The 55,488-nt window shown below is 62.7% G+C and carries 55 protein-coding genes and 1 pseudogene (2 of these 56 running past the window's edge); 22 read left to right on the forward strand and 34 right to left on the reverse strand.

The annotated features are described in order from the left end of the window. The 8 genes from ACYQ3M_RS05815 to metK form a co-directional block, all read left to right on the forward strand. Positions 1-2,357, forward strand: the 3' portion of a protein-coding gene (locus ACYQ3M_RS05815) for an efflux RND transporter permease subunit (RefSeq protein WP_460035122.1). The gene continues 760 nt to the left of window position 1, outside the view; 2,357 of the gene's 3,117 nt are visible here — the last part of the coding sequence; the start codon falls outside the window, past its left edge; it ends in the stop codon at positions 2,355-2,357. Between the two features lie 4 nt (positions 2,358-2,361). Then, complete coding sequence (locus ACYQ3M_RS05820; protein WP_460035123.1) at positions 2,362-3,759, forward strand: TolC family outer membrane protein; 1,398 nt, start codon at positions 2,362-2,364, stop codon at positions 3,757-3,759. Further along, positions 3,756-4,772: an HlyD family secretion protein gene (locus ACYQ3M_RS05825; RefSeq protein WP_460035124.1), complete on the forward strand. Its 1,017-nt coding sequence runs from the start codon at positions 3,756-3,758 to the stop codon at positions 4,770-4,772. The genes ACYQ3M_RS05820 and ACYQ3M_RS05825 overlap by 4 nt, the downstream gene beginning before the upstream one ends. 3 nt (positions 4,773-4,775) lie before the next feature. After that, a complete protein-coding gene (locus ACYQ3M_RS05830; RefSeq protein ID WP_460035125.1) occupies positions 4,776-6,452 on the forward strand; it encodes an ATP-binding cassette domain-containing protein in 1,677 nt (558 codons plus the stop codon). Further along, a complete protein-coding gene (locus tag ACYQ3M_RS05835; protein ID WP_460035126.1) occupies positions 6,449-7,549 on the forward strand; it encodes an ABC transporter permease in 1,101 nt (366 codons plus the stop codon). The genes ACYQ3M_RS05830 and ACYQ3M_RS05835 overlap by 4 nt, the downstream gene beginning before the upstream one ends. Next, positions 7,550-8,644 (forward strand): ABC transporter permease, encoded by a 1,095-nt coding sequence (locus tag ACYQ3M_RS05840; RefSeq protein ID WP_460035127.1) that lies wholly within the window; start codon positions 7,550-7,552, stop codon positions 8,642-8,644. A gap of 67 nt (positions 8,645-8,711) precedes the next feature. Then, positions 8,712-11,705, forward strand: a complete 2,994-nt coding sequence (locus ACYQ3M_RS05845) for a cation-translocating P-type ATPase (protein ID WP_460035128.1) — start codon at positions 8,712-8,714, stop codon at positions 11,703-11,705. After that, positions 11,680-12,834 (forward strand): methionine adenosyltransferase, encoded by a 1,155-nt coding sequence (gene metK / locus ACYQ3M_RS05850; RefSeq protein ID WP_460035129.1) that lies wholly within the window; start codon positions 11,680-11,682, stop codon positions 12,832-12,834. The genes ACYQ3M_RS05845 and metK overlap by 26 nt, the downstream gene beginning before the upstream one ends. 5 nt (positions 12,835-12,839) lie before the next feature. Here the strand turns inward: metK and ACYQ3M_RS05855 are convergent, their stop codons facing one another. The 6 genes from ACYQ3M_RS05855 to ACYQ3M_RS05880 form a co-directional block, all read right to left on the reverse strand. Next, positions 12,840-14,087, reverse strand: a complete 1,248-nt coding sequence (locus tag ACYQ3M_RS05855) for a TolC family protein (RefSeq protein ID WP_460035130.1) — start codon at positions 14,085-14,087, stop codon at positions 12,840-12,842. Continuing rightward, positions 14,084-17,188 carry an efflux RND transporter permease subunit gene (locus tag ACYQ3M_RS05860; protein ID WP_460035131.1) on the reverse strand — a complete coding sequence of 1,035 codons (3,105 nt, stop codon included), beginning with the start codon at positions 17,186-17,188 and terminating at the stop codon, positions 14,084-14,086. Before ACYQ3M_RS05860 ends, ACYQ3M_RS05855 begins: the two co-directional genes overlap by 4 nt. Further along, positions 17,189-18,187: an efflux RND transporter periplasmic adaptor subunit gene (locus tag ACYQ3M_RS05865; RefSeq protein WP_460035132.1), complete on the reverse strand. Its 999-nt coding sequence runs from the start codon at positions 18,185-18,187 to the stop codon at positions 17,189-17,191. It abuts the gene before it with no gap. Between the two features lie 139 nt (positions 18,188-18,326). Then, positions 18,327-19,652, reverse strand: coding sequence for a sensor histidine kinase (locus tag ACYQ3M_RS05870; protein WP_460035133.1), 1,326 nt, complete (start codon positions 19,650-19,652; stop codon positions 18,327-18,329). Continuing rightward, entirely contained in the window at positions 19,645-20,319 is a 675-nt protein-coding gene (locus ACYQ3M_RS05875; RefSeq protein WP_460035134.1) for a response regulator, read from the reverse strand. The genes ACYQ3M_RS05870 and ACYQ3M_RS05875 overlap by 8 nt, the downstream gene beginning before the upstream one ends. Before the next feature lie 89 nt (positions 20,320-20,408). After that, positions 20,409-20,612: a hypothetical protein gene (locus ACYQ3M_RS05880; RefSeq protein WP_460035135.1), complete on the reverse strand. Its 204-nt coding sequence runs from the start codon at positions 20,610-20,612 to the stop codon at positions 20,409-20,411. A gap of 65 nt (positions 20,613-20,677) precedes the next feature. Here ACYQ3M_RS05880 and ACYQ3M_RS05885 point away from each other — a divergent pair, with 65 nt between their 5' ends. The 6 genes and pseudogenes from ACYQ3M_RS05885 to ACYQ3M_RS05910 all read left to right on the forward strand — a co-directional run bounded on the left by ACYQ3M_RS05885 (position 20,678) and on the right by ACYQ3M_RS05910 (position 23,068). Continuing rightward, entirely contained in the window at positions 20,678-20,899 is a 222-nt protein-coding gene (locus tag ACYQ3M_RS05885) for a response regulator (protein ID WP_460035136.1), read from the forward strand. Continuing rightward, on the forward strand, positions 20,896-21,036 hold the full coding sequence (locus tag ACYQ3M_RS05890) for a hypothetical protein (protein WP_460035137.1): 141 nt from the start codon (positions 20,896-20,898) through the stop codon (positions 21,034-21,036). The genes ACYQ3M_RS05885 and ACYQ3M_RS05890 overlap by 4 nt, the downstream gene beginning before the upstream one ends. Before the next feature lie 13 nt (positions 21,037-21,049). After that, positions 21,050-21,199: pseudogene (locus ACYQ3M_RS05895) on the forward strand (diguanylate cyclase domain-containing protein); the annotation flags it as partial. A 52-nt stretch (positions 21,200-21,251) separates the two neighbouring features. Continuing rightward, positions 21,252-21,725, forward strand: a complete 474-nt coding sequence (locus ACYQ3M_RS05900) for an EAL domain-containing protein (RefSeq protein ID WP_460035138.1) — start codon at positions 21,252-21,254, stop codon at positions 21,723-21,725. Positions 21,726-21,757: 32 nt separating this feature from the next. Then, on the forward strand, positions 21,758-22,309 hold the full coding sequence (locus tag ACYQ3M_RS05905) for a Uma2 family endonuclease (RefSeq protein WP_460035139.1): 552 nt from the start codon (positions 21,758-21,760) through the stop codon (positions 22,307-22,309). A gap of 63 nt (positions 22,310-22,372) precedes the next feature. Continuing rightward, positions 22,373-23,068 (forward strand): 2,3-bisphosphoglycerate-dependent phosphoglycerate mutase, encoded by a 696-nt coding sequence (locus ACYQ3M_RS05910; protein WP_460035140.1) that lies wholly within the window; start codon positions 22,373-22,375, stop codon positions 23,066-23,068. On the opposite strand, the gene ACYQ3M_RS05915 is transcribed toward ACYQ3M_RS05910, so the two are convergent. The 8 genes from ACYQ3M_RS05915 to ACYQ3M_RS05950 all read right to left on the reverse strand — a co-directional run bounded on the left by ACYQ3M_RS05915 (position 23,065) and on the right by ACYQ3M_RS05950 (position 29,912). After that, positions 23,065-24,597 (reverse strand): alkaline phosphatase family protein, encoded by a 1,533-nt coding sequence (locus ACYQ3M_RS05915; RefSeq protein WP_460035141.1) that lies wholly within the window; start codon positions 24,595-24,597, stop codon positions 23,065-23,067. The genes ACYQ3M_RS05910 and ACYQ3M_RS05915 overlap by 4 nt on opposite strands. Beyond that, entirely contained in the window at positions 24,594-25,781 is a 1,188-nt protein-coding gene (locus ACYQ3M_RS05920; protein ID WP_460035142.1) for a glycerophosphodiester phosphodiesterase family protein, read from the reverse strand. The genes ACYQ3M_RS05915 and ACYQ3M_RS05920 overlap by 4 nt, the downstream gene beginning before the upstream one ends. A 130-nt stretch (positions 25,782-25,911) precedes the next feature. Then, positions 25,912-27,393 (reverse strand): alkaline phosphatase PhoX, encoded by a 1,482-nt coding sequence (locus tag ACYQ3M_RS05925; protein WP_460035143.1) that lies wholly within the window; start codon positions 27,391-27,393, stop codon positions 25,912-25,914. An 87-nt stretch (positions 27,394-27,480) separates the two neighbouring features. Next, a complete protein-coding gene (locus tag ACYQ3M_RS05930; RefSeq protein WP_460035144.1) occupies positions 27,481-27,945 on the reverse strand; it encodes a hypothetical protein in 465 nt (154 codons plus the stop codon). After that, positions 27,942-28,202, reverse strand: coding sequence for a DUF5132 domain-containing protein (locus ACYQ3M_RS05935; RefSeq protein WP_460035145.1), 261 nt, complete (start codon positions 28,200-28,202; stop codon positions 27,942-27,944). Before ACYQ3M_RS05935 ends, ACYQ3M_RS05930 begins: the two co-directional genes overlap by 4 nt. Positions 28,203-28,234: 32 nt before the next feature. Continuing rightward, the gene (locus tag ACYQ3M_RS05940) at positions 28,235-29,071 is read right to left on the reverse strand and encodes an EcsC family protein (protein ID WP_460035146.1); all 837 of its coding nucleotides are present in this window, start codon (positions 29,069-29,071) and stop codon (positions 28,235-28,237) included. A gap of 72 nt (positions 29,072-29,143) precedes the next feature. Then, a complete protein-coding gene (locus tag ACYQ3M_RS05945) occupies positions 29,144-29,461 on the reverse strand; it encodes a magnesium transporter (protein ID WP_460035147.1) in 318 nt (105 codons plus the stop codon). 109 nt (positions 29,462-29,570) lie between these two features. Continuing rightward, entirely contained in the window at positions 29,571-29,912 is a 342-nt protein-coding gene (locus ACYQ3M_RS05950) for a CBS domain-containing protein (RefSeq protein ID WP_460035148.1), read from the reverse strand. A gap of 162 nt (positions 29,913-30,074) precedes the next feature. Here ACYQ3M_RS05950 and ACYQ3M_RS05955 point away from each other — a divergent pair, with 162 nt between their 5' ends. Then, positions 30,075-30,419 carry a hypothetical protein gene (locus ACYQ3M_RS05955; RefSeq protein ID WP_460035149.1) on the forward strand — a complete coding sequence of 115 codons (345 nt, stop codon included), beginning with the start codon at positions 30,075-30,077 and terminating at the stop codon, positions 30,417-30,419. A gap of 35 nt (positions 30,420-30,454) precedes the next feature. On the opposite strand, the gene hypA is transcribed toward ACYQ3M_RS05955, so the two are convergent. The 13 genes from hypA to rlmM form a co-directional block, all read right to left on the reverse strand. Further along, positions 30,455-30,793 carry a hydrogenase maturation nickel metallochaperone HypA gene (gene hypA / locus ACYQ3M_RS05960; RefSeq protein ID WP_460035150.1) on the reverse strand — a complete coding sequence of 113 codons (339 nt, stop codon included), beginning with the start codon at positions 30,791-30,793 and terminating at the stop codon, positions 30,455-30,457. Further along, entirely contained in the window at positions 30,771-31,250 is a 480-nt protein-coding gene (locus ACYQ3M_RS05965) for a hydrogenase maturation protease (RefSeq protein ID WP_460035151.1), read from the reverse strand. The genes hypA and ACYQ3M_RS05965 overlap by 23 nt, the downstream gene beginning before the upstream one ends. Then, the gene (locus ACYQ3M_RS05970) at positions 31,247-32,749 is read right to left on the reverse strand and encodes a Ni/Fe hydrogenase subunit alpha (RefSeq protein WP_460035152.1); all 1,503 of its coding nucleotides are present in this window, start codon (positions 32,747-32,749) and stop codon (positions 31,247-31,249) included. The genes ACYQ3M_RS05965 and ACYQ3M_RS05970 overlap by 4 nt, the downstream gene beginning before the upstream one ends. Next, positions 32,742-33,275, reverse strand: a complete 534-nt coding sequence (locus tag ACYQ3M_RS05975) for an NADH-quinone oxidoreductase subunit B family protein (protein WP_460035153.1) — start codon at positions 33,273-33,275, stop codon at positions 32,742-32,744. The genes ACYQ3M_RS05970 and ACYQ3M_RS05975 overlap by 8 nt, the downstream gene beginning before the upstream one ends. Next, on the reverse strand, positions 33,265-33,990 hold the full coding sequence (locus tag ACYQ3M_RS05980; protein ID WP_460035154.1) for a 2Fe-2S iron-sulfur cluster-binding protein: 726 nt from the start codon (positions 33,988-33,990) through the stop codon (positions 33,265-33,267). The genes ACYQ3M_RS05975 and ACYQ3M_RS05980 overlap by 11 nt, the downstream gene beginning before the upstream one ends. 2 nt (positions 33,991-33,992) lie before the next feature. Further along, a complete protein-coding gene (locus ACYQ3M_RS05985) occupies positions 33,993-35,753 on the reverse strand; it encodes an NAD(P)H-dependent oxidoreductase subunit E (protein WP_460035155.1) in 1,761 nt (586 codons plus the stop codon). After that, positions 35,750-35,872: a hypothetical protein gene (locus ACYQ3M_RS05990; protein ID WP_460035156.1), complete on the reverse strand. Its 123-nt coding sequence runs from the start codon at positions 35,870-35,872 to the stop codon at positions 35,750-35,752. Before ACYQ3M_RS05990 ends, ACYQ3M_RS05985 begins: the two co-directional genes overlap by 4 nt. 94 nt (positions 35,873-35,966) lie before the next feature. Then, complete coding sequence (locus tag ACYQ3M_RS05995; protein ID WP_460035157.1) at positions 35,967-36,119, reverse strand: hypothetical protein; 153 nt, start codon at positions 36,117-36,119, stop codon at positions 35,967-35,969. Next, the gene (locus ACYQ3M_RS06000; RefSeq protein ID WP_460035158.1) at positions 36,116-37,798 is read right to left on the reverse strand and encodes an FAD-dependent oxidoreductase; all 1,683 of its coding nucleotides are present in this window, start codon (positions 37,796-37,798) and stop codon (positions 36,116-36,118) included. The genes ACYQ3M_RS05995 and ACYQ3M_RS06000 overlap by 4 nt, the downstream gene beginning before the upstream one ends. 15 nt (positions 37,799-37,813) lie before the next feature. Then, positions 37,814-38,803, reverse strand: coding sequence for a thiamine pyrophosphate-dependent enzyme (locus tag ACYQ3M_RS06005; protein WP_460035159.1), 990 nt, complete (start codon positions 38,801-38,803; stop codon positions 37,814-37,816). After that, entirely contained in the window at positions 38,800-39,963 is a 1,164-nt protein-coding gene (locus ACYQ3M_RS06010) for a hypothetical protein (protein WP_460035160.1), read from the reverse strand. The genes ACYQ3M_RS06005 and ACYQ3M_RS06010 overlap by 4 nt, the downstream gene beginning before the upstream one ends. Further along, complete coding sequence (locus ACYQ3M_RS06015) at positions 39,947-40,522, reverse strand: 2-oxoacid:acceptor oxidoreductase family protein (protein WP_460035161.1); 576 nt, start codon at positions 40,520-40,522, stop codon at positions 39,947-39,949. The genes ACYQ3M_RS06010 and ACYQ3M_RS06015 overlap by 17 nt, the downstream gene beginning before the upstream one ends. Positions 40,523-40,573: 51 nt before the next feature. After that, positions 40,574-41,641 carry a 23S rRNA (cytidine(2498)-2'-O)-methyltransferase RlmM gene (gene rlmM, locus ACYQ3M_RS06020; RefSeq protein ID WP_460035162.1) on the reverse strand — a complete coding sequence of 356 codons (1,068 nt, stop codon included), beginning with the start codon at positions 41,639-41,641 and terminating at the stop codon, positions 40,574-40,576. Between the two features lie 33 nt (positions 41,642-41,674). On the opposite strand from rlmM, the gene ACYQ3M_RS06025 reads away from it, so the two are divergent. Next, complete coding sequence (locus tag ACYQ3M_RS06025; protein WP_460035163.1) at positions 41,675-42,196, forward strand: hypothetical protein; 522 nt, start codon at positions 41,675-41,677, stop codon at positions 42,194-42,196. Here the strand turns inward: ACYQ3M_RS06025 and hypE are convergent. The 5 genes from hypE to hypB are packed head-to-tail and all read right to left on the reverse strand — an operon-like array spanning position 42,193 to position 47,478. After that, positions 42,193-43,206 (reverse strand): hydrogenase expression/formation protein HypE, encoded by a 1,014-nt coding sequence (gene hypE / locus ACYQ3M_RS06030; RefSeq protein WP_460035164.1) that lies wholly within the window; start codon positions 43,204-43,206, stop codon positions 42,193-42,195. The genes ACYQ3M_RS06025 and hypE overlap by 4 nt on opposite strands. Further along, positions 43,203-44,303, reverse strand: a complete 1,101-nt coding sequence (hypD, locus tag ACYQ3M_RS06035; protein WP_460035165.1) for a hydrogenase formation protein HypD — start codon at positions 44,301-44,303, stop codon at positions 43,203-43,205. The genes hypE and hypD overlap by 4 nt, the downstream gene beginning before the upstream one ends. Beyond that, positions 44,287-44,520, reverse strand: coding sequence for a HypC/HybG/HupF family hydrogenase formation chaperone (locus ACYQ3M_RS06040; RefSeq protein WP_460035166.1), 234 nt, complete (start codon positions 44,518-44,520; stop codon positions 44,287-44,289). Before ACYQ3M_RS06040 ends, hypD begins: the two co-directional genes overlap by 17 nt. Before the next feature lie 4 nt (positions 44,521-44,524). Further along, on the reverse strand, positions 44,525-46,813 hold the full coding sequence (hypF, locus tag ACYQ3M_RS06045) for a carbamoyltransferase HypF (protein ID WP_460035167.1): 2,289 nt from the start codon (positions 46,811-46,813) through the stop codon (positions 44,525-44,527). Beyond that, complete coding sequence (gene hypB, locus ACYQ3M_RS06050; protein WP_460035168.1) at positions 46,756-47,478, reverse strand: hydrogenase nickel incorporation protein HypB; 723 nt, start codon at positions 47,476-47,478, stop codon at positions 46,756-46,758. Before hypB ends, hypF begins: the two co-directional genes overlap by 58 nt. 98 nt (positions 47,479-47,576) lie before the next feature. Between hypB and ACYQ3M_RS06055 the strand changes: the two genes are divergently transcribed. The 3 genes from ACYQ3M_RS06055 (at position 47,577) to ACYQ3M_RS06065 (ending at position 50,876) form a co-directional block, all read left to right on the forward strand. Next, a complete protein-coding gene (locus ACYQ3M_RS06055) occupies positions 47,577-47,768 on the forward strand; it encodes a hypothetical protein (RefSeq protein ID WP_460035169.1) in 192 nt (63 codons plus the stop codon). Positions 47,769-47,873: 105 nt separating this feature from the next. Then, on the forward strand, positions 47,874-50,396 hold the full coding sequence (gene glgP / locus ACYQ3M_RS06060) for an alpha-glucan family phosphorylase (protein ID WP_460035170.1): 2,523 nt from the start codon (positions 47,874-47,876) through the stop codon (positions 50,394-50,396). A gap of 36 nt (positions 50,397-50,432) precedes the next feature. Next, on the forward strand, positions 50,433-50,876 hold the full coding sequence (locus tag ACYQ3M_RS06065) for a peroxiredoxin family protein (protein ID WP_460035171.1): 444 nt from the start codon (positions 50,433-50,435) through the stop codon (positions 50,874-50,876). Here ACYQ3M_RS06065 and gltX read toward each other — a convergent pair whose 3' ends face one another. Further along, positions 50,877-52,292: a glutamate--tRNA ligase gene (gene gltX / locus ACYQ3M_RS06070; RefSeq protein WP_460035172.1), complete on the reverse strand. Its 1,416-nt coding sequence runs from the start codon at positions 52,290-52,292 to the stop codon at positions 50,877-50,879. A gap of 43 nt (positions 52,293-52,335) precedes the next feature. Then, complete coding sequence (locus ACYQ3M_RS06075) at positions 52,336-53,229, reverse strand: hotdog family protein (RefSeq protein ID WP_460035173.1); 894 nt, start codon at positions 53,227-53,229, stop codon at positions 52,336-52,338. 113 nt (positions 53,230-53,342) lie between these two features. On the opposite strand from ACYQ3M_RS06075, the gene ACYQ3M_RS06080 reads away from it, so the two are divergent. The 3 genes in view from ACYQ3M_RS06080 to ACYQ3M_RS06090 are tightly spaced (at most 58 nt apart) and all read left to right on the forward strand, a layout consistent with a single transcriptional unit that may run on beyond the window. Next, positions 53,343-54,326, forward strand: a complete 984-nt coding sequence (locus ACYQ3M_RS06080) for a ribose-phosphate diphosphokinase (RefSeq protein ID WP_460035174.1) — start codon at positions 53,343-53,345, stop codon at positions 54,324-54,326. Between the two features lie 58 nt (positions 54,327-54,384). Beyond that, entirely contained in the window at positions 54,385-55,065 is a 681-nt protein-coding gene (rpiA, locus tag ACYQ3M_RS06085) for a ribose-5-phosphate isomerase RpiA (protein ID WP_460035175.1), read from the forward strand. Between the two features lie 24 nt (positions 55,066-55,089). Beyond that, positions 55,090-55,488, forward strand: the 5' portion of a protein-coding gene (locus tag ACYQ3M_RS06090; protein ID WP_460035176.1) for a peroxiredoxin. Its footprint extends 72 nt past the window's final position; 399 of the gene's 471 nt are visible here — the first part of the coding sequence; its start codon is at positions 55,090-55,092; its stop codon lies beyond the right edge, outside the window.

The raw sequence follows: 55,488 nt of genomic DNA on the forward strand, positions 1-55,488 counted from the left end.
TCGTCAAGACCGGCGAAAAAGGCGAGGTCGTGCGCCTTGGCGATCTTGCCACCGTCGAGCTCGGCGCGCGCGATTACGCCTCCAAGCTCTACCTCGACGGCCAACCCAGCGTCGGGATCGGCATCTTTCAATTGCCGGGCTCCAACGCCCTAGAGACCAAGAAAGCCGTGCTGGCGCAGATGGAAAAACTCAAACAGCGCTTTCCGCCCGGACTGGACTACACCTTGGGCTACGACACCGTGGTGTTCGTGGAAGAATCGCTCAAGGCGGTATTCCGCACCCTGGTGGAGGCGGTGGTCTTGGTCGCTCTGGTGGTGCTGGTGTTTTTGCAAAGCTGGCGCGCCAGCCTCATCCCGCTGCTGGCGGTGCCGGTGTCGGTGATCGGCACCTTGGCGGCGATGGCCGCCTTTGGTGCCTCGCTCAACACCTTATCGCTGCTTAGCCTGGTGCTCGCCATCGGCACGGTGGTGGACGACGCCATCGTGGTGGTGGAAAACGTCGAGCGCCACCTCAGCTTGGGCGAAGACGCGCGCACGGCCACAAGACGCGCCATGGACGAGGTGACAGGCCCGATCCTCGCCACCTCTTTAGTGCTCATCGCGGTGTTTTTGCCTACCGCCTTCCTCGCCGGCGTCGCGCAGGGTTTCTACCGCGAGTTTGCCCTGACCGTCACCGCCTCGACCGCGATCTCCACCTTCAATTCTCTGACTTTAAGCCCGGCCCTGTGCGCCCTGTGGCTTGGCCGGCAAGATCGCCAAGGCCGCCTGCTTGGGTTTTTCTTTGCTTGGTTCAACCGCGCGCTGGCGGCGTTCCGCCAAGGGTATCTCGCCCTTTTGGCCCACCTCTTGCGCAGGTCCACGGTCATGCTTTGGGTTTACCTGGGGCTTGCCGCTTTGGGCGCAGGTCTTTGGCAACACGTGCCCAAAGGGTTCATCCCCGAACAAGACCAAGGCTATCTGGTCCTGATCGCTCGCCTGCCGGCCGGCGCCTCGCTGGCGCGCACCGACGAGGCGGTGCAAGAGATCACCCGAATCGCCCTCGCGACCCCGGGCGTGGCCCATCTTTTCGCCTACGTTGGCTGGTCCTTTCTGACCGGGGTGCAGCAGCCGTATGCGGCGACCTTGTTCGCGCGCCTTAAGCCTTTCTCAGAACGCGCCGAGCTTCCGGCAGCCGCCGTCGCCGACGAGCTAAGAAAGCGCCTTGGGCAGATCCAAGCCGCCGAAGTCGCGGTCTTTACTCCGCCGCCGGTGCGCGGGATGAGCCGGGTCGGCGGGTTCAAGCTCATGGTCCAGGATCTAGGCGGCCAGGGAGTGAAAGCGCTCAAAGCCGCCACCGAAGCGCTCGTCGCCGCCGCCAACCGCGAACCCGGCCTAGTCGGCGTCTTTACCCCTCTGCAAACCGACGTGCCGCAGCTTTTCCTAGAGCTCGACCGCACGCGCGCCAAAGCCATGGGCGTTCCTTTGGGAGAGCTGTTTGCGACCTTGCAGACCTACCTCGGCTCTCTCTACGTCAACGACTTCAACCTCTTCGGCCGTACCTATCAGGTCTTAGCGCAGGCGCGAGCCGATTTCCGCATGCGTCCTGAAGACGTCTTGGCTCTTAAGGTCAAAAGCCAAACCGGGGCGATGATCCCCATCGGCTCGCTGGCCCACCTCAAGCGCTTTGCAGGTTCGGATCTTTTGACCCGTTACAACCTGTATCTGGCCGCCGAGGTCAACGGCTCCACCCTACCTGGCACGAGTTCAGGCGAGGCCATCGCCAAGCTGACCCGCCTGGCGCACGAGGTGCTGCCGCCGGGGTTTGGTTTTGAGTGGACGGAGCTGAGCCTGCAGGAGGTGCTTTCCGGCAACACCGCCTTGTTCGTCTTCCCTTTGAGCGTGTTGTTTGCCTTTTTGGTGCTGGCCGCCCAATACGAGAGCTGGTCGCTGCCCTTTTCGGTGATCCTGATCGCGCCTTTGTGCGTCACGACCGCTTTGGCTTCCGTTGGCCTGCGAGGCTATGAAAACAACGTCTTCACTCAGATCGGCCTGATCCTCCTGGTGGGACTGGCGGCCAAAAACGCGATCTTGATCGTCGAGTTCGCTAGGGTCCGCCAAGAGCAAGGGCAAGATCGCCTGCACGCAGCGCTTCAAGCGGCTAAAATTCGCCTGCGGCCCATCTTAATGACCTCGTTTACCTTCATCTTGGGCGTGCTGCCGCTCGCCTTGGCCCAGGGGCCAGGAGCCGAAGCGCGAAGGATCTTGGGCACTGCCGTGTTCGGCGGCATGTTGGGAGTGACGCTGCTTAGCTTGCTCTTCACGCCGGTCTTCTACGTGGTGGTGCGCGCCTTCGTCGAACGCAAGACGGTAAGGATTTAATAATATGCGCAGACTGTGGATAGTGCTTTACGTGCTCGCCTTCCAAGCCCAAGGCGCCGACGATCTGGTCACGGTTTACCAGCTCGCCTTAGAGAACGACCCGAGCTTTCGCGCCGCGCAGGCAAGCCTGCGCGCCGGTCTAGAAGAGGAGATCAAAGGCCGCGCCGAGCTTCTGCCCAAGGTCAACGTCAATGCGGGGTTTGGCTTGAACCAAAGCCAAAACCGCGGCCAGTTTCCGGCGGGTGGGATTTTGTTTCCCAGCAACACCGACATCGGCAGCGAGAGCAAAAGCTGGGGCGTGAGCCTGACCCAGCCGGTGTTCGATCTTTCCGCCTGGTTCCGCTTTAAGCGCGGCCAGGAGTTGACCGAGCAGGCCAAAGCGCGCTTTGCCGCCGAAAGCCAAGCGCTGATCCTGAAAGTCGCCGAAAGCTACCTTGCGGTCCTCAAGGCCCAGGCCAATTTGAACGCCTCGCGCGCCCAGGAGCGGGCCACCGAGCGCCAGTTGGCCCAGGTCAAGGCGCGCTTTGAGGTGGGGCTTTTGGCCATCACCGACCTGCGCGAAGCCGAAGCCGCCTTCGATCTGGCCGTCGCCGCCCGCTTGGCCGACGAAGGCGCGCTGCAGGTCGCCAAAGAGCAGCTTTCCATTCTCACCGGCCGGTCTCACGAAGCGCTGCTTGCGCTCAAAGACGACTATCCCATCGCCCCGCCCGACCCGAAGGAAGTGGAAAAGTGGATTGAATTTGCCCGCCAGAACAACTACGACCTGAAAGTCGCCGCCCTCGCCCGCGAGGTGGCCCTGCAAACCGCGCGCGTCGCAAGCGCCGAGCACCTGCCCAAGATCACCGCCAACCTAAGCTACAGCGAGACGCGCTCGGAAAACGATTTTCACAATCTCACCCCGGCGGCGGGAGGCAGCCGCGATTTTAACTTCCCGCGCAACGTTAACCAGGGCGCGTTATCGCTCAACCTGAACCTGCCTTTGTTCGCCGGGGGAGCCATCGGCGCCGCCCGCCGCCAGGCTTTGGCCGAATACGCCAAAAGCGAGGAAGAACTTTTAGGGGCCGTGCGCACCACCGTGCAGAACACGCGCGCTGAATACATCAACGTGATGACGGCCATCGCCCGCAGCCAGGCCACGCACAAAGCGGTGCTCTCCAACCGCGCCTCACTGAAGGCCAGCCAAGCCGGGTACGAGGTCGGCACGCGCACCCTCGTGGACGTGCTCGCCGCCTTGCGCGCCCTCTACTTGGCCGTGCGCGACCACCAAAACGCGCGCCTCGATTACGTGCTGGCCAGCCTCAGGCTAAAGCGCCTGGCCGGCACCTTGAGCCCGCAAGACTTGATCGAATTGAACCGCCATCTGACTTTGCCTAAAGACGAAACCGCCTTGACGCTAGAATGAGGTTTTTTCTCGTTGGGTTGCTCGCCCTCGTTTTGACCGGCATCGCTTATCTTCCCTTCCGCCCTAAGGAGGAAACCGCCAAGGAGCTTGTGTTGTACGGCAACATCGACCTGCGCCAGGTCGATCTGGCTCCCGGCGTGGCCGAGCGCATCGCCAAGATGTATTTTTGGGAAGGCGATATCGTCCATCCCGGCGATCTCATGGCCGAGCTCGTAGCGACGCGCTTTGCCGCCGAGGTCGAAAACCTAAAAGCGCAGATCGCCGCCCAGAGGGCTTTGGTCGAAAAGCTCGAGCGCGGCAGCCGCCCGCAGGAAATCGAACACGCCAGGGCGCTTCTGGCCGAAGCCCAAAGCGAGGAAACCTTGGCCGAGCTGAACTCCCAAAGAGCGCGCGCGCTCTTGCCCAAACGCCTCATCTCCCAGGCGGAGGTCGATCGCGCCGAAGCCAGCCTAAAGGCCGCGCGCGCCCGCCGCCGGGCCGCGCAAGAGGCTTTTAGCCTGGCGCTGGAAGGGCCGCGCCGCGAGGACATCGCCGCCGCGCGCGCGCGTTTGCGCGCCCTCAAAGCGCAGCTCAAACAGGCCAAGAAAAATCTGGCCGACACCAAGCTCTATGCGCCCGCCGCCGGCGTCGTGCAAAACCGCCTGCTCGAGCCGGGCGATCAGGCCTCCCCGCAGCGCCCGATCTACACGCTGGCGTTGACCGATCCCTTATGGGCCAGGGTGTACCTGGCCGAAACCGAGCTGGGCAAGGTCCAGCCGGGGATGCGCGCCCAGGTCCAAAGCGACAGTTTCCCGAACAAACGCTATGCGGCTTGGGTGGGTTACATCTCCCCGAGCGCCGAGTTCACCCCCAAAAACGTAGAGACCGAGGAGCTAAGAACCCACCTCGTCTACCAGGCGCGGGTGTTCGTGTGCAATCCCGAAGGCGAGCTGCGCCTGGGGATGCCGGTGACGGTGCGCATTCCGTTGTCCCAGCCGCTGCCCCCGCCCCCTTCCCCTTGCCAGGCGCCTTGATCTATGCTTGAGACCGCCATCGAGATCGGCGCCGTGCACAAGACCTTCCCGCCCAACGCCGTTGCGCTCGCGGGGGTAAGCGCCAAGATCGCCGCCGGCAAGCTCACCGGCCTCATCGGCGCCGACGGCGCCGGCAAGACCACCCTGATGCGCTTGATCGCCGGCCTTTTGCTCCCCGACTCCGGAAGCATCCGGGTGTTCGGCGTGGACGTGGCGCAACACCCGGCCAAAGTGCAAGCGCAACTTGGCTACTTGCCGCAGCGCTTTGGCTTGTACGAAGATCTGACGGTGATGGAGAACCTGGAACTCTACGCCGAGCTGCAAGGCTTGCCGCGCCTTAAACGCCCTTCAAGATACGCCAAGCTCTTGCGCCTGACCGGCCTGGAAGCCTTCACCAAGCGCCTGGCCGGCCACCTTTCCGGCGGCATGAAGCAAAAACTGGGGCTGGCTTGCGTGCTCGTAGGCCAACCGCGCGTGCTGCTGCTGGACGAACCCACCGTAGGCGTCGATCCGCTCTCGCGCCGCCAGCTCTGGCAAATCCTGCACGCGCAAGCAAGCCAGGGGCTGACCGTGGTTTTGAGCACGTCTTACCTAGACGAGGCCGAGCGCTGCCACGAAGTGCTCTTGCTCCACCGCGGTCGGGTTCTAGGCCAGGGGGAGCCTTCCACGTTCCTAACTCCCCTAAACGGGCGCGTCTATCGCGCCCGCTCCGCAGCCCTCCCCAAGCGCCCGTTGCAGAGAAGGCTCTTACAGCATCCTAACGTCCTCGATGCAGTCCCCGAGGGGGATTGGGTGCGCCTGATCACGCGCACCCCCACCCCGCCCGCCCTAGAGGAGCCGGTGACTTTCGCCGCCGCTGCCCCGCGCTTGGAGGATGCCTTCATCGCTCAGATCGCCGAAAAGCCAAGGCCAATCGGTACGCCTTGGCCGCGCCCTAAAGCCTTAGCCCAGGCAGAACCTGCGATCCTCGTGCGCGATCTGAAAAGGCGCTTTGGTTCCTTTTACGCGGTCAAGGGGATTTCTTTTACGGTCGCGCGCGGCGAGGTATTTGGGCTTTTAGGCGCCAACGGCGCTGGCAAGACCACCACCTTCCGCATGCTGTGCGGGCTGCTGCCGGTCAGCGAAGGGGAGGCCAAGGTGGCCGGATTGGACCTTCGCCGCGCCCCGGCCAAAGCGCGGGGGCGCCTGGGCTACATGGCGCAGAAGTTCTCCCTGTACGCGCACCTTAGCGTTTTGGAGAACCTCACCTTCTTCGGCGGGGCCTACGGCCTGCAAGGCGAACGCTTGCGCGCGCGCATCGCCTGGGCGCTTTCGACCTTTGAGCTGGCACCGTTCCAACACCAGCGCGCCGAAGGCCTGCCCTTGGGCTACAAGCAGCGTTTGGCGATGGCCTGCGCTCTGCTTCATGAGCCGGAAGTTTTGTTCCTCGACGAGCCGACCTCGGGGGTCGATCCGCTCGCGCGGCGCGAGTTTTGGCTACGCATCAACGCCCTGGCCGAACAAGGGGTCACGGTGCTGGTGACCACCCACTTTCTAGAAGAAGCCGAATACTGCGACCGCCTGGCGATCCTCGAGGCCGGAGAAATCCTCGCCTTGGGCACCCCGGAAGCCATCCGCCGCCAAACTTCGGCTTCGAGCTTGGAAGAGGCCTTCGTCGCGTTACTCGCAGGCCGCCCATGAACCGCCGCCTTTTGGCCTTGATGCGCAAGGAATTCCTCCAGATCGCGCGCGACCCGGGAAGCTGGGCCACCGCGTTCGTTTTGCCCTTGGTGTTGTTGCTGTTGTTCGGCTATGGGGTTTCGCTCGACGCCAAGCACGTGCGCCTGGCGCTGGTCGCCGAGCGGCGCGATGCGAGCGCGCAGGACTTGTTGAGCGGCTTTTACGGTTCGGCGTATTTTGCGCCGGTTCCGGCAGCCACGCTGGCCCAGGCGCAAACGCTGCTCAATGCGGGCAAGGTGCAAGGGATCGTGCGCCTGCGCGAGGACTTTGCCCGCCGCTTAAAAAGCGGCCAACCCGCCCCTATTCAGCTCATCGTCAACGGCATCGACGCCAACACCGCGCGCCTGATCGAAGGGTACGTCGGCGGGGTCGTGGAAGCTGGCTTAAGGCGCCAAGGAAAAACCCAAAATCTAGCGCAGGTCGTGGTCGAGCCGAGGATCTGGTTCAACCCCGAGGTGGAAAGCCGAAATTTCCTGGTTCCCGGGCTGATCGCGGTGGTTTTGACCATCCTCGGCGCCCTGCTTACGGCGTTGGTCATCGCCAGGGAGTGGGAGCGCGGGACGATGGAGGCGCTTTTAGCCACGCCGGTCAGGATCGGCGAGGTGGTCACCGCCAAGCTGCTTAGCTTTTTTCTCCTCGGCAACGGGGGGTTGGCGCTGGCGGTGGCGCTGGCGACCGAGTTGTTCGCGGTGCCCCTGCGCGGCTCGGGGTGGGTTTTGTGGCTGGGTTCGGCGCTGTTTTTGCTCGTCGCTTTAGGCATGGGGCTTTGGATTTCGAGCCTGAGCAAAAATCAGTTCGTCGCCGGCCAAATCGCCCTGATCGCCACGTATCTTCCGGCCTTTTTGCTGTCGGGGTTTTTGTTCGAGATCGCCAACATGCCTAAAGCGATCCAGGCGCTCACGTATCTGGTGCCGGCGCGCTATTACGTGGCGGTTTTGCAGACGGTGTTTTTGGCCGGGGACGTGTGGTCGGTTCTGTGGCCCAACTTGCTGATGCTGGCTTTGTACGCGGCTCTGTTTCTAGGCGCAACGTACCAAATTTCGCACAAACGGCTTTGAATGCTTAGGCGTGTCTTGCACCTTTGCACTAAGGAATTTTTAACCTTGCTCAAAGATTGGCGCAGCCGCCTGGTGGTCATCGCCCCGCCTTTGATCCAGCTGTTTATCTTTAGCTACGCCGCCACCTTCGACCTCGAGCGCATTCCCTACGCAACTTACGACGAAGACCAAAGCGCGGCAAGCTCCGAGCTTCTTGCCCGTTTCCGCGGCTCCAAGCACTTCCTCGAGGTCGCCACCCTCACCCACGACCGCCAAATCGCCCCCCTTCTCGACCGCCGCCGAGCGCTGTTGGTGCTCCACGTTCCCGCCGATTTTGAAGCGCGCTTAAAACGCGGCGCGCCCGCCCAGCTGCAAGTCCTGGTCGACGGGCGCAATTCCAACACCGCTCTGATCGCTTTAGGCTACGTGCAGAGCATTGTTTCTGAGTTCAACCGCGCCGAGCTGGTTCCCCCGCCGCCCCGATTGGAGACGCGCGCCTGGTTCAACGAGAACCTGCAGAGCCGATGGTTCATCGTTCCCGGCTTGACCGCCCTATTGACGCTGGTGGTGGCCATGGTCACCTGCGCCCTGAGCGTGGCCCGCGAGCGCGAGCAGGGCACCTTCGACCAGCTTTTGGTCACCCCGCTGACGCCCTTGGAGATCCTGCTCGGCAAGACCGTCCCGGCCTTCCTCATCGGCCTTTTGGAAGGCACCCTCATCCTGGCGGCGGCGGTGACCTGGTTTCAGATCCCGTTCCGCGGCCGCCTGCTTGTGCTCTATGCCGGCATGGCGCTTTATCTTTTGTCGGCGATCGGGGTCGGGCTGGCGATCTCTTCGCTCGCGCGCACCCAGCAGCAAGGCTTGTTCGGCGCGTTCTTGTTCATCGTCCCGGCGGTGATCCTCTCGGGCTTTGCCACGCCGATAGAAAACATGCCGCAAGCCGTGCAAACCCTGACCCTAATCAACCCCATGCGCTACTTTCTCGCCATCGTCCGCACCAGCTTCCTCGCCTCTCCGACTTGGACCGCCGTCTGGCCGCAGCTTTGGCCAATGGCCGCCATCGGGCTAGCCACTTTAGCGCTGGCCGCCTGGCTCTTTCGCCACCGCCTGTATTAATCGGTCATCGAATCGTCACATCCAGAGCGTTAAGATGGATTGAAAAACTTCCACGCCAAACCCAAGGATGCGATCCCATCCGCCGCTTACCGTCCTCCACGACCGGGTGCCCGGCCGGCTGCGCCTGCACCTGCCTGCCCTGTACCGCAGCCCCAAGCTCAAGCGCTGGCTGGTAGAAAACCTGAGCCACCGGCCTGAGATCCGCAAACTCCAAATCAACCCGGTGACGGGCAATCTCGTAATCGCCTTCGATCCCGCGCAAGGAAAGGAGGTGCTGCTGCACCTACTTGAGGCCTGCCTTGCCCACCCAAACGCCCCTAAAGCTCAGGCGCCTGGTTCTTCCCCGCCGCCGGCCAAGGCGCGCAAGCTGAGGTTCGGCTGGAGGCAAGCTCCGCAGTCAACGACTGCCCATTCCTCCCCGCCCCAGGCGCATTGGCACACCTTGAGCGCCGAAGACTGCTGCAGTCTCCTGGGCACTTCCCCAGACGGATTAAAAGCGCGCGCCGCCCGCGAGCGCCTGACGGCCTACGGCCCTAACGCGCTGACGACGGCCAAGCCGCGCTCGGCGCTGCAGATCGTGCTCGATCAGCTGCTCAGCCCGCCGACGCTCCTCTTAGGGGTGTCGGCGGCAATTTCCCTGGCCACCGGCGGCATCGCGGATGCGCTGGTCATCGTGGCCGTGGTTGGGATCAACGCCGTCATCGGCTACGCTACCGAAGCTTCGACCGAACGAATCCTACAGAGCCTAGAATCTTTGTCGCCGCTCCACGCTGAAGTCATCCGCGACGGCGTACCAATTACGGTACCTATCGCTGAAGTCGCCGTAGGCGATGTTCTCAAACTGAGCCCAGGCAGCTACGTCGCCGCCGATGCCCGCCTGTTAAGCGCCGACAACTTAAGCGTCGACGAGTCGGCGCTCACCGGCGAAAGCCTGCCGGTGAAAAAAGACGCAGCCGCTGTGTACCCACCGCTCACCCCCCTGGCCGAGCGCGCCAACCTGGTCTACCGCGGCACGGTGGTCACCGGCGGCAGCGGCCTGGCGGTGGTGTTCGCCACCGGCAGGCATACCGAAATCGGCCTGATCCAAAGCCTGGTCGAGGCCACCGAGTCGCTCAAGACTCCTCTGCAGCGCCAGCTGGAAAGCCTAGGACTGCAGCTGGTTTGGACAAGCGGCTTGGTTTGCCTTGCGGTGTTCGCGCTCGGCGTGGCGCGCGGCTTGGGGTTTTTGCCCATGCTGAAAACGGCGATCTCGCTGGCGGTGGCGGCGGTGCCGGAGGGACTGCCCACGGTGGCGACCACCACCTTGGCGCTTGGCATCTACCGCATGCGCACCCGACAGGCGCTGATCCGCCAGCTGAACGCGGTGGAGAACCTCGGGGCGGTGCAGGTCATTTGCTTTGACAAGACCGGCACCTTAACGCTCAACCGCATGGCGGTTACCCGGATTCAGACCGCAAGCGGCATCCTCGCCGTCGCCGGCGAGCGCCCTGCAGAAGCCGTTGCGCCGGAAGCGCAAAAGCTTTTAGAAATCGTTTCGCTGTGCAGCGAGGTCACGCTCAACGGCGAAGATCTAAACGGCTCGCCGACCGAAAAGGCGTTGATCCGCTGCGCTCAATGGGCAGGGATAGAAGTCGAGGCGCTGCGCGCGCGTTACCCCCAGGTCGCCCAGCAGCTGCGTGCCGAAGATCGGCCGTTTATGGCGACCTACCACACACACGGCGCACGGCTGTTGATCGCGGTCAAAGGCAGTCCGCAAGCGGTGTTGGAGAGGTGTGCGCACTACCTGCACGAAGGGCAAGCCAAGCCACTGACCGATGCTCGGCGCAGGCAGATTCTAGCCGCCAACGAGACCCTGGCCGGAGAGGCGCTGCGCGTCCTCGGGGTCGCTTACGGCGAGTGCGCGGCTCCGAACGACACTCTGCCCGATCTCGTCTGGCTCGGCCTGATCGGCATGGAGGACGCTCTGCGTCCCGGCATGGCCGAGCTGATCGCGCGCTTCCATCGCGCCGGGATTCAAACGGTGATGATCACCGGCGACCAGAGCGCCACCGCGCTGGCCATTGCCCGCCGCCTCAACTTGAGCGGCGGTAAACCGCTTGAAGTCGTCGACTCCAGCCGTCTGGACAAAATCGAACCGGAAATCCTGCGCCATCTGGTCAAAGACGTCACGGTATTTGCCCGCGTCAGTCCGGCGTACAAACTCCAAATCGTGCGCGCCTTGCAAGAGAATGGTAAAGTCGTGGCTATGATCGGCGACGGGATCAACGACGCCCCGGCTCTCAAAGCCGCCGACGTCGGCGTCGCCATGGGACAACGGGGCACCGAGGTTGCCCGCGCGGTGGCAGACGTGGTCTTGGAAGACGACAACCTTAAGACCTTGTATACCGCGATCGAACAGGGTCGAACCATTTACCTCAACACGCAAAAGGCGCTGCGTTTCTTGTTGGCCACCAATGCCAGCGAGCTGCAGCTGATGCTGCTCGGCGTACTGCTCGGGCGCGGGGAGATGCTCTCGCCTATGCAGCTTTTATGGATCAACCTGGTCACCGACGTCTTCCCCGGACTGGCGCTGGCGCAGGAACCGCCAGAAGCCGATGCGATGCAAGCTCCCCCGCGCGACCCCCAGGCCCCCGTCCTCGATGCGCGCCGAGTTCGGCGCCTGTTGCGCGAATCGCTGAGCCTGACCGGCGGCGCGCTGGCAGCGTACGTTTTCGGGCGCAGCCGTTACGGTTTTGGCGCGCAAACCGAGGGTTTGGTTTTTCAAACCATCGTCCTGGCACAGTTGCTCCACGCGCTCAGCTGCCGCTCCGAAACGCATGCGTTTTGGCAGATCAAGCCAGCCAACCCGTATCTCAACGCAGCTTTAGGAGGATCGCTGCTCATCCAGACCGGCGTCTTAGGAATCCCCGCCTTGCGCAAGCTCCTTGGCCTGTCGCTTCCTGGCTGGCTGGACCTTGGGATCGTAGGTGCCGGTGCGGTTTTGCCGCTGATCTTCAACGAGAGCCTGAAAGCCAAAGAATCCAGGAGTTCACGCCATGCAGACGAGCCTGTTCACCTCTGAGGCGGTCACCCCAGGTCACCCTGACCGCCTGTGCGACACCATCAGCGACGCCATCGTCGACCGGTTTTTGACCCATGACCCGAGCGCGCGCATCGTCGCCGAGTGCGCCCTGGCCAAAGGGGTAATCTTCATTGCCGCGCGCTTTGCCTCGGAGGCGATCGTCGACATTCCAGAAACCGCGCGCGAGGTAGTGCGCGCCATCGGGTACGAGCGGGAAGACTTTAACGCCGAGGAATGTACGGTGATTACCAACCTCCTGACGCTGCCGAACGAGGAACGGCCGGCCGACCCGAGCGCAGCCAGCGCGCAAAACCTCGTGACCGCTTTCGGTTTTGCCTGCACCCACACGCCCGAGCTGATGCCTTTGCCTATCGTCCTGGCGCGGCGGCTCGCCAACGCTTTGTTTTCTGCCAAACAGGCCGGCCTTTTGGCCTATCTTTCGCCCGACGGCACGGTGCAGGTGAGCGTTGAGTTTTGTGATAAGGTCCCCACGCGCATCGAGGCCATCGCCCTCACGGTGGGTTTCGCCCACCGTCAACAGGTCGCCAAACCGCGCCTGGAAGCCGAGCTGTACGAGCACGTAGTGCAGTCGGCGCTGCGCGATGCTCCCCTGCGACCCGACGCCAACACGCGCCTTTTTATCCACGCGCCGTTTGCCCGCAGCGGGCCGGCGGCCCACTCGGGGATGACTGGACGCAAGACCGCCAGCGACACCTACGGGGCCTACGCGCGCCATAGCGGTTCGGCTTTGAGCGGCAAGGATCCTTGGCGGATCGACCGCACCGCGGCGTATGCGGCGCGCTACGTGGCCAAAAACCTCGTCGCCGCCGAGTTGGCCGACGCGTGCGAGGTTCAGCTCAGCTACGCCATCGGTCGGGCAGAACCGGTGAGCGTGCAGGTGGACTGCTTTGGCACCGGCCGGCTGCCGGACGAAGCGATCGTGGCCAAAATCCACGCCGGTTTTGATCTGCGGGTCGGCGCCATCGTTGAGCAGTTCGACCTTCTGCGCTTACCTGCGCGCTACCCCGAGGGTTTTTATCAGAAGCTTCCGGTCTTTGGCCACTTCGGGGATTCTTTTACCGACCTGCCTTGGGAACGGCAGGACCTGGTGGAGTTATTAAAAGCGTAACGCGCTTACCGCGCCGTCTTAAGCAGCAGCCCCGAGGCTTTGAGCGCCTCGAGTTCGGCTTCGATCTCGTCCTGAACCAGGCCGACATAGCTCAGGCGGGTCTCGGTGCGCGAACGGAACGCATCCAATAATTCCAGTAGGCTGCCCTTGCCCAGCCGGTAAGCCGCCTCCCCCATCGCTTTCAGGTCTTCCAGACGCGCCATGACCTCCTGCTCGAAGCGGATACGCGTCGCGCGCCGTTGCCGGATCAGATCCACCGCGCGTTCCAGAGCCGTGCGCGCTTGTACTGCGATTAACTCGCGGGCGAGCTGGGCCTGCCGCATCTGGGCGGCAGCGCGCGCGAGATTCCCCTGGCCGCGGTCGAAGATCGGCAGGTCCACGCTCACACCGCTGAAAACGGTATTGCCGTAGGGGCGGTCGGTAAAGGCGGTACCGGCCAGTAGCGAAGGAACCGGCCAGCGCTCGCGTCTGGCCCGTGCCACTGTGGCGTCGGCGGCGGCCTCCTCAGAGCGGGCGGCGATCAGTTCGGGATTGTTCTGTTCGGCGGCCGCCCAAAGAGCGGCGGCATCGGCCGGGACCTCGAGCGGCCTGAGTTCCCCAAGCGCTGTCGGGCGCCAGTCAGGGAATCCGAGCATCACCCCGATGCTGCGGGCGGTCGCAGTGACCTCACCGCGCAAAGCGTTCAGGCGCGCGCCGAGGCTCTCCGCCTCCAACCGAATCCGCAGCAGATCGTAGCGACTGGCCTCACCCGCTTGCGCCCGCCCGGCGACCAGACGCACCAAGCGCTCTACTTCCGTTGCAGCTTCCTCAAGCAAAGCGACGCGCCGCTGATCCGCCAGCAACTTGGCGAATGCGCGCCAAAGCTTGTAAGCCAAGGCGGCAAATTCCGCCTCGATCTCGGCCGAAGTCGCCGAGAGCTTTTTCTGCGCTTCCTCGATCCTGGCCTGGCGTTGCCCGAATAAGAGCAGCGGCACCTCGACCGTCACTTCCTCTTGGGTGGAGCCGTCGAACATGGTGTTGCGGCGACTGGTCAAATCGTACCGCCCATAACTGACCCTTGGGTTGGGCAAGACCCTGGCGGCGACCACCTCGGCCCGCGCGCTTTCCAAGCGCTGTAAGAGCAAGGCATAGCGCGGGCTCCGATCGCGCGCGATGGCCAACAGCTGGGCGATGGTCACCGCTTGGGGCAGCGTTTCCTGCGCGGCGGCGATCAAAGTCGTAAAACTCAGCAACCAGCCCAGCCAAAGCCTCATCCGCCCCCCTCAAGTTCGTCGCTTTCCTCCGGGAACAGCAGCCGTTTGGGGGCAAGATAGGAATAGATGACCGGCAGCACGTACATGGCGACCAAAAACGTCGTGATCATCCCGCCCACGATGGTGACTGCGAACGGGCGCTGGACTTCGCTGCCTATGCTGGTGGAAAGCGCCATCGGCAACAAGCCCATGCCCGCCAGCAGCGAAGCCATCAACACCGCGCGCAGGCGCTCGCTTGCCCCTGCTAGGATCGCTTCGCGCGGCGCCAGCCCTTGGCGTTGGTAGTATTCGACTGCGCTGATCACCAACAACCCAAGCAGCGAGATTTGACCCAGCAAGGCGATGAAACCGATGGCCGCGCTTACCGACAGGGGAATCTTGAAAGCATAAAGCAAGCCGACCCCGCCGAGCAGGGCAAACGGTGAAGCTAAGAGGATCGCCAAAGTGCATCGGCCAGACTGCAGCGCGCTGTAGAGTAGGCCCAAGATCAACAGCAACGCAAGCGGCACGATGATGCGTAGCTTGGCCATCGCCCGTTGTTGATTCTCGAATTCGCCGCTCCAGACCAGATAATGGTTCTCCGGAACTTTGACCTCGGCTGCGACCCTGCGCTGCGCCTCCTGCACTACCGAGCCGAGGTCGCGCCCTTCGAAGTTGAACTTGAGCGCCAAAAAGCGCAGGCCCGCTTCGCGTTCGATCGAGGTGCGGCTGCTCTCCAGTTTGAGTCTGGCCACCTCGCGCAAAGGAACGCGCGCACCGGTGGCGGTCGGCAAGCTCAGCTCACCGACCGCTCTGAAATCCTCCCGCGCGGCGTAAGGCAGGATCACGCGCACCGGCACCGGCCACCCCTCTTGCCAGAATTCGGTGACGATCTTGCCGGCCAGAGCGGTTTCGATCGTATCCTGCACAGCATCCACGCTCATCCCATAGCGGGCGAGCTGCGTCCGATTCAATTCGATTCTGAGCTGGGGCGCGAGCGATTCGCGGTACAAGGCCAGGTCGGTCACTCCAGCCACGCTTGTTAAAACGCGCTTGGCCTGCTCTAAAGTGGCGCGCATGCGTTCCAAATCCTGACCGTAAATTTTCAAAACCACCTTGCCGCGCACGCCGCTGACGGCTTCTTCGACGTTGTCGCGGATCGGTTGCGAGAAATTAAACCGCACCCCGGGAATAGCCTCTACCGCCTCGCGCATGGCGTCCACCAGGGCTTCCTTGCTGATCCCAGGGCGCCACAGGTCGCGCGGTTTCAGGTGAATAAAGGTCTCGCTCATGTTCACCCCCTCGTTGTCGGTGCCGTCTTCGGAACGCCCCTGCTGGCTTAAGACGCTTTTAACCTCGGGGAAGGCAAGCAGGCGGCGGCGCACCTCCAAAAGGATTTCCTGGCCTTTCGCCAAGGCGATGCTGGCCGGCATCTCGACGAATACGTGCGCATCCCCCTCATCCAGTTCCGGCAAGAATTCGGTCCCAAGACGCCCGGCCCCGAGCAGTCCCACCCCGAGCGCGGCGAGCGCCAACCCCAAAGTCCAAGCGCGCTTGCTCAAGGCCGCTGCCAAGGTACGTCGGTAGAGCCGGCGCAAGGGAACTAGGAAAGCGGCCTCTTGGACCAGCGCGTGGTGCGGGCGGATGAGGGCAGCGCATAGCGCCGGCACCAACGTCAAGGCAAACACCAATCCCCCGGTCAGGGCGAAGCTGTACGTCAAGGCCAGCGGGCGAAAGATCCGGCCTTCGACGCGCTCTAAGGAAAATACCGGCAAGAGGGCGGCGATGATGATGAGCATGGCGTAAAGGGTGGGTTTGGCAACGTCCACGGCGGCCGTCGCAACCAGGTGGAAGATCTCTTTCTGGGCCTTGGGACGATGGGTTTGGAGTTGGTGGATGACGCGCTCCACCAACACCACCGCCCCATCCAAGATGATTCCAAAGTCGACCGCCCCCATGGAGATCAGATTGGCGGGCAACCCTAAAGCGTACAAGCCCAGAAAAGCCACCAGCAAAGCCAGGGGAATCACCACCGCGACGATAAAAGAACCGCGCAGGCTGCGCAAGAACAGCCATACCACCCCGGTCACCAGAAGAAAGCCGTGGAACAAGTTCTCGTAAACGGTATGCAGGGTGTTGTGGACCAGTTCAGTGCGATCCAGGAACGGGACGATCCGCATCCCTGCCGGCAGGATATGCTGATTCAGCTCCGCCACCTTGGCGTGGATGCCGTCTAAAACCCGCGAGGGGTTTTGGCCGCGGCGCAGCAGGACGATTCCCTGCACGACCTCTTTTTGCTCATCCAGGCCAACCGTCCCCTGGCGGGGAGTATAGGACTGCACCAGGCGCGCCACGTCCGCCACCGTCACCGGGGTGCCGCCTTGGCTCTTTAGGACGATGCGCTGGATGTCCTCGGGGGAGGCAAGCAGCCCCACTCCCCGGACCAGCATCTGCTGGTCGCCGTGGCGCAGGAAGCCGGCGCCGACATTGCGGTTGGCACCAGCGATGGCGCGGTTGACCTCGTCCAGCGTCAAATCGAACGCCTCTAGCTGGCGTGGGTCCACTTCGACGTGAATTTCCTTGTAATAGCCGCCAAAAGTCAGCACGTCCGCCACCCCCGGCACCTGGCGCAGGATGCGGGCGATATTCCACTCCATCTCCGAGCGGAGCTCATAGAGCGAATGGCGGTCGCTGGTGACGACGAATTTGTAGATTTCCCCGAGGGGGGTGTAATCCGGCGCCAGCCTGGGCGTTACCCCTTCCGGCAGGTCCGCCCCGAGCAGGCGTTCGGATATCAAGGTGCGGGAGCGGAAGCTGTCCACGCCGTCTTCGAAAGTCAGCGTGATGAGCGACAGACCGAACAGGCTTTGGCTGCGCATCTGCAGCACATCCGGCGTGCCGTTGAGCACGCGCTCGAGCGGCACGGTGATCTGGCGTTCCACCTCTTCCGGGGCGTAGCCGGGATATAAAGTGATGACCGTCACTTGCGTGTTGGTGACGTCGGGATAGGCCTCGATCGGCGTCTGATAAAACGCGTATCCCCCAAACCCGGCGACGATCGCAGTGGTCACGACGGCGGCCAGGCGGCGGTGGACGCAGTACTCGATGAGTGCCTTTAGCATTTAAAGCAGCAAGGCCGCCTCGCCGTCTATGAGCAACGCCCCTTCCACCACCACCCGCTCACCCGGCGAAAGCCCGGCGAGGATCTCCACCTTGCCGGCGCGCGCGGCGCCGATCCGCACCCGCCGGGCGGCAAACCGTCCCGGGGCGATCTCCACGTACACCAACGTCTCCTTGTCGTCCTTGATCAGCACCGCGCTGGCCGGCAGCAAGATCCGATCGCGCGGCGCCACCTCGATCGTCACCCGCGCATAGGTGCCAGGACGCAGCTTAAGCGCCGTGTCCGGTTCGATGAATACCAACGCCCGTCTCAGGTCCGGCAGAACCTGCAGGCTTTCCCCGACCACGTGCCCTGCCACCGGCTCGGGTAGATTGGCCAGCTCGATCTGGACTTTGGCTCCCTTTTCCACCAGCTCCAGGTCGTTTTCGAACACGTCGGCCACGATCCAAGTCGCCTCCGGTTTGCCCAGATCGATCAGGGGCGTACCCGGTTCCACGGCCGCGCCGACGGCGGCGTAAATCTTCAAGACCACGCCGTCCATAGGCGCGCGCACGGTTACCTGGGCTTGGCTGCCGTCCCCTACCAGCCGCATCAGTTCCCGCGTGCGCTCAAATTCCGCCCGCGCCTCCTCCAAGCGCGTCTTGGCCGCCACCCGCTCGACCTCCAAGCCAACGCCTAAGCGCTGCATCTCCAGCTGACGGCGATAGTCGTATTCCGCCTGGGACAGCTTGGCGCGGGCCCGGGCAAAATCGGCGCGCACCCGCGCCGCCTCACCGGACCCCAGCACGACCAACGGCTCGCCCGCCTTGACCAAGGCTCCAACCTGCGCCGTCACCTTCAGGACCCGCCCAGAGAGGAGCGCGCCCACGGTCGATACCGCCTGGGCGCGAAAGTCCACCCGCGCCGGAGCGGCAATCGCCATGGCCGAGGATTCTGCTTGCACTTGCTGCACCCGGATGAACGGCAGCGACTCCGAGCGTAACTGGACCGTTCCGTCCAAATTCTGCCCCGCTGGTGCAGCTGGCGGCAACGTATGGGCAGTCTGCGCTTGGCACGCCCAAAGCGCGAGCCCAGTCAAAACCGCCGGTAACCCGAACCATTGTGAAAAACCCATGCGCTTAGCATAACTAGGCAAGCTTTCAAAAACCTTTCAACTCCCACGCGATCTCAACCCGCGCCCCTTGCCGGCCCTTGCCGATGCGAACTTTGGCGCCGTGCAGCACCGCCACTTCCTTGACGATCGCCAGCCCCAAGCCGCACCCTTCCCCGGGGCTGCCGGGAATGCGGTAGAAGCGTTCGCCCACCCGCTCGAGTTCGGCCGCCGGGAACCCCGGACCGTCGTCTTCGACGGCAAGCCTGGGGGGGCCAGATTCCAGGCTGACCCAGACTGTGCGCTTGCCGTAGCGGACGGCGTTGTCCAACAGGTTGCTCAGCAGTTCGCGCAGCAAGGCCGCATCGCCGGTTACGGTCACCGGATCGGGGGGAGCTTGGAACGCGATTTCCATAGCGTGCGCCACGATCCGCGGCGCCCATTCCAGACAGCTTTCCTCGGCCAGGGCGCGCAAATCCACCGGAGCAAACCGCGCCTGGGCGCAGTCCCGACTTTCCGAGCGCGCCAATATCAAAAGTTGATGCACCAGATGGGCGGCGCGTCCGACCGCGCGGTCGATTTGGTCCATGGGGATCGGCTCTCCCGTCTGCCGGGCCAGATCCAACTGCAGCTTGAGACCGGCCAAGGGGGTGCGCAGCTGATGGGCCGCGTTGGCGATAAAGCGCTGCTGCGCCGCCAAAGCCGAGGCGAGGCGCTGCAATAGACCGTTGACGGCCTCGGTGAGGAAGCGAATTTCTACGGGAATTTCCTGGTGGGGAATGGGTTCCAAAGAACTCGCCGAGCGTTGGCCCAGGTAAGCGGCCAGGCTGCGTAGCGGTTTTAGGCCCAGCCGGATGCCTACCCAAAATTGCACGCCGGCCACGGCGAGCAAGACCAGTTGCGGCACAAGCACCACCAACCAGATCTCATCGCGCATCATCCGGCGTTTGTTAAGCGTCTCGGCGACCAAGACCTGAAACGGCCCGCGCTGCGTCGCCACGACCCGGACGGTCTGGCCGTGGATTTGGCTGTCAAAGAACCAAGGAGCCACCCATCCCACTGGGGGATCGGGAACCGCCACGTCCCCAGCCAGCAGCTTACCCTGCGCTTGGACCTTAAAGAAGGTCTGGTCTACCGCATCCCAGCGCAGCACCGCGACGGCGGTGTGGGATAAGCTAAAATCCGCCGGGTCGTACCGATCTTGCAGCGAGTGGGCCAAAGACTCGGCCGAATCGAGCAGCCACAGGTCATACGTCCGATCGACGTAATGCGATACGAGAAAATACGAGATCAGCGCGCCCAAACCGACGATGCCCAACATGGGCACCGCCAGATTGAGCAGCAACCGGGCACGCAGGCTCGGGCGCTCAGCCATTTTCGACCTCCAGCATATAGCCGAGACCACGTAAGGTGCGAATGGATACCCCCCACGGTTTAAGCCGCCGACGCAGACGGTGGATCAAAATTTCGATCGCGTTCTCGGAGGGTTCTTCCACCCCGCTTGCGGTCAGCCGCCTGGCGATGCGATCCTTGCTCACCACCTGCCCGGCGTGCACCCACAACAGCTCGAGCACCGCGTATTCGCGCCGGGAAAAACGCACACTGCGCCCCTCCCCAAGGAGTTGGCGGGTCGCCGGGGTAAGCACCAGCCGCCCGACCCCTAGAGGATGGCCGAAACGGTAATAACTGCGGCGGATCAGAGCCCGGATCCTGGCTTCCAATTCGCGTAGCTCGAACGGTTTGACCAGATAATCGTCGGCTCCCCGTTCCAGACCCAAAACCCGATCGTCGAGACCATCGCGCGCGGTCAGGATCAAAACCGGGATCGTCTCGCCTCGCCGGCGCAAGGCCTTGAGCACTTCCAATCCATCCCGGTCGGGCAAGCTGAGGTCGAGCAGCATCAGATCGATCGCCCGCTCCCAAAGCGCCGCCTCCGCCTCGGAGGCGGTCGCCGCAACGACGACTGCAAAACCCAAACGGCTCAGACTCCGCGACAAGCCGTCTGCGAGCAAGGCATCGTCTTCAACCAGCAAAAGCTGCACGCGTCTTTCCTAAGACTCGACCTGCCCGAGGATCCAGGGGGGCTGAAACCTTAGCTTACTCAGCCTTGTCTGAAACCGACAAGCGGCTATCAACCTGGATCGCGCAGCTGGTCGAGTTGGGTAAGGAGGTCGGCCAGTTCTTGCAGGGAGCACGGCGCTTCCGGCTGCTGGAGAATGGTTTTCCACGCTTCACCGTCCTCTTGCAAAACCGGCGCCAGCTCGGCGGCTTTTGGCCGTTCACCGACCCCGTCGGCGTGGCCGACGATCCAATATTTGTCTTGCGTATCGCCCATGCTATTCTCCTACGCGGCTTTCACCGGAACGCAAACATACCACACCGGCTCGTCTATAATGAAAATTGATTACCTTCCTGCGTCAGAATCCCACCACCCAACTGCTTCCGGTCGTCATCCTGACCTCCTCGCGCGAGGAACAAGACCTGGTGAACGGCTACCGCCTGGGAGCCAACGGTTATATCCGCAAACCGGTGGATTTTATCAAGTTCATCGAGGCGATAGGGCGGCTCGGGTTGTACTGGCTGGTGCTGAACGAGGTCCCACCCGAACGAGGGTACCCATGAGCAAACCGCTGCGCGCCCTGATCGCCGAGGACTCAGAAGACGACACCGAACTGCTCGTTTTGGAGCTCAAGCGCGGCGGGTACGATCCGGTTTACCGCCGGGTAGAGACTGCAGAGGAAATGGCCGCCGCGCTTTAACGCCTTCGACGCCTTGGCGCTGATGCTCTTGGACCTTGCCCGCTTCCGCGAGATCAACGAAACCTTGGGCCACCCCCAAGGCGATGCCCTGCTGCGCTGGCAACACCCGCACCTCGGCTTGCTCGGCCCGGACCGCTTCGTCGCCACCGCCGAACCCACCAGCCTGGTGTATCCCCTGACCGAATGGGTGCTCGGCCAAGCGCTCAAGTCCTTTAATGGCGACTTCAGGGTTGAGCGGGAGATCACCGAAAGCGCCATCGTCTTGGACCCCAAGCGCGCTCGAGCACCTTGCCGCCCTGAGTCAAATGGGGGTGGTGCTATCCATCGACGACTTCGGCACCGGCTACACCTCGCTCGCCCACATCAAGCGCCTGCCGATCCACGAGATCAAGATCGACAAATCGTTCGTCCTGGGCCTTGCGACCAACCACCGCGACGCAATGATCGTGCGCTCGGTCATCGAACTTGGGCACAACCTGGGGCTTAGCGTGGTGGCCGAGGGGGTGGAAACGCAAGGAATTCTCGCCAGCTTGGCTCAGCTTGGCTGCGACCAAGCCCAGGGTTACTTGATCGGCCGTCCTCAGGATATAAAATCTTGCAAAAGCTGGCTTGCGGCCTCTCCTTGGAATCCAGGTCCGGCTACTTGGCGGGACCTCACCCGGAGCAAAGCAAGCTGTAGGATGCGCTGATAAGACGCGCACCGATCGCGCGGGAGAATCCTATGCCTACCGTACAGAAAAACGCCGTCATCACCCCCGAAGAATACCTAGAATGGGAAAAATACAGTGAGGTCAAGCACGAATACGTGAACGGCCGGATCTACGCCATGGTGGGCGTCAGCCGGGCCCATAATCTGATCACCCTCAATTTGGCCGCGGTGCTGAAAATCCACCTGCGCGGCACCCCCTGCCGGGTCTTCGCCGCAGACATGAAAGTCCGAAAGGACGACGTCTTCTACTACCCCGACCTGGTGGTGACCTGTCGCGAGACCCGGCGGCACGATTACTACGTCGAGGAGCCGGTGCTGGTGGTGGAAGTCCTCTCCCCTTCCACGGAGGCACGCGACCGCCTGGACAAGCGCCTGGTATATCAATCGATCTCTACCCTGCAGGAATACGCGTTGGTCTCTCAGGACAAGATGGAAGTCCAAATCTACCGGCGGGCGAACGAAAACTGGGATCTGATCACCTACGGTCCGGGCGAGGATGTGCAGCTTAGCTCGCTCGGGCTCACCTGCCCGATCGCAGCGATTTACGAAGCAGTGTGGGAGTGAGGTATCCTTAGGTTACAATTCCCGCTCAAAAAGCAACCCTAAAGACCTTCAAGGAGACGTCCGATGACCCACTCCCTGCTCACCCTGGTCCGCCACGGCCAGTCGATCTGGAACTTGCAGAACCGCTTCACCGGCTGGATCGATATCTGCCTGAGTGAAGCCGGCATCGAGGAAGCGCGCCAGGCCGGAAGGCGCCTGCAAGAGGAGCGTTTTGACCTGGCCTTTGCCTCGACCCTGGTCCGCGCGCAGGAGACTTTGATCGAAATTCTCCGCTTGAATCGTTTTTGCTCAGGCTTTCGCCGCGTGCACGAGGGGGAATCGGCCTGGTACGAGCACTTCAAGCCCAGCCAAGAGGATCAAAAGACGCTGCCGGTGTATTACGCCGAGGCCCTCAACGAGCGCTTCTACGGCGACCTGCAAGGCCTCAACAAGGACCAGGCGCGCGCCGAGTTCGGCGCCGAGCAGGTCAAGCTCTGGCGCAGAAGCTACGACCTTCCCCCGCCTAACGGCGAGAGTCTGGCGGCCACCGCCAGCCGCGTCCTGCCGTTCTTCCAGGACCGCATCGTCCCTCATTTGAAAAACGGCAAGCACGTTTTGATCTGCGCCCACGGCAACTCTCTGCGCGCTTTGATCATGCACCTGGAAAAACTCACCCCGCAAGAGATCTTGGAATACGAGCTGGCCACCGGCGTGCCGGTGCAGTATCGGCTGGACGAAGCGCAAAACCTCGTCGCCAAAAAAGTCTTGGACGGGGATTAAAATCCTGCCGCCTGGCGCAAAAGGTGGTAAAGGGCGTTTTGCTCGAGCACGCCATGAAACCAGGCCGCCCCCGCCCCACCCGCGTACAACGGCACGTCCTCGCCGGCGTGGGTGGAGGCGGCAAGGGGCACCAAGGCCTCTTGATGATAGCCGGGTCGGGTGGTGTCGACCGCGGTGAGATCGGCGCGGCCGAAGTGGATTGTTTCCGCAAACCCCGCTCCCCCTTGCGGCAACACGTGGGCGCCGCGGCCGTTGGCGTAGGTCAAAGCGGTGTAGGGCAAGCCGTCTTCGGCCCGCACCGGTCTGCCGGTTCGGTCGCGCACCTTGTCCAGGACGGATTGGCCGCGCGGTGGGGTGCCGGCGAAAACCAAGGGCTGGCTGTGGTCGGCGGTGACCACGATCAAGGTCTTGCGCGGGTCGGTCTGCTGCAAAGCTACTTCCACCGCCCGCGCCAACTCGATGGTCTCGGCCAAGGCGCGATAGGCGTTGCCGGCGTGGTGGGCGTGGTCGATGCGCCCGCCTTCGACCATCAGGAAAAAGCCTTTTGGGTTGCGCTTTAGGATCTGGATCGCCTTGGCGGTCATCTCGGCCAGGCTTGGCTCGCCTGCGGCGTCCAAGAATCTATCGACCTCGTAGCGCATGTGCGAGGGTTCAAACAGGCCCAGCAGGCGGCGCACCTGGCTGGGATCTGCCGCGTCGAACTGCGCCTTGTTCCAAACGTAGGTGGCGCCAAAACGCGTCTTGTAGGCTTCGATCAGATCGCGCCCGTCCTGGCGGCTGCCGGTCTGGGTGGGGTATTCGGGGTCTTTCGCCGAGCTGGGCAGAAACTTTTGCCGGCCGCCGCCCAAAACCACCTCGATGCCGTCGCCGTAAGGAAAATCGACAAGCTGCCAGGCGATGTCTTTGCAGCCTGCGGCCTTGGCCTCCGGCGGCAAATCGGCGTCGCTCTCCCAATCGCGCTCCGGCGTGTGCGCGTAGGTGGCGGCGGGCGTGGCGTGGGTGACGCGGGTCGTGGTGACGATGCCGGTAGCCCAGCCTTTTTGTTCGGCCTCTTCCAGCAAGGTCAAAAGCGCTTTGCCTTGCGCGCTCGCGCAGTCGCCGCGGCGGGCGTGGTGATTTAGGCCCAAGACGCCGGCGTTGGTCTTGACCCCGGTCATCATCGCCGTCATCGTCCCGGCCGAATCGGGCACTTGCTGGTCGACCTCGTAGGTTTTGACGAGGGCGGTGTACGGCAGGCGCTCAAAGTGCAAAAGGTATTCTTCGCCGCTCCCCCCTAGGCGCTGGCCTTCCAAGATACGCGCCGCGGTTACCGTGGACATCCCCATGCCGTCGCCGACGAACAGGATGAGGTTTTGCGCCCGTCCTGGCAAAGGCTGGAGCTGCTGGAGCTGTTGCGCTTTCCTTCGGCCTTCGGCGAACCAGTCCGGATCGACCGAAGTCGGCTGCGCCAAGGGCCACTCCGCCGCGTGCCAAGCGCACCCTCCCAGCCAACCCAACGTCCCTAACAAAACCCAAGTTCTTAAGCTCATAACCCCATGCAATTGGCGTAAAACGCCGCCGTAGCGGGCCAGTCGGTGAAGATCGCTGAGACGGAGGCGCGCCGCGCCAAGGCATCGAGCACCAGATACAGATCGCCCGGCGAGCGAACCGCCTCGCCTACGGTCTGATAATACCATTGCCCGACGCCCCCTTGGCGCAGATCCGAGCGCTCGAGCGTCCAGGCGAACAGCCGCAAACCGGCCGCCTTGGCGCGCCGGGCGTAGATCGACGGGACGATTTCGCCGCCCTCGAGCGAAAGCAGCATCCACAGCGGCGGCGCCAAGATTTTCACCCCTAAGCGCGCCAGCTCCTCCATCGAAGGGCGCCAGGTAGCCGGATCGTCGTGGCGAAAGCTTGGATCCTCGTACCGCCCGTCGAGGAAGACCGCCTGGCGGCCGAATTCGGGCTCGTGCTCAATCCAATAAAGCACATCGCTGAGATTAAACGATTGGGGAAACACGTGCTCCGGCGGCACCCCCGCCTCCTTGTACTCGTCGATGAGCTTTTGCGCGTAAGCCTCCTGGCTCAAACCGGCAAAAGGCATGGGCACCTCGGGGGCTTTGAGCTCCGGGGTCATCTTGACTTTGAGTTTCTTGAACAAGGCGATGCTCTCCTTATGGCTCAGGACCGTTCCGTAGCCGTACAAGTCGGTACGCCAGCTCGGGGTTCCCTGGAGGTACTCGGCGACGGTTCGAGCCCGAGGGTTAAAGCCGTCCATCTTGGCCTTTAAGCTCTTAAATTCTTCCAAGGTGAGGTCGCTGGTGCAGCACAGCGCGGTCGCTGGTCGGATCAGATTTCCCTGGGCGTCGAACTCGGCCGGCTGGAACGGCACCCGGCACTTTTCCGCCAACGGCGTCTCCAAGAGGTTGGTGGTGGTGTGCAGGTCGCACTGGGAATGGCGGCAGACCAAGTGTTTGTCTTTGGTGAAGGTGACGTCGCACTCGAGGATGCCGGCCCCCATGCGCGCGGCGGCGAGGTAGGACTCTTTGGAGTGCTCCGGGAACATCAAGGCCGCGCCGCGGTGGCCGATGACGAACTCGCTCTTGCGGTAGAAACGGCGCCGCCTCGCGCAGCGGGTCAGCTGGTCTTTTAGAGAACTGTCGCGCAGCGTGTCGAGGAGAAAAAACGGGCGAGGGCCAAGAAGAGCGTACTGCAACGTAGGCGACACCTCCATGCAAACCGCTTTGGCCTGGCTCAAACTACTTAGCCAGGCCGACAGAGCAATGTATAAACGGGAAATTATCTTACGCTTTCTCAAAAAAGTTTTCCGGCACTCCGTTGCTACAAAGTGCCGGGTTCTACATTCACCGCCGCATGCCTGGCAAGATTCTAAAGCCTTCGATCTCGACGATGTCGTCGGTCGGCCAGCCATTGACCTTGGGCATGAAAGCGTCGTCGGTGTGCATGATTGACAGATAAGCCTTTTGCCCATCGGGGCTGAAGAACAGCCCGGTAGGTTCGGCCTCGCTGGGAACCAACGACAGGACTCTAATGCAGCCGTCCGACTTTAGATCGACGTCCTCACCGTCGGGCAAGCACCCCCAAACATCGCCGTTGTCGTGGTCTTCGACCACGTACAAGATGCCGGTGCCGGGCTGGAAAGCGAGGTTGTCGAAGGAGTTAAACTCCGGATTGCCTTCGATAAAGCGGCTGACCGAGACGGTCGCCAACGCCGAACCTTGCGCTAGATACACGCGCCCGCTTCTAGTCTGCTCATCGCGTGCATAGGGCGCACGGTCGATGGCGCACAACACTTCCGCGTAGCTTTCGGCATCCTCACGCTGGGTATTGGCCCAGCAAAAACGCACGCCTTCGCCGACATAGGCCGGATCGATCTCCAGATCCTCGGGCCGGTAATAACCGGTCGCGCCCTTATTGTGAGCGTCCTGACGCGCATTGACCGGGTCGATCTTCACCCACGCCGCAACCCCCACCTCTGCCCCCTGGCCGAAGCGCGGGAAGCTCGAGGCAGTCGCCTCGCGCGAGGAGACCTGCAAGGCGTATACATTTCCGGCAGCGAGCGGCGACTGGCTAAGATCGCCGATCGGACCGGGACCCATAAACGGGGTTTGCGGCACGAACTTGTAAATCGTCCCGCCGTCGCGGTCGCTCCCCGCATCCCCCGGGCGGAGCTCATCGCCCATGTACATCACCCCGTTGGCCAACAGGCCAATCCCCTCCCAGGCGCGAAGTCCCAACGCTGGACGCTTGGTCACGCGCGAGTCGGTCACTGCTCCACTGGCGCGATCGGTGATCACTGCTTCGGTAACGTTCACAGGATCCATGATCTCATAAACTGCCCCATCCGAGACCTCCTCACCGACAATCAGGGTCCCCCACGCGGTACGGCGTATCGGGTCACACCCTAACCCACCGCGCAGCACAACATCGACTTGCCCGGTTGCAAGATCGATGCGCTGCACGCACGGCTGCGGCCGGCCGTCGTCGGTAAAAGAAGGGCTAAATACTTCTACAGCGGTAAACAGATGAGTAGGCCGGATGTCGTCAGGCCAGAACACCATCATATCCGTTTGATGGGCAGCGCTACGGGTCAAGAACTTTGCGCTCAAGCCTGGAGCCAGTTTGAGCTGGTCGCTGGCTGCCTGGCCAGGTTGGCGGGTAGGCGCGCTGGTCTCAGGCGCCGAAGTCGCCAACGGCTTGACGATGCCGAAGTACTTAAGCGACTGGGCGCGCAACAGGTTGTCGACGAGATCGCCAAAGTCGTTGCCGGCCAGCGCGGGAGCGGTCGCAGCCAATGCGGCTAAAAAACACAAACGCTTATTCATCGCTGCCTCCTTTAAGATCCAAGGAGGCTTTAGTTTAAAAAGAGCCGATGACAGAAAATTGAAAGCTGGATAAAAAGCTTATGACAATCACTCTTGGCGCTGGAGCAGCTGGTAAAGGTACCAAAGAGTGGTCGCCGCTGGCGGGGCGATGTGACCTTTGGCGAGTTGGCGGACCGCCAGCACCACCAAAGCCAAGAAGATTAACGAGGGATTATCGAAGCGGCTGCCGGAAAACGCACGCATCCACGCGTCGACGCGCGCGAGCTGGCGGCTGGCCAACGCGCTTAACGATTCGCGCGAAGGAGGGGTAGGATCGAGGTCGAACCAACCTTGCTGTCTGGCCTGTTGCCCTAAATCTCTAAGATCCAAAGATACATCGTGCACTAGGAGAATGCTCCCAGTCCTAGGATTGACCTCCACCTCTAGGACGTCGGAGCGCGCCGCAAGCGCTGTTTGCAGTGCCTGAAAATAGGCCACATCGCCGCGTTTGCTTGGAATCTTAAGCCGCGTCCGACCGGAGGCAAGATGGCTCAGATACGCACGCGCGGTCATTCTGTATCGGGGGAAGATTGACTTCTTGCCATCTTTTCAGCACGCAACTCGTCTTGCACTTCGGCGACGATGTCCTCTAGGTTCTCAGCCACCTCCGCCAACATTTCGCGGGTTTTCTCAAACGCAAGAAGACCGGATTTGATCGTCGCGCGCACAAGCGCCCGCCCTGTTTCTCCAGAAAGCGCCGATTTAGCCAACCACGCCGCCGCAATCGCCCCAGCGCCGATCGCAATACCTTTTAAAGTTTCTTCCTTCAACTCAACTCACCTGTTCTCCTATTTGCCAAACCTCACGCAGCGCGGCGATACCTACGATTTGCCTGAACTACCGCGTGTAGGCGCCGGTACTCGGCCTCGACCACGCTCTTGCCGTAAGTGCGCTCCAACCGCCGAAGGGCAAAATGCCCTCTGGCGACGTTTTGGAAATACTGCATGAACACCACGTTAATCGTAGCGCCTCCCGCAGCGCCGAGCAACGGGATCGCCAAGGCCGCTGCGCGCTCGGTCAGCGCGATGCCAAAACGTTCGGCGAGGACGGCGAGCAAGCGCACCAAAACCGGCGCCCCCTGCCGATGGATTCCATGCGCCTGAACAAATTGCAAGGCTTCGGCGGTGAGCGTGGCCAAAGCCAGCCGCACTCCGTAGTAACCCGTCTCGGCCGCATCGTCGTTGGCGCTGCGTCCACCCAGAGCAAATACCTGCAGGCACGCAAGGCGCGCCTCCGGGTGCTCAAGCCGCTCGCCCTGCTCGCGCGCGATCGCGGCAATCGCCCGCAACATCAGTACGGTCGAGAGAGGAAGCTCGACCAACAAGGCCGGCAGCCCGAAGAATCCACCCACCGCTCCGCACGCGCCGCTGGCGAACTGATAGAGGCGATTCCCGGCCGGTTTGCGCTCGGCCAGGTTCATCGTCGAAAGCGCGACATTGAACGCGCGTTCGACCGCAGCGTGGGCGAGTCTATGCGCTACCTCGCCCCAATTGCTGGGCAAATGCCTAAATCCGATCTCGATCGGCTTACCTAGGGCATCGGTCAAACGCACTGCTAAGCTTGGAAACTCAAGCAAGCGATAGGCTTCGGTTAAGTGCATGCGGTCCTTGGCCGACAACAGGCTCACAGGTGGGCTCATAGGATGACCTCGCCGTTTGATTTCATCGAGGATTCATATTGGCATGCCAATATGAAAGAATTTTGACAGCCTTCAGCCAAAGAGCCAGCGTAATGCAAGCAAATAAATCCACAGACTTAATACGTCTTGAAGAACGATAGTCGCCACGGGGCCGCTCCCATACGCTGGATCAAATCGCCACCGACTGAGCACCCAAGGAAACAGCAAGCCCACGCTGCTGGCGGCCGCGCCGGCGCACACCAGCGCCAGAACAACCACAGCGGCCAGTTTGCTGCCAAACGTCAGCCAAACGAGTGGGAAAATCAGTCCGCTCAGCACCAAACCGAGAACGAGGCCGGTGTAAACTTCCCCTCGCCAAAGTTGCCAGAGAGAGGTTTGACTGTCAGCCACGTGGCTAAAATCGTGTCCATCATGCCAACAACAACCACGGGAGACGGTACCAGGCGCGTCGCCACACATTCCCCTGCATCGCCGTGAGCGCTTGATCGACATTGTTGCGCTAAATACCGACAAATCGATTCATGTCTTCAAGGTGGGCATGATGCAAGATATCCCGCAAAGCCCGAGGGAAAATGGCACCGCACAGCTTGCCTGTCCCATCGACCACCGGAACGGTGCTTAAATCCCATTCCCAAACCGCAGCTTGTTCTTCGTCTTCGTTTACTCGCACCGCCGGCACAGATTGCATGAGGTCCGCCAAAAGCATAGACTCGGAAGCTTGGCCGAGCCGATCTGCAGTCACCACCCCAAGATATCTCCTTTGTTCATCGATGACGAACAAAGTATCCAAGACAAGGCAGCTTTGAGGAGAGAGACTGCAGTGCGCATATACCTCGGCCACCTTCGTCTGCAGCAAGAAACTTAAGACCTGACCAACGAGGTGATTGCCTAGCCCCAACGAAGCCCTCTTAAAAAAATTTAACGGTTAAGGCAACTAATGTCTGCGTAAAATGTCCAGGTTATGTTTTCTTTATTACAAACCCTTGACATAAGGAGTGATACCATGAGCGAAATTCAAACCGTTCTCCAACCGCAAGAAGAAGAAACTGCCTTCCAAGAAGCTCAAGCGCCTTTTTTCTCCCGCTTCAAACAAGGCCTGCGGGCAGGAGCCGCCGATGCTTCCCGGGCAGTCGAACAGACGTTTAGCACCCTAGGACAGGCCGCTTCTAAAGCGGTTTACGGCGCCTGCTATGGGGTCTCTTACGGCGTTACCTTTGCCGCTTTGGGCGCTGCCCGGGTGTTGCCCGAAACCGTGCTACGCGGTTTCAAGGATGGGGCCAAAGCGGCTGAGCAACTTCTGGAAGGCAAATCGGAAAACTCGGCAGAGACAGCAGAACAACCAGCCTGAGCGCAAAATTGGGGCAATCGTCCGATTGCCCCTTTTTATTCCACGATCAGTTCTTTGAGCTGGATTTCCAGCCCCGCCACCGCTTCCAAAGGGCTATGGCAGGCGGCACACAGCGCATAAAGCTCTGCCATCGCCTGTTCCCTAAGGCATCTTAGGCAGCGGCCGCGGCCGGGAATGGGCACAATTTCGAGGCTTGCCCCTTGCGCTAAGGTTTGGGCGGTAACTTCAGCAAAACAAAATTCAAGCGCTTGAGGCTCCACGCAGGAGAGCGCGCCGACCGCGAGGACGACTTTGCGCACGCGGGTAAAGCCGTGCTGTTTGGCCTGATCCTCGATGATCTGGCAAAGGTTCTCAGCCAGGGACAGCTCGTGCACGGCAAACCTCGTCCCAAAATTTAAGCTCAGGCCGGCCGAGCAGGGTTTTGGCCAAGCCCAAGGCGGCCTTGAAATTCCGGCGCGCTTTGGGGCTTAAGCCCACGCCCAACTCAAAGCGCACGCCAGCTACCGTCAGCAAGAAGACAGGCGGGGCTGCGCCCAAGATCTTGGCGCAAATCCAAAGCAGCGCCTTAGGACTCAAGGCGTGGCTAAAGGCGCCAGGCTCGCTTTGGGCCAACAAACGCTCAAAAGTCCAAGGCGGTGAGGTGCCCACGCCGGCGTCGACCAGTAAGGCCAACTCGCACGCGGCCAAGTCTAAGGCGTGCTCGGGCTGAAGCTGCATGGCGACTTGCGCCTCAACGTGCGGAAACCTAGGCTCAAGGGCTTCCACCAGCTCAGGCCCTAAGCCGTCGTCGCCGCGCCCGGGGTTGCCGTACCCCAAAAGCAGCACTTTCATTTTGCTTCGACCGTACCGTCGCTTTGGCGGTAAAGGCGCTGCAGGATCTTGCCTTCGGCGTCTTGCAGTTCGACCTGCAGAGGCATCTGGCCCAAGGCGTGGGTGGCGCACGACAAGCACGGATCGTAGGCGCGGATGGCGATCTCGATCCGGCTCAAGAGCGCCTCGTTCAGCTCCCGCCCATCGAGGTATTCGGCGGCCACCTGGCGGATCGCCTCGTTCATCGCGGTGTTGTTGTGGGTAGTCGAGACGATCAGGTTGGCCTTGCGCACCAAGCCGTCCTCGTCGATTTGGTAGTGGTGGATCAAGGTGCCGCGCGGGGCCTCGATCACCCCGATGCCTTCGGAGCGCATCTCGCCCTTTGCCTCCAGTTCGCCGCTGTACAACTCTGGGTCGGCCAAAAGCTGCCCGATCTTCTCGGCGCAGTGCAGAATCTCGATCATCCTCGCCCAGTGATAAGCCAAAGACGCCTGCACCGGCAGGCCTTGGTCGAGCTGCATGAATTCCTGCCGCGCCGCCTCGGCCTTGGGCGTGTCAAAAAACCCGCACGCGTTGAGCCGCGCCAAGGGGCCAACGCGGTACCAACCCACTTCCGGCCCCAAGGCGGCCAGGTAAGGAAACTTCATGTACGACCAGGATTTGACCTGCTCGTGGAGGAGGGTTAAATAATCGCGATCCGGCACCTGGTCGAACACGATTTCCCCGTCTCTACCCCGCACCCGGATCCGGCCGTCGTACAGTTCGTGGCCGCCGTCGGGGGTCACCAGCGCCAAAAAAGCCGAGTCTATCTTGGCAAAGCGCCGGTGAAAATCGGGATCGGCCAGGTAAATCCGGCGCACGAGCGCCAGGCCTTGTTCGGCCCAGCTCACAACCTGCGGCAGCTCGGCTTCCAAGTACTGCCGCTCCGCCTGGGTCAGGTGCTTGTTCATCCCCCCCGGAATCGGCCCGACTCCATGAATGCGCTTGCCGATCACCGCGCGGATGACTTCCTGGCCGAACTTGCGCAGTTTGATCCCTTGGAGCGCCACCTCGCGAAAGCGCCCCTCGCGCACCAGCTCTAAAATATTGCGCTGGGCGGTCGGGCTATCGAAGCCGAACAAAAGATCGGGCGAAGCCAGGTGGAAGAAATGCAGGGCGTGCGATTGCAGCACCTGGCCGTAGTGCAAGAGCCTTCTTAGCTTTGCGGCGCTGGGCGGGATCTTTTCGACCCCGACGAGGCGATCGACCGCCTTGGCCGCGGCCAACAGATGGCTGACCGGGCAGATCCCGCACAATCTTTGCACCAATACCGGCACCTCGAAATACGGGCGGCCTTGGATGAACTTCTCAAAGCCGCGAAACTCGACGATGTGCAGGCGCGCCTGGCGAATCCGGTGATTTTCGTCGAGCAGCAAAGTGACCTTGCCGTGGCCTTCGACGCGGGTGACCGGATCGATCGCCACCCGACGCAGGGCCTCTGGTTTTGCAGCGGTCTCCAAATGGCGATAGCGTTCAGTCATAGCGGATCCCTTCAGGCGGAAGCTGGGGGACGTTCCCGGCCAGCAGCGCCGAAAGCGCCGTCCAGATCGCCTCGGCCGAAGGCGGGCAGCCGGGGAGGGAATAATCGACTTTGACCACCTCGTGGATCGGATGGACCTTATTTAGCAGCAACGGCAGCTCGGGGTCGCTCGGCATCTTGGGGTCGGTGACGCCGATGCCGGTGAGGAAGGCTTCCGCCAAACACTGGCTTAGCTCGTAGCGGTTGCGCAGCGCCGGAATGCCGCCGTTGATGGCGCAGGCGCCGACCGCGACCAGGATCTTACAGCGGCGGCGAAACGCGCGCAGTATCTCGACGTTTTCGGAGTTGCAAACCCCGCCCTCGACCAGGCCGATGTCGCAAGGCCCCAGCTCGCGCACGTCGGTCAGCGGCGAGCGGTCCAAATCGGCGACTTGAGCCAGTTCGAGCAGGCGCTCGTCGATGTCCATGAACGACATGTGGCAGCCAAAACAACCGGCGAGCGAGCAGGTGGCGATTCTAGCTTTCATGTTTTTTACGCACCAAAGGCGCCTCGTGCGCCAGGCTTACTTCGGCGATGCTGGCGCGATCGTAGCGGCGCTGACCGATGGGAGTGCGAAAAGCCTGCGCTTTGAGCACCAGCGCCCCCACCGGGCAGACGCGGGCCGCCCAATCGCTCCCTGAAAGAGCGCTGTCGCCCAATTTGCCGGAAGGCGAGTCGACCACCAGATGGGTGTGGATGCCGCGCCCGGCCAGGGCAAACACGTTTTTCCCCTCGGCTTGGCTAGCGCGCACGCACAGCGCGCAGAAGATGCAGCGGTCGTGGTCGAGCAGGACCTCGGGGTGAGAGGCGTCGAGGGCGCGCTCGGGGAAAAAATGGGGGAAGTGGGCCGTGGTCATCCCCAGGTAATAGCCCAGCGCCTGCAGCTCGCACTGGCCGCTTTGCTCGCACGAAGGGCAAAAGTGATTGCCCTCGACGAACAGCATCTGCGTCAGGCGCAATCTCATCTGGCGGATTTCCTCAGAATTCGAGATCACTTCCTGGCCTTCGGCGGCCGGGAAGGTGCACGCCGAACCAAGCCGGCCGTTGACTTGAACCGTACACAGCTTGCAACTGCCGTACGGAGGCAGCTTGGGGTGCCAGCACAGGTGCGGGATATAGATCCCGGCGGCGGTGGCTGCCTCGAGGATGGTCTGGCCGACCTGAAAGTCCACTTTGCGGCCATCGATGCTCAAGCAGGGCATACTCACTCCTGGGCAAGGTGAAAGTCAGCGCGGCCGGTGAGGCGGCGCGCGGTCTCTAGCTCGGCGTCGAGGTCAAAGCCGGGGGAAAAGTCGATCTGCTTTAAAGCCGCTTGGTACAGCTCCGGATAGGCGGCCAGGGTGGTTCGGACCGGATTGGCGGCGGTGTGCCCTAGGCCGCAGTGGCTGGCCTCGAGCAGTGGCCCCAAGCTCTCGAGCTCCGTAAGATCCCCGACCGTTCCCCAGCCACGGCGAAGCTTTTGCAGCAGTTTCAACTGCAGTTGGGTTCCCACCCGACAAGGTGTGCAGAAGCCGCACGATTCGTGGGCAAAAAAGGCGCAGAAATTCTCGACGATGTCCAACAGCGGACGATCCTGGCCAAACACCATAAACGCCCCACCGGTCGCCAAATCTTCGTACGCCACGCGGCGATGATAATTGGGAGGGGAGACGAAGGTTCCCGACGGGCCGCCGACCTGAACCCCCAGGGTGGCTGGAGCGCCGCACAAGGCAAGCACCTGCGCCACCGTCGTCCCCCACGGCACCTCGTAAATCCCCGGGCGGGCGCAATCGCCGCTGACCGACAACAGCCGCGTTCCGCGCGATTTTTGGGTTCCCGTCTGGGCAAACCACGCGCCGCCGTGAAGAACGATCAAAGCGGCGGAAAAGAAGGTCTCGACGTTGTTGACCACCGTCGGCTGTCCCCAAAGACCCGAAGTGACCGGATACGGCGGGCGGTTGCGCGGCGTGCCGCGAAAGCCCTCCACAGAGTTCAGCAAAGCCGACTCCTCGCCGCAGATATACGCGCCGGCGCCGACGACGATAGCGATGTCGAAGTGAAACTCGGCCAGACCGCAGACGTTCCGCCCCAGCAGCCCCCGCCGCCGGCGCGCACGCAAAACCTGCTGCAGATGCGGGAGCAGAAATTCGTACTCGCCGCGCAGGTACAAAAACCCTTGGCGAGCACCCGTGACCCAAGCGGCCAAAGTCATGCCTTCAAACACTTGCTCGGCAAAGTGTTTGAGCAGCGCGCGGTCCTTGAACGTCCCGGGTTCGCCTTCGTCGGCGTTGCAGACGATGTAATGCTCGCCTTCGGCCTCGCGGCTATACCGCCACTTGGCGGCGGTAGGAAAGCCCGCCCCGCCGCGCCCGCGCAGCCCAGAAGTCTCAAGCTCCCGCAACACGAACTCAGGCCCTTCTCGAAGGGCCCGCTTTAGCGCCGCCCCTGCGCGCCACGAAGCAGTAAGCTGCATCCCGCGCAGGCAAAAGCCGTCCTGGACTTCAAACCACTCTTTTGGCCAATCCTCCACCGGCACGCCTTGCTCGATGCGCTCGGCGATCGAGTCGATCAAAGCGGAGGTCAAACGCGGGATCGGCAAACCGTTGACGAGCAAAGCGGGGGCCTGGTCGCACAGCCCGGTGCAGGAAGTCTCGTGCACGCTCACCCGGCCGCCGCTCTGGCCAGGGGCTATCCCCAGGCGCGCGCACAGCCGATCCTGCAAGGCCTGCTGGCCAGAGAAGCGATCGACGATGCAGGTGCTAAAGTGGATGCGGTAGCGCCCCTGCGGCCGGGTGGCGAAAAAGCTGTAGAACTCGGCCACCCCTTGCACCTCGGCCACAGGCAGGCGCAAGGCCAAAGCGACCTCGCGCAGCGCCTGGGGCGGAAGATAGCCTAAAGCCTGTTGCACCGCGTGGAGGATCGCCAGCAAAGCCGAACGCTCCCGCCCGTGCTGGGCAAGCGCCTTAGCGACCACCCCTTCGCTCACCCCGATGCCTCCGCCAAGTCGGTAATTTGCTTAACATACTCCTGGAACTTCTCCGAGTCCATGGGCGTGTAGTTGAGGTTGCGCCAAAGCTCGGCCAGGCGCAGGAACTCGCGCGGCAAAAGCGTAAGGACGCTTTAACTGATCGACTAAAAGCGAAAACACTTTCTCTTGGCGCGGCAAAGGGGTGGAGACGTCGGCCGGATCGTAGGCGTTCTAAAGGGTTTGACCGTGGTCAAAGTCGCTTGCGTCAAGGGAAGTCGAAGTTGCCTCCGGCTGGGGAAACGGCGCTCGCGCCGGCACTTGCACGTACAAAAGGTCGCCGACGATTTTGAGGATGCGCCGGTAAAAAACGAGCTCCTCGATCACTCCGCTTCCATGACGATGAAACCGCACGGGCATTCGCGGGCGCACAAACCGCACCCTTTGCAATAGTCGTAATCGAAGACGTAGCGGATAGCGCCCGGGATGTCATCGGGCAGCTTCAGCACCGCAGGCTCCGGGCACAGGTTCCAGCAATTGTCGCAGGTAAGACACGAACCGCAGGAAAAACAGCGCGTCGCTTCCGCTTGCGCCTGATTGGCGCTTAGCCCGCCTTCGATCTCGGCAAAACCCACGCGCTCGGCCACCGGCAACAGCTTAGGTTCCACGCGCGGGGCGTGATCGTAGTAGTTGAGGTTAAGCGACTCGTAAGGGATCTTCGGGCGCGAGGGGCTTTTAGGTTCCTGGCCTTGCAGAAAAGCGGCGATCGCCAAAGCCGCTCGCCGCCCGTCGCCAATGGCGATAGATACCATCCCAGCCCCTCGGCGCACGTCGCCGCCGGCAAACACTCCAGACAGCCCCGCCACCCGCCCCCACGCATCGACCGGCAGAAACGCTTGCCCCGCAAGCACGCGCTCCAATCCCAGAGGATCGACCACCTCGCCGATGGCGGGGATGACTTGCGCGACTTTCAGCACCGTCTCGGTGCCCTCGAAGGGCACGCGCTCGATGCGGCCGTCGGGGCGCACGAGCTTCTTCATCCGCACCAGTTCCAAGCCGACGATCTTCTGGCCGTGCTGCACCAAGCGCCGCACCCCGCAGTGTTCGTGGAAGATCACCCCTTCCTCTTGCGCTTGCTGTACCTCGCGCGGGATGGCCGGCATCCAGTCTTCCTCAGGAACCTCAGGACGCGGCAAGGCGCGGTGAGTAATGAGGTGCACCTCCTGCACCCCTAAACGCCGCATCACCCGGGCGATGTCGACCGAGGTGTTGCCGCCGCCGACGATGGCGACGCTTTCGGCCTTGGGCAGATCGCCGACGATAGCCCACTCCTTGAGGAGCTCCAGACCTTGATAGAGCTCGGCCGACGCGGCCTGCGCCACCTCCCAAGGGCGCGGTTGCATTGCTCCGACCCCTAAGAACACCGCCGGATACGCCCGCTGCAGATCGTCTAAGAACAAATCCCGGCCCAAGCGCTGGCGCGGCTCAAAGCGTATTCCTAAGCTAAGCAGGCGGCCGATTTCCGCCTCGAGCACGGCGCGCGGCAGGCGATACGGCGGCAAAGCCAAACGCAAAGTGCCGCCGGCCTCGGGCAAGGCGTCGAACACCACCGGCCGGTAGCCCGAGCGCAGCAAGTGGTAAGCGCAGGTAAGCCCTGCAGGGCCTGCGCCGACGATCGCCACTTCCGGTGCGGTAGGCTCGGGAGAAGAGACGGGATAAGGCCAGTCGCAGGCGATCGCCTGGTCGCCCAAAAACCGCTCGATCGCGTGAATCGCAAGCGGCTGGTCGAAGCGACCGCGGTGGCAGGCGCGCTCGCACGGGTGATGGCACACCCGGCCGGTGATGGCCGGCAAAGGGTTGGCTGCGACCAAGATTTCCCAAGCGCCTTGAGGATCGCCTTCGTCTAGGCGCGCCAGATACGCCTGGGCGTCCTCGCCCGCCGGGCAAGCGCTGTGGCAGGGGGCGGCGCGGGGCAGGTGGAGCGGTCGCTTGAGACGCCAAGTGCCGGTGCGATAGGCCAGCGACGTGCCAGGCCAAGCGAAAGCCGCGCGTGTCAACTCTGCCATACTTTCCTCCTTAACTTAAAAACGCCGGCGGCCGCGCCGCACGGTGTCGGCCCCTTCGCTGTCTTCTGGATCTACACCGCCTTGGCGCAGATTGAACGCCTCGATATTGTGGTCGGCCAAAGCCTGCAGGTGCTCGAGCTCCTCGCGCGCCTGGGGGTCGTCGCGGAACAGATGGCGAAAGCGCCCCTGCAGCTTTAGATAATCGCTCACCGGCCGCACCTCGCGCAGCGGCATCACCCCCACCACCTGGCCGCGCTCGAGCTCGAGCAGAGGAAACAGTCCGGTCTGCACCGCCAAGCGTGCCACTTCGATGCTCAGCTCGCCTTCGTGCCCCCATCCCAAAGGGCATGGGGCGTGGATGTGGAGAAAGCTCGGCCCCTCCACCAGCAAGGCCTGGCGAACCTTACGCTTTAAATCCGCCGGATAGGCGACAGAAGCCGTGGCGGCGTAAGCGATGCGGTGCGAGGCGATGATCGCGAGAATATCTTTCTTGAGATGACGCTTGCCCATGCGCTCGCGCCCAGCCGGCGAGGTAGTGGTGGCGGCAGCGTGCGGGGTCGAGCCAGAGCGCTGCACCCCAGTATTCATGTAGCCTTCGTTGTCGTAGCACACGTACAGCACCTCGTGCCCGCGCTCGAGCATCCCCGAAAGCGCCTGAAACCCGATATCGAAGGTGCCGCCGTCGCCGGCAAAGGCCAAAACCTTACCCGTTTTCCCTTGCGCTTTGCGCGCCGCCTCCATGCCGGCGGCCACCGCGCCGGCATTCTCAAACAAAGAATGCAGCCACGGCACCCGCCAGGCCGACTCCGGCCAAGGGGTGGTGAACACTTCCAGGCAACCGGTGGCGTTGGCGACCAACACTTCCGGGCCTGTGGCCTCCAGCACCCAACGCGCCGCCAGCGCCTGACCACAGCCTAGGCAAGCGCGGTGCCCGGCCTCCAAACCGCGAAACCGCCCCTGCCGGGCGCGCAGCTCAGCCAAAGAGATGGGCAATTCTTCCGTCATCGTTCCTCCTCGGGCAAGCGCGTCAGGTCCACATCGAAAATGGCAAAGCGCCAAGACCCTTCTTCGATGGCCGCCAGCAAGCGGGAAAGCGTCTCTAAAGGCACGTCGCGGCCCCCTAAGCCCACCGCGAAATTGTGCACTCGAGGCGGCTGGGCAAGCTCGCTCAAGGCCGCGCGCACTTCCGCGCCGACGATGCCGCCGCCTCCAGGCGAAAAAGCGCGCTCCAGCACGATGAGCTCGCGCAAGCCCTGGCAGGCCTGCTGCAGCGCGGCGACCGGGAAAGGGCGAAACGCGCGCAGGTGCAGGAGCTTCACCGGAGCGTTCAAAATCTCGCGGGCGTCGGCAAGGGTGCCAAACACCGAACCCAAAGTCAAAATCCCGACCTCCGCGTCTTCTGGCCCCTCCACGCCGACCAAGCCGCCCGCGCGCCGACCAACAAGCGCTTGCCATTCGGCGTCCACCGCTTCGATAACGTCCAAGGCGCGCAGCATGGCCCGGTGGTGGGCGTAGCGCACCTCGGTGTAATCCTCAGGCGCCACCAAGGTGCCCAAGGTCAACGGCCGCGCCGGGTCGAGGGTGCGGCTGAAGCGGTAAGGTGGGAGAAACGCATCGACCTGCTCTTGGCTCGGGATTTCCAAAGGCTCCAAGGTATGGGTCAGGACGAAGCCGTCCACGCACACCATAACCGGAAGCTCTAAGGTCTCGGCGATGCGGAACGCTTGGACGGTGGTGTCGACCGCCTGTTGGTTGTCGGCACAGTAAAGCTGAATCCAGCCGGCATCGCGCACCGCCATGGAGTCCTGCTGGTCGTTCCAAATCGAAAGCGGCGCCGAGAGGGCACGGTTGGCGCAGGTCAGCACCATAGGCACCCTGAGCCCGGCGATGTTGTACAACACTTCCGCCATCAGAAGGATTCCTTGCGCCGCGCTGGCGGTGTAAGCGCGCGCCCCAGAAGCGGCCGCCCCCAGGACCACCGAGGCGGCCGAGTGCTCGCTCTCCACGCTCACCAGCTCGCACCTTAGCTCTCCGTCGGCCACCAGTTTGGCCAGGTGCTCCACAATATGGGTCTGCGGAGTGATGGGGTAAGCGGCCACCACCCCGGGGCGACACCGCGCCACCGCGTAGGCGATGGCTTGTGAACCTTCAAGCGCTTGCCGCATCGACCTTGCTCCGCCAAAGCCCTGCAGGAACGCTTGCCGCCGCCTTGTCCACCAAAGCCAGGTTACGCGCCAAAACCTCCCCCCCAAAGCGGCGCGGCAACACCGCGCGCAACGCCGCAAGCGGTACCAGCTCGGTGAGGGCGAAAAACGCGGCGATCAACGCCGTATTGGGCAACGGTTTGTGCAACACTTCTTGGGCGAGTTCGGTGGCCGCCAGCGCCACCACCTCGCAGCCAAGCTGGGCGCGCAAAGCCTGGCTGTCGGCTTTGGCGTTCACTAGAACGGCGCCCTGCGGGTCTAAGCCGGCCAGAACCCCTGGGACAGAAAGCAGCGCCTGGTCTTGGACGATGAGAAAATCGGGCGTGCGCACCTGACAGCGGCGCCGAAACGGCGCCTTACTCAAGCGCACAAACGCGGTCACCGGCGCCCCCCGCCGCTCGGCGCCAAAGCTGGGAAAGGCTTGGCTGTACCAACCTGCTTCAAAGGCAGCCTGCGCCAAAAGATACGAAGCCACCACGTTCCCCTGCCCCCCGCGGCCGTGGATGCGGATTTCCAACACGGTCCACCCTTTAAGTTTTTTACCATCATAACGCTATTTTGTTACCGTAAGTTAACCATTCAAGCGCCGCACATACGCCGTCACCTCTTCGCGGTCGTGGTAGAGGTGTTTGACGCGCACCTCAAGGCCCGCCCGGCGCAGGCGCAAGATCGCTGCCCTCAGGGTCGGCAGGCGGTTTTGCATCGGCAGTTTGAGATTGAACAAGGCGTGCTGACACCAGCCGCGCGTGAGCCATTGGACGACCAGTTCGGTCACTTGCTGGGGGCGCTCGATCATGTCGCAGAACATCCAGGTCACCGGCCGCGTCGGGCGCCACTTGAAACCGTCGGCCGAAACGTGCTCGACCAGGCCGGTCGCGAGCGCCTCTTTGGCGAGCCTGGCGTGATCGACGGCGGTCACGGCCAGCCCCCAACTGGCCAACTGCCAACTCCACCCTCCCGGTGCGGCTCCAAGATCGACGGCGCGCCTTCCCGGTCGCAGCAGGCGGGCGCGCTCTTCTTCGCTCAACAGCACTTGCACCGCCTCGACCAACTTGAGTACCGAGCGGCTCGGCGCGTGTTTGGGAAACTTAAGGCGCAAGATTCCACCGGGCCAAGGGCAGGCCAAACCGGCCGGCGCTTCGCCCAGCCAAACCGTGGTGGAGGCGGTAAACAACAAACGCAGTTCCCAAGGCGCAGCGGCAGTCAAATACCCTCGAGTTTGCAAGGCTTGGGTCAAAGGCTTGGCAAAGCTCCGACACAGCCTGGCCAAGGGGCGCCCGGCTTCGCTGTCGGGAAACTCCAGCACGATCCTGGCGTAGCGCCGGCGCCAGGTAGGACCGGCCAGCTCCGCCAGGATTGGCGTTAGCCGATCGCCGGCCGGCAGGCGTTCAAGGCGCCTGGTCCAAGGCCAGACTTGACGCGCAAAAATCAGCCCGTTCCAAATGGGTACCTTTTCCCAAGCCAGCGGCAGAGGCCTTTGAACGGTGAGCACGGCGTACCCGCTGCCGGCCTCGGCGGCCACTGGACCCAAATCAAAGTCCAAAAGCTCTTGGGCCAGCTCGCGTTCAAAGCCGGGACGGCTCAGGGCGATAAACCCACCGCCTAAGGGAAGCTGGATTTTTTCAGGATCTGCCCTCATATAGGGTTAAAGTCAACGTCTAGGAGATCGCTTATGGAAAACCCCGAATCTACCTTGCAAACCTTGCGCGCGCAAACCCAATCCTTTTTAGACCGGCAGCTCAAAGACTTAAGCTTTGAGCTTAGCGAGCTCGAGCTTCAGTTGCACAAACTGCGCGCCCACCTCAATGAGGTGGAGAAAAAAGGCATTGAGGCCACCTCCGCCATCCGCGCGCAGAAGCACAAAGTCAACGAGCTCAGGCACAAGCTCAAAAAACACCACCAACTCCTGACCGAACTCGACCCCCAGCTCGCTCCCCACGAATACCAGCGACTCAGCCAAGAGCGCGACGCGTCAGAGGCAGCACTTGCCCAAGCCTTGCACGAGTTGGAAACCTTACGTGAGCGCTACGACCAGGTGCTCGCCGAAGAAGATACCCTGATCCACCGCGAATGGGAGCTCGAGCAGGAGATTCACACCAAACGCGAGCGCTATTTGCACCTGCTCAACCAGCTCTTGCAGCTCGCGCAGACCTTAGAACGCCGAGCGCGCGAGTATAAAGCCAAACACTTTTAGCAAATCCTAGGCAGAGGCTCGCCTTCGGGCAGATCGAGCAGGCGCTCGCCGCCAAACAGCGTATGGAGGATAGCGGTTTTTGCAGGCGCTTGGCTGACCTCGCCGACGACCGCCGCCTGCCGGCCTTCGGGATGCGCCCGCAAAGCGCCAAGGGCCTCCTCGGCCACCTCCGGCGCCACCGCCGCCACAAACTGCCCCTCGCAGGCCAGATGCCACGGCTCGATTCCCAAAAGCTCACACAAGCCCGTCACCTCCGCGCGTATAGGAAGCTGCGCTTCGAACAGGCGCAGGCAAAAACCGCAGGCCCACGCCCACTCGTTGACCACCGCCGCCAGCCCGCCGCGGGTCGGATCGCGCAGAGCGCGTACGCCTTGCGGGCAAGCGGCAAGAAGGTGCGCGGCTAAGCGATTCAAGGGCCGGCAGTCGCTCGCCACCGGCCCGCTTATCCCCAACTCGCCGCGCGCCGCCAAGATCGCCGCGCCGTGATCGCCGATGGGGCCAGTGAGCAAGATCTTATCGCCGGGGCGGATCAAAGCCGCCCCAAGCGCCCGACCCTCAGGGATCTCGCCTACCCCGCAGGTGGTGATGAATACCTTGTCGGCAGCGCCTTTGGGCACCACTTTGGTGTCGCCGGCGACGATGCGCACGCCGGCCAAGTCGGCGGCTCGTTTCATCGACTCGGCAAGGCGCTTGAGATCGGCCAGCGGCAAGCCTTCTTCCAAAATCAAAGCGCAGCTCAGATACTTAGGAATGGCGCCAGCGACCGCCAGATCGTTGACCGTGCCGCACACCGCCAGTCTCCCGATGTCGCCGCCGGGGAAAAAGATCGGATCGACCACGAAAGCGTCGGTAGTCAAGGCCAGCTTCCCGGGAAAACTGGGAAGTTGCGCGGCGTCCTCAAGCCGAGCCAGTTCCGGGTCGGCGAAGGCCGCCAGCAACACTTCCTCGATCAGGCGGTGCATGGCCAGCCCGCCGCTGCCATGGGCGAGGGTGATGCGCTTTTGGCTCATACCGCTTCCCGCCGGTAACGATACCACGCCGCACACGCCCCTTCGCTCGAGACCATCAGCGCCCCTAAAGGCGCCTCGGGCTTGCAGCGGGTGCCAAAGTGCGGGCAGGCCTTGGGTTTGAGCTTGCCGCTCAAGACTTGGCCGCAGGGCAAAGGCTCTTCAGTCACGGGCGCTACCGCGATCCCAAAGCGGCGCTCCGCGTCAAAGCGCGCATACCGCGCCCGCAGCCGCACACCTGAAGCCAAAAGCCGCCCCAAGCCGCGCCATGAAGCCGCTTCCACCGGCTCGAACACCTCGGCGATGGCTTTCCTCGCGACCGGATTGCCCTCCGGGCGCACGCTGCGCCGGTATTGGTTTTGCAGGAGGCAACGCCCGGCAGCGAGCTGCTCCAAAAGCATCCCCAAGGCCTGCAATAGGTCTAAAGGTTCAAACCCGCAAATCACGGTCGGGATCCGGTATTCTGCCGGGAGAAAGGCAAAGGCTTGGGCGCCGAGGACGGTCGCCACGTGGCCTGGGGCGAGGATGCCGGCCAGCTGCCCGGAAAGCTCGCCGAGCACCGCGCGGATCGCCGCGGCGGTGGTAATGTGGCGGCACAGCACCGAGAAATTGCTTATCCCCGCGCGCTCGGCTTCGAGGACGGTCAAAGCGGTTGCCGGTTGGGTGGTCTCAAAACCGATAGCGAAGAACACCACCTCGCGCTCGGGGTAGCGGCGCGCGAGCGCTAAAGCGTCCAGGGGCGAATAGACGACGCGCACGTCGGCCCCTTGGGCTTTGGCGGCAAGCATGCTGCCTTGGCTTCCCGGCACTCGCATCGCATCGCCGAAACTGGCGAGGATCAACTTGGGGTCTTGCGCCAGGGCGCAGGCCAAATCCACCGCCTCGCGCGGCAGCACGCACACCGGACAGCCCGGCCCGTGCACCCACTCGATCGCCGCAGGCAAGAGCTGATCCAAGCCGTAACGGAAGATGGCGTGGGTGTGGCCGCCGCAAAACTCCATCACCGGCAGCCGGCTAGGCAAGCGCGCCAGACGTTTTTCGATGCGCTTTAGCCAAGCGTGGGCGAGACTTGGGTCGCGCAGCTCACTCAGGTAACGCATGATCGCGCAGCCAGGCGGCTGCCTCCTCGTCGATGCGGCTCAAGGCGAAACCCACGTGCACCACCACCCACGCGCCAAGCAGCGCCTCTAAAGGTTCGCCTTCCTCGAGCACGCAGGTTAGATTGACCTCGCGCCGCACCCCGCCGATCTCCACGATTCCAAGCTGCCGACTCGGATCGGAGATCGCGATCACTTGTCCTGGAACTCCCAAACACATGCTTTCACCCTTCCTGGGCGGCGGCGATCAGCGCTTGGCCGACCGCCAGCCCCCCGTCGTTCATAGGCACCTGCGCGCCAAGCCACACGCTCAAGCCACGCTCCGTCAAGGCCTCGTGCAAACGCTCGGCCAGCAGGCGGTTTTGGAACACCCCGCCCGCCAACGCCACCGTAGCACAGTCCAGGCGGCGCGCAAAGTGACCGACGAGCTCGGCCCAAGCGTCCGCCAGACCGAAGTGAAAGCGGCGGGCAACAGTAGATTTAGGGACGCCGCGCGCCAGATCGGCCAAGAGCCGGCGCCACATCGGCGCAGGATCGAGCTGCCAAGGCTCGCCGCGGCGCAGCCCAAAAGGGTAAGCCAAGCCATCGTCGCTGCGCCAGGCCAAGGCTTCCAGTTCCGCCGCCGCCTGGCCCTCGTAGGTCTGGCGATCAAAACAAATCCCGAGGGCGGCGGCCACGGCGTCGAACAGCCGCCCGCAAGACGAAGCCAAAGGCGAAGCCAAGCCGCGCTCGAGCATTTTTTCTACCCAAGGCAAAGGCTTTTGCGCCAGGGCTGGAACCTTTTCCCAAGGGATCTTGGCCTGCCACAGCTGGGCGGCGAGATTGCGCCAAGGCTCGCGCATGGCTTTGGCCCCGCCAAGGAGCGGGGCAGGCTTTAGAGCGGCGAGGCGCGCATAGCCTCGATAATCGCCATAGAGCAGCTCACCGCCCCAAAACTCGGCGTCCTCGCCGTACCCCAAGCCGTCCAAGATCAACCCGAGCACCGCCCGGCCATCGCGCGGATGGCCGTATTCGGCGAGCACCGCGGCCAGATGCGCGTGGTGGTGCTGGACCGCGATGCATGCAAGCGCTCGTTCTTGCACCAAGCGACGGCCCAATTTGCTGGCGAGGTATTCCGGGTGCCGATCCACCGCCAAACGGCGCGGGGTAAATGCGAACAGCTCCAGATACGCCGTAAGCTCCTGTTGGTAGCGGGCAAAGCTCAAAGCCTGCTCCAAGTCGCCCAAGTACTGCGAAAGCACGATCTGCCCTTGCGCGATCAAGGCAAAACTGCTCTTGAGCTCCCCGCCCAACGCCAAAATCCCCTGCGCTCGTTCAAATCCAGGCGGCACCGGCCTAGGGAGAGGAGCGTAGCCGCGCCCGCGGCGCACCACCCGCATCTTGCCGGCGATCAAGCGCACCACCGAATCGTCGCAAGGGTGAACGATGGCGTAATCGTGGAGCAAGAACGCATCGGCGATCGCCGCAAGTTTTATCTGCGCCTCGCCGTTCTCGGCGCACAAGGGTTCTCCGCTCAAGTTCCCCGAAGTAAAGACCAAAGGCGTCTCCCACTCGGCCACCAACAGGCGGTGCAGCGGGGTATAGGGCAGGACAAAACCCAAAAGATCCAGCCCCGGCGCAATGCTTTCAGGCAAGCAAGAAGCCTTGGCGGAAAGCAACACGATCGGCGCTGCCGGCGAGGCAAGGGTCTGTTGCTCCTCGGGATTGAGGGCGCAATGGCGGCGCACCACCTCCAGGTCGCGCGCCAGCAGCGCCAAGGGCTTGTGCGGGCGGTGTTTACGCGCGCGCAGCGCCGCGACCGCCTGCGCGCAGGTGGCATCGGCCAACAGTTGAAATCCGCCTTGCCCTTTGACCGCGAGGATCTCTCCGCGGCGCAGACACCGACTGGCTTCGGCAAGTGCCGCCCGGCCTTGGACGTCCCCAGGCACCAACCACAGCTTGGGGCCGCAGTCGGGACAGGCGATGGTCTGGGCGTGGAACCTGCGGTCGGCGGGATGGCGGTATTCTGAAGCGCATTTAGGGCACGGAGCAAAGGCGGAAAAGCTGGTGCGCTCGCGGTCGTAAGGGAGCCGCCGGATGATAGAAAACCTGGGGCCGCATTGGGTGCAACTGGCAAACGGGTAAAAATAGCGGCGCGCCTTAGGATCCAGGACCTCCTCCGCGCACTCGGGGCAACTGGCCAGGTCGGGCAACACGAAAGGGGCGATTTCTCCGCGTTCGCTCGCCTGGATGGTAAATTCCGCCGGGGCGGGGGCGCGCACAGGCCGCTCGTCTAGGCCCTGGATACGCGCGCCGGGCGGCAGCGCCGCCAAGAGCTGGGCGCGAAACTGGGCGATTTGCTCGGGCGCGCCGAAGACGCAAATCTCGACCCCTTCGCCGCAGTTGCTCACCGTCCCTGTTAGCCCCAGGCCGGTGGCCAGACGCCAGACCGCTGGGCGCAGGCCCACCCCTTGGACTAGGCCATGCAGGCGGATTGCCCAGCCTGCGCTTTGGCCTTGAGCCAGGCGTACCACGCCTCCATCCCCTCCCCGGTCCTGGCCGAAAGCTTAAGCGCCTCAACTTGGGGCTTAAGCCGCCGGACGTACTCGAGGCAGCGCTTTAGATCGAATTCTACGTAAGGCAACAGGTCGATCTTGGTGATCAGGATCAGATCGGCGCGGTGGAACATATAAGGGTATTTGAGCGGTTTGTCCTCGCCTTCGGTCACCGACAAAAGCACCACCCGCATCTGCTCGCCCAGATCGAAAGCCGCCGGGCACACCAGGTTGCCGACGTTTTCCACGAACACCCACGCCCCCTTGGGCGGGTCGAGCTTAGCCAGAGCGTGGCCTACGTGGTGGGCGTCCAAATGGCAGGCCTTGCCGGTGTTGATCTGCAGCGCCTTCACTCCACAGGCGCGGATGCGCTCGGCGTCCAGCGAGGTCTGCTGGTCGCCTTCGATCACCGCGCAGGGGAACCGGCGGCCCAGCTCGCGTAACGTGCGGACCAACAGCGAGGTTTTGCCCGCTCCCGGACTGGCCATCAGGTTGATCATCCACGCCCCCCGTGCGGCCAGCCAAGCGCGGTTGGCTTGGGCATAGCGGTCGTTGGCCGCCAGGAGATTCTCCTCGATGCGCAACCGGCGCCCGCGATCTTCATGAGAATGGGATAGGTCGCCACAACCGCAGCTTCCACACATGCTCTTAGCTCCCAATCGCTGGATTGAAAGATTGAATGAAACCTGAATCGTTTTTGCTTGTCTAATAAATTTATTATTTCCCAATAGGAGGTAAAGAAATGGCTCACGCCAAAGCGCGCCCCTCCCGCCTTAAAGCCCTCCCGTCCGCCGATCCCGAATTAAGCGGCGATCCTCTCTGGCTGAAAACTGCCCGCCCCATTTGTTTTAGGACCGATGCGCGTTATTTATGCACCAAACGCTGCCGCTGGGCGAAAGAATGCAAGAAGCTGATCGCCGAGTGGTTGCGCTGAGGGCGAAGGGGATTTTCCGTTAACTTTGGGGACGGCTCTTCAAGGCGCTTGCCCGGGCGCGCGCCGGCGTCTACCATCATAACAAAGCAAACCAGGACGCCCGCCTTGAACACCCATCTGTTCGCGCTGCCCTCCGTCCCTGAGCCTTTGGCTGAGCTCATCCCTTTGGCGTTGGACCTGCGTTGGTCGTGGAGCCATGTCAGCGATGCGCTGTGGGAGAGCTTGGATCCAGAGCTTTGGCAGCGCACCGCCAACCCTTGGTTGATCCTGCAAAGCCTCTCGCCCGCACGGCTCGAAGAGTTGGCCAAAGATCAAGCGTTTTGCCACCAGCTCAACGAGCTGGCCGCCGAACGGCGGGCTTATCTGGAAAAACCCGCCTGGTTCCAAGAGGTCGAGGATCAGGCGCCGTTGGCGCACATCGCCTATTTCAGCATGGAGTACGGCCTGACCGAGGCCCTTCCCTTATACTCCGGAGGGCTTGGGATGCTCGCCGGGGATTTTTTAAAAACTTGCAGCGACTTAGGCGTCCCGGCGGTGGGGGTGGGCCTGCTCTATCAGGAAGGCTATTTCCGCCAGATCATCGACCAGTGCGGAAGGCAAGTCGAGCTCTATCCCAACAACAACCCCTGGGAGCTGCCCATCACGCCGGTGCGCAACGGCGAAGGCCAGCTGTTGCGGCTGCGCTACCACTTCAACGGTTTTGATCTGTGGGTGAGGGCCTGGCAGGCCCAAGTGGGCAGAGCCAGGCTGTATCTTTTGGACCTCAACGACCCGGCCAATCCGCCTTCCGACCGCTGCATCACCGATAGGCTGTACGGCGGCGGCCTCGAGCAGCGCCTGCAGCAGGAGATGCTGCTCGGCGTCGTCGGCTGGCAGCTCTTGGAGGCGGTCGGGATAGAGCCGACCATCTGCCATCTCAACGAAGGCCACGCGGCCTTGGCGATCCTGGAGCGGGCGCGTAGCTACATGCAGCGCCACAAGGTGGATTTTGAGCTGGCTTTGACCGTCACCCGCGCCGGCAACCTGTTTACCACCCACACGCCGGTGGCGGCCGGCTTTGATCGCTTCCCACCCCAGCTCATCCGGCGTCACCTGGGGTTTTACTGCGAACTTTTGGGAATCCAAGTGGAAGAGCTGCTCGCCTTGGGTCGGGCCAACCCCGACGATCCCAACGAGCCGTTCAACATGGCGTATCTGGCCATCCGCGGCAGCGGCGCGATCAACGCGGTCAGCCGCCTCCACGGCCAAGTCAGCCGCAGGATCTTCGCTCCCTTGTTCCCCCGCTGGCCGCAGGCGGAGGTGCCCATCGGGCACGTCACCAACGGCGTCCACACCCCGTCCTGGGATTCGCCCGAATCCGACCGGCTGTGGACCGAGGCCTGCGGCCGGGAGCGCTGGCTCTGCGACCCGTGCCTGCCGGGCGAGCAACTGCGCAGGCTGCCGGCGGAGGCGCTGTGGGAACTGCGCGCCCAAAACCGCCGCCGTCTGGTCGAATTCGTGCGCGCCTATCGCGCGCGCCGGCCCGCCGCTTTCCACTACCTGCCGCCCTCAAGCGCGCCGCTGCTCGACCCCAACGCTTTAACTTTGGGTTTTGCGCGCCGGTTTACCGCTTATAAACGCCCAAACCTGCTGCTGACCGACCCCGATCGCCTCGCGCGCTTGCTCTCCGACCCGCATCGGCCGATGCAGCTGATACTGGCGGGTAAAGCCCACCCCCTGGACGAAGAGGGCAAGCGGCAACTCCACGCCTGGATCGAGTTCATCCGCAGCCATCCGGAAATCGCCGGCAAAGTCGTGTTTCTGCCCGACTACGACATGCAGCTCGCCGAAATCTTGACCTCGGGCGTGGACGTGTGGATCAACACCCCTAGGCGGCCGTGGGAGGCGTGCGGCACCTCCGGCATGAAGGTTTTGGTCAACGGCGGGCTCAACCTCTCGGAACTGGACGGCTGGTGGGCCGAAGCCTACGATCCTACCGTGGGCTGGGCAATAGGCGACGGCCACGAGCACGACGCCGACCCGGCCTGGGACCGGACCGAAGCGGGGCAGCTCTACGAGCTGCTCGAGCGGGAGATCGCTCCCACGTTCTACGCGCGCGATGGGCGCGGGATCCCGGTGCAATGGGTGGCCAAGATGCGCGAAAGCATGGCCAAGCTCGCCCCGTTCTTCTCCGCCAACCGCATGGTGCGCCAGTACGTCGATCAGTACTACCTACCCATGGCCAGGGCCTTGGCCAACCGGCACGGCAACGACCAGGCCCGGGCCAGGCAAATTTTGAAGTGGCGCGCTCACCTCAAGGATCACTGGCACACCATTCACATCGGCGAGCCCAAGATCGACACCCAGGAAGGCGTTCATCGCTTCGAGGTCGCGGTCTATCTGGGCGCGGTGGACCCAGACGCGGTGCGCGTGGAGCTTTACGCCGACCCGCTCGCCCCCGATCCACTGCCCGAGAGAATTCCGCTCTTACCCGAACACCCTCTGCTCGGCGCCGAAGGCGGTTTTCTCTACGTCGGTCAAGCCCCTGCCAAACGTCCTGCCGATCATTACACCGTCCGCGTGGTGCCGCACCACGAGGAAGCCCAAGCGCCCTTGGAGGGCGCTACAATTGTCTGGCAGAAGGAGTAAAATTCCCATTTCGCGAAACAGCGGGTCGTAAGAAATATGCGAGCACCGGAACTTGAAGTCAGCGCTTGGCTCAATAGCGAACCTTTAGCGCTTACCGGCAAAGTCGTGGCGTTGCATTTCTTCCAGATGCTTTGCCCAGGCTGCGTCGTCCACGGCCTGCCGCAAGCGCAAAACTTCTTTACTTTCTTCCAAAGCGATCCCAACCTCCAAATCCTGGCCATCCACTCGGTGTTCGAACACCACGAGGTGATGACCGAGGCTGCTTTGCGCGCTTTTGTGCACGAATTCCGCTATACCTTGCCCATCGCCATCGATCAGGCCGAACCCGGCTCTCCGATCCCCAAAACCATGCGCGCCTACCAGTGCCGCGGAACGCCGACTTGGGTGCTGATCGACCGGCAAGGACAAGTCGTTGCCAACCTGTTCGGCCGCGTAAGCGACATGGAACTTGGGGTGCGGATCGGCAAACTCTTGGCTTGATCACAGGGCAGGTTTGGAGTTGGCCAAGATACGGTCGATCGCCCGGGCAATCCGCGCCAGAGTCTTCTCTCTTCCAAGAAGATACAAGGTCACGTCGATCGGCGGCGAGACCGAACTCCCGGTCAGCGCCACGCGAAGCGGCTGGGCGACTTTGCCGAGCTTTTGTCCCAGCGCCTCAGAAGTGGCGACCACCGCCTGGTGAAGCTTCTCTTGCTCCCAAGCGTCCAATTGTCGAAACCGCTCAAGCAGCGCCTGCAAGACTGGAAGTGCCTCTTCGGTCAAATATTTGGCCGCCGCCTCCGGGTCGAATTCGGTCAAATCCCGATAAAAAACCAGGCTGCTTTTGGCCATCTCGGCCAGGGTCTTGGTCCGCTCGCGCAGCGCTAGCACCAGGTCGACCAAATCGGGCCCTTCCTCCGGATCGACGCCTAACCGCCCCAAGTGCCAACGCAGGTGATGGGCTACGTGCAAGGGATTGGAATGCATCAGGTAATGGTGATTGAGCCAAAGCAGCTTGCTCGGGTTAAACGTCGAAGCCGATTTGTTGATCTCCTGGAGATCGAACAGGTGGATCATCTCATCGATGGAGAAAATCTCCTGATTTCCGTGCGCCCAGCCCAAACGCACCAGGTAATTCAACAAGGCCTCGGGCAGATACCCCTGGTCGCGGTATTCGAGCACGCTCACCGCGCCGTGGCGTTTCGACAGGCGCGCGCCGTCCTCGCCCAAAATCATGGGAACGTGCGCATAGCGCGGGGGCTGCGCGCCCAAGGCGCGCAGGATGTTGATCTGCCTAGGGGTGTTGTTGAGGTGGTCGTCCCCCCGGATGACGTGGGTGATCTGCATGTCCAGATCGTCGACCACCACGGTCAGATTGTACGTAGGCGTGCCGTCCGCCCGGGCCAGGATCAGATCGTCCAACTCCCGGTTGGCGAACACCACCCGCCCGCGCACTAGGTCCTCGACCACCACTTCCCCCTCGGTGGGATTGCGAAACCGGACCACCGGCTCGACCCCGGGTCGCGGTTCGGTTCGGTGGCGGCAGCGGCCGTCGTAACGCGGTTTTTCCTTGCGCGCCAGTTGTTCCTGGCGCATCGCCTCGAGCTCTTCCTTGGTGCAATAGCAATAATACGCCTTACCCTCGTCCAAGAGGCGCCGGATGACCTCCCGGTAACGAGGAAAACGTTCGCTCTGGAAGTAAGGACCCTCGTCGTAGTCCAGGCCGAGCCAGGCCAGGCTCTCCAAAATCGCGTTCACCGATTCGCGGGTCGAGCGCTCAAGGTCGGTGTCCTCGATGCGCAAAATGAAACGGCCGCCGTGTTTGCGCGCATACAGCCAGTTGAACAAGGCCGTGCGGGCACCGCCGATGTGCAGGTGGCCGGTGGGGCTTGGGGCAAAGCGGGTGCGGATGCTCATGTACGCTCGTTCCTCCTAAATCGAGCGGCAATTTTAACAAACCTTACAGCCCTTTGGAGCGGCGCATCGCCTTGACCACGTCTTGCAGCGGCAGCAACTCGATCCGGGCCCGAAACAGCAGGCGATTTTCGAGCCACCCCAAGCAGCAAAACCGAACGCCGTTTCCGTCTTCGCCCTCGGGGGCGACCAACACGTGCAAGCGGTCGTTGCTGGCGATCGCCGCCGTCAGCTTGCGGTCGATGCTGATCTCGTGGCGGGTGTAGACCATGGGCGCGCGCTCAAAATCGTGGTCAAAGCGCCGCGCCCGCTCCAACAGGGCGCAGGAAATGTAACTTACCGGAAACAGCTCGGGGAACGCTACGCGCCCTTCCAGTTCGTCGAAATACTTGGCCGGATCGACCGAAGCGCCCAAGAGAAAATTCTTGGCGTTGGCGGTCATCATGAATTTGCGCTTTAAGAAATACCCCCCGACCTCGGAACGGTCGGGGACCTGGGAGAGATCGGGCAAGCCTTGGGGGCTGAACTCGGGCAGCACCAAAGGCCGGTGCGACAGCCTATGGTATCCGGCCAGCACGATGCTCCGATCGCTGCGCAGCACGACGCGATTGCTCAATACCTTACCGCCTTCGTCCCACTGCGAAGGTTTGATCGTCAACTGGAAACGCTGATTGGGCTGCAGCGCCGCGGCAAACTGGACGTGGTAATTGCTAAAACCCAGCGTCTTGAGCAAGACCGGATCGTCGTAGGCGCGGCGATAGTCGGCCACCGCTTCGGCCAGCCAGGTTTCGACTTGAAAGCCCAGCACGATCGGCCCCCCGAAGGGATTGCCGGCCAGGCGGCGCCACTTGTGCGGGTCGTGGAATGGATTAAAGTCGTCGGTCGCAAAGCGCGCCGCATCGATGTGCAGCAAGGAAAACCCAGAAGATTCGACCAGCATGGCTCTTTTCTAACTTGCGTGCTCTACTGCCAAGCATAGCAGAGCGCGATTGCTCCAATAAGCTCAAGTCGCCGACAATAACCGGCCAATGAAACTCTATTTTTGGAGCTGCTATGTCTGAACCGCTTTTGTTCGCCCTGCAAGGGTTTCGCGAATACGGCCGCCGCCTCGCCGCGCACCTTGGGCTTAGCTTGGGAGAGCACGAAGAGCGCGCGTTCGAGGACGGCGAATTCAAGATCCGCCCCTTAGAGAGCGTGCGCGGGCGACACGCATTCGTGCTGGGCTCGCTGCATTCGGAGCCGACTTTGAGCGTCAACGACAAGCTTCTGCGCCTGCTCATGTTCACCGGCGCTTTGCGCGACGCTTCCGCGCGCGAGATCACCTTGGTTCTGCCGTATCTTGCCTTTGCGCGCAAAGACCGCCGCAGCCAAGCGCGGGACCCGGTGAGCCTTAGGTACTTGGCCCAGATGATCGAGGCGGTAGGGGCCGACCGCGTGGTTACCCTTGAGGTCCACAATCCGGCCGCCTATCAGAACGCTTTTCGCTGCATCGCCGAGCATCTAGATTCCTTTCCGATATTCTTGGATTGGCTGCTTACGGTTTTGCCTCCCGGCGAACCCCTCACCGTGGTCTCCCCGGATACGGGAGGCTACAAGCGCGCCCAACGGTTCCGCCGCAAACTGGCCGAGCGTTTGGGAAACGCGGTAGAGATGGCGGTGACCGAGAAGCTGCGCGGCGGCGGAGAACTCTACCACGGCCGCCTGCTGGGCGAGGTGGCCGGCAGCACCGCCTTGATCTTCGACGATTTGATCGTCACCGGCAGCACCCTCGCCCACGCCGCCCGCCTGTGCAAGAAAGCCGGCGCCAGACAGGTGTTTGCCTTGGCCGCCCACGGCTTGTTTCATCCCGACGCCGAACGCCACTTGACCGACCCGGCGCTGGACAAGGTCGTCGTCACCGATACGGTGACCTCGTGGGCGCTTGCCGCCCAAGCGATCCAAGCCAAGCTCACGGTTTTGGATACCACGGCCTTTCTCGCCCAGGTCGTCCGCCGGATCCACACAGGCAATCCACTCACGGAGTTGTTTGACCGTTGACGCCGGCTTTTTCCCTAGTATGATACTCAACTATAGCGACGACTTCGGGGAAGTTAGGATGGACGACAAGCAACGGGTGGGGTGGTTCGCCGCGGAGAAAATCCAAGACGGCATGGTCGTGGGTCTAGGCACCGGCTCGACTGCGCTCTGTTTCCTCCAAGCCTTGGCGGAGCGCTGCCGACAAGAGAACCTTAACATCACGGCGGTAGCCAGTTCGCCCATCTCCGCCATCCAAGCCAGCGCCTTGGGGCTAAAGCTCGTTTCTCTAGAGCAGGTAAGCCGACTGGACGTGTACGTGGACGGCGCCGACGAAGTCGCCCCGGATCTCACCTTGCTCAAAGGCCAAGGCCAGGACCTGGTGCGGGAGAAAATCCTGGCGCGGGCGGCCGGCCAGTTTTGGGTTCTGGCCGACCGCTCCAAACGCGTAACCCGCCTGGGCGAGAGGTTTCCGATCCCGGTCGAAGTCTGGCCGTACGCCTGGCGACTGGTTAAAGCCCAACTCGAGGCCCAAGGCGCCAAACCTGAGCTTAGAATCAAGGAAAGCGGCGTGGCGGTGACCTCTTCCGGAGGCTTCGTCCTCGACACCCAATTCCCTGAAGCTTGGGAAGCGGCCGCCATTGACCGCTTGCTGAACGACCTTCCCGGCGTGCTCGAACACGGCGTCTTTTTCAACCTGGCCAGCGCGGTGTTCATCGCCGACCAAGGCCAAGTCGAGGAAAGGCGCCGGAGCGCTTGTTAATCCACTACTTAAGGAGGAACGACGATGTTGACGAAAGGCCAACCCGCTCCCGATTTCAGCGCCCCCAATCAGGACGAGAAAATCGTTCGCCTTGCCGATTTCCGCGGCAAACAAAACGTGGTGCTGTACTTTTATCCCAAGGACGATACCCCAGGCTGCACCATCGAGGCCAAGGAGTTCACCGAGCTCGCTGAAGAATTTGCCAAATACGACACGGTAGTGATCGGCGTGAGCAAGGATCCGTGCGACATGCACCGGGCGTTCATCGCCAAGTACGGCCTGAACGTAAACCTTCTGTCCGACGCCGACGGCAACCTGTGCGAGCGCTACGGGGTGTGGCAGGAAAAGGAAAAAGGCGGGGTCAAAAAATGGGGCATCGTCCGCTCCACCTTCATCATCGACAAACACGGCACCATCGTCGAC

Source organism: Methylothermus subterraneus (genome assembly GCF_054656915.1).

Coding starts and splice junctions, on each gene's coding strand:
- ACYQ3M_RS05820 (WP_460035123.1), top strand. CDS start 2,362: ATGCGCAGACTGTGGATAGTGCTTTACGTGCTCGCCTTCCAAGCCCAA.
- ACYQ3M_RS05825 (WP_460035124.1), top strand. CDS start 3,756: ATGAGGTTTTTTCTCGTTGGGTTGCTCGCCCTCGTTTTGACCGGCATC.
- ACYQ3M_RS05830 (WP_460035125.1), top strand. CDS start 4,776: ATGCTTGAGACCGCCATCGAGATCGGCGCCGTGCACAAGACCTTCCCG.
- ACYQ3M_RS05835 (WP_460035126.1), top strand. CDS start 6,449: ATGAACCGCCGCCTTTTGGCCTTGATGCGCAAGGAATTCCTCCAGATC.
- ACYQ3M_RS05840 (WP_460035127.1), top strand. CDS start 7,550: ATGCTTAGGCGTGTCTTGCACCTTTGCACTAAGGAATTTTTAACCTTG.
- ACYQ3M_RS05845 (WP_460035128.1), top strand. CDS start 8,712: ATGCGATCCCATCCGCCGCTTACCGTCCTCCACGACCGGGTGCCCGGC.
- metK (WP_460035129.1), top strand. CDS start 11,680: ATGCAGACGAGCCTGTTCACCTCTGAGGCGGTCACCCCAGGTCACCCT.
- ACYQ3M_RS05855 (WP_460035130.1), bottom strand. CDS start 14,087: ATGAGGCTTTGGCTGGGCTGGTTGCTGAGTTTTACGACTTTGATCGCC.
- ACYQ3M_RS05860 (WP_460035131.1), bottom strand. CDS start 17,188: ATGCTAAAGGCACTCATCGAGTACTGCGTCCACCGCCGCCTGGCCGCC.
- ACYQ3M_RS05870 (WP_460035133.1), bottom strand. CDS start 19,652: ATGGCTGAGCGCCCGAGCCTGCGTGCCCGGTTGCTGCTCAATCTGGCG.
- ACYQ3M_RS05880 (WP_460035135.1), bottom strand. CDS start 20,612: ATGGGCGATACGCAAGACAAATATTGGATCGTCGGCCACGCCGACGGG.
- ACYQ3M_RS05890 (WP_460035137.1), top strand. CDS start 20,896: ATGAGCAAACCGCTGCGCGCCCTGATCGCCGAGGACTCAGAAGACGAC.
- ACYQ3M_RS05900 (WP_460035138.1), top strand. CDS start 21,252: ATGGCGACTTCAGGGTTGAGCGGGAGATCACCGAAAGCGCCATCGTCT.
- ACYQ3M_RS05905 (WP_460035139.1), top strand. CDS start 21,758: ATGCCTACCGTACAGAAAAACGCCGTCATCACCCCCGAAGAATACCTA.
- ACYQ3M_RS05910 (WP_460035140.1), top strand. CDS start 22,373: ATGACCCACTCCCTGCTCACCCTGGTCCGCCACGGCCAGTCGATCTGG.
- ACYQ3M_RS05915 (WP_460035141.1), bottom strand. CDS start 24,597: ATGAGCTTAAGAACTTGGGTTTTGTTAGGGACGTTGGGTTGGCTGGGA.
- ACYQ3M_RS05920 (WP_460035142.1), bottom strand. CDS start 25,781: ATGGAGGTGTCGCCTACGTTGCAGTACGCTCTTCTTGGCCCTCGCCCG.
- ACYQ3M_RS05925 (WP_460035143.1), bottom strand. CDS start 27,393: ATGAATAAGCGTTTGTGTTTTTTAGCCGCATTGGCTGCGACCGCTCCC.
- ACYQ3M_RS05930 (WP_460035144.1), bottom strand. CDS start 27,945: ATGACCGCGCGTGCGTATCTGAGCCATCTTGCCTCCGGTCGGACGCGG.
- ACYQ3M_RS05940 (WP_460035146.1), bottom strand. CDS start 29,071: ATGAGCCCACCTGTGAGCCTGTTGTCGGCCAAGGACCGCATGCACTTA.
- ACYQ3M_RS05955 (WP_460035149.1), top strand. CDS start 30,075: ATGAGCGAAATTCAAACCGTTCTCCAACCGCAAGAAGAAGAAACTGCC.
- ACYQ3M_RS05965 (WP_460035151.1), bottom strand. CDS start 31,250: ATGAAAGTGCTGCTTTTGGGGTACGGCAACCCCGGGCGCGGCGACGAC.
- ACYQ3M_RS05970 (WP_460035152.1), bottom strand. CDS start 32,749: ATGACTGAACGCTATCGCCATTTGGAGACCGCTGCAAAACCAGAGGCC.
- ACYQ3M_RS05975 (WP_460035153.1), bottom strand. CDS start 33,275: ATGAAAGCTAGAATCGCCACCTGCTCGCTCGCCGGTTGTTTTGGCTGC.
- ACYQ3M_RS05980 (WP_460035154.1), bottom strand. CDS start 33,990: ATGCCCTGCTTGAGCATCGATGGCCGCAAAGTGGACTTTCAGGTCGGC.
- ACYQ3M_RS06000 (WP_460035158.1), bottom strand. CDS start 37,798: ATGGCAGAGTTGACACGCGCGGCTTTCGCTTGGCCTGGCACGTCGCTG.
- ACYQ3M_RS06005 (WP_460035159.1), bottom strand. CDS start 38,803: ATGACGGAAGAATTGCCCATCTCTTTGGCTGAGCTGCGCGCCCGGCAG.
- ACYQ3M_RS06010 (WP_460035160.1), bottom strand. CDS start 39,963: ATGCGGCAAGCGCTTGAAGGTTCACAAGCCATCGCCTACGCGGTGGCG.
- rlmM (WP_460035162.1), bottom strand. CDS start 41,641: ATGAGGGCAGATCCTGAAAAAATCCAGCTTCCCTTAGGCGGTGGGTTT.
- ACYQ3M_RS06025 (WP_460035163.1), top strand. CDS start 41,675: ATGGAAAACCCCGAATCTACCTTGCAAACCTTGCGCGCGCAAACCCAA.
- hypE (WP_460035164.1), bottom strand. CDS start 43,206: ATGAGCCAAAAGCGCATCACCCTCGCCCATGGCAGCGGCGGGCTGGCC.
- hypD (WP_460035165.1), bottom strand. CDS start 44,303: ATGCGTTACCTGAGTGAGCTGCGCGACCCAAGTCTCGCCCACGCTTGG.
- ACYQ3M_RS06040 (WP_460035166.1), bottom strand. CDS start 44,520: ATGTGTTTGGGAGTTCCAGGACAAGTGATCGCGATCTCCGATCCGAGT.
- hypB (WP_460035168.1), bottom strand. CDS start 47,478: ATGTGTGGAAGCTGCGGTTGTGGCGACCTATCCCATTCTCATGAAGAT.
- ACYQ3M_RS06055 (WP_460035169.1), top strand. CDS start 47,577: ATGGCTCACGCCAAAGCGCGCCCCTCCCGCCTTAAAGCCCTCCCGTCC.
- ACYQ3M_RS06065 (WP_460035171.1), top strand. CDS start 50,433: ATGCGAGCACCGGAACTTGAAGTCAGCGCTTGGCTCAATAGCGAACCT.
- gltX (WP_460035172.1), bottom strand. CDS start 52,292: ATGAGCATCCGCACCCGCTTTGCCCCAAGCCCCACCGGCCACCTGCAC.
- ACYQ3M_RS06075 (WP_460035173.1), bottom strand. CDS start 53,229: ATGCTGGTCGAATCTTCTGGGTTTTCCTTGCTGCACATCGATGCGGCG.
- ACYQ3M_RS06080 (WP_460035174.1), top strand. CDS start 53,343: ATGTCTGAACCGCTTTTGTTCGCCCTGCAAGGGTTTCGCGAATACGGC.
- rpiA (WP_460035175.1), top strand. CDS start 54,385: ATGGACGACAAGCAACGGGTGGGGTGGTTCGCCGCGGAGAAAATCCAA.